This is a genomic window from Streptomyces seoulensis, assembly GCF_022846655.1.
Taxonomy (GTDB): Bacteria; Actinomycetota; Actinomycetes; order Streptomycetales; family Streptomycetaceae; genus Streptomyces.
The window spans coordinates 1,246,410-1,303,955 of record NZ_AP025667.1 but is presented as its reverse complement, the minus strand read 5'-3'; the positions used below and the strand labels follow the sequence as shown (position 1 = coordinate 1,303,955).

Annotated in this window: 49 protein-coding genes and 1 pseudogene (2 of these 50 running past the window's edge); 28 read left to right on the top strand and 22 right to left on the bottom strand. The window is 71.1% G+C overall.

What is annotated here, in order from left to right:
* From HEK131_RS05970 to HEK131_RS05955, 4 genes are all read left to right on the top strand, one after another.
* Positions 1-106 carry the final stretch of a YtxH domain-containing protein gene (locus tag HEK131_RS05970; RefSeq protein ID WP_161145768.1) on the top strand. The gene continues 203 nt to the left of window position 1, outside the view, so 106 of the gene's 309 nt are visible here — the last part of the coding sequence; the start codon falls outside the window, past its left edge; the stop codon is at positions 104-106.
* A gap of 96 nt (positions 107-202) precedes the next feature.
* Complete coding sequence (locus HEK131_RS05965) at positions 203-1,657, top strand: FGGY family carbohydrate kinase (protein WP_217463446.1); 1,455 nt, start codon at positions 203-205, stop codon at positions 1,655-1,657.
* 127 nt (positions 1,658-1,784) lie between these two features.
* The gene (locus HEK131_RS05960) at positions 1,785-3,518 is read left to right on the top strand and encodes an ABC transporter ATP-binding protein (protein ID WP_217463445.1); all 1,734 of its coding nucleotides are present in this window, start codon (positions 1,785-1,787) and stop codon (positions 3,516-3,518) included.
* Positions 3,518-5,446, top strand: coding sequence for an ABC transporter ATP-binding protein (locus tag HEK131_RS05955; RefSeq protein WP_244333914.1), 1,929 nt, complete (start codon positions 3,518-3,520; stop codon positions 5,444-5,446). The genes HEK131_RS05960 and HEK131_RS05955 overlap by 1 nt, the downstream gene beginning before the upstream one ends.
* A gap of 60 nt (positions 5,447-5,506) precedes the next feature.
* Here HEK131_RS05955 and HEK131_RS05950 read toward each other — a convergent pair.
* The 4 genes and pseudogenes from HEK131_RS05950 to HEK131_RS05935 form a co-directional block, all read right to left on the bottom strand.
* Positions 5,507-6,703, bottom strand: a pseudogene (locus HEK131_RS05950) (RNA polymerase sigma factor); the annotation flags it as partial.
* A 122-nt stretch (positions 6,704-6,825) separates the two neighbouring features.
* On the bottom strand, positions 6,826-8,730 hold the full coding sequence (gene dnaG, locus HEK131_RS05945) for a DNA primase (protein WP_244333912.1): 1,905 nt from the start codon (positions 8,728-8,730) through the stop codon (positions 6,826-6,828).
* 47 nt (positions 8,731-8,777) lie between these two features.
* Positions 8,778-10,043, bottom strand: coding sequence for an NAD(P)/FAD-dependent oxidoreductase (locus tag HEK131_RS05940; protein WP_244333911.1), 1,266 nt, complete (start codon positions 10,041-10,043; stop codon positions 8,778-8,780).
* A 104-nt stretch (positions 10,044-10,147) separates the two neighbouring features.
* Positions 10,148-11,422, bottom strand: coding sequence for a deoxyguanosinetriphosphate triphosphohydrolase (locus HEK131_RS05935; protein ID WP_217463441.1), 1,275 nt, complete (start codon positions 11,420-11,422; stop codon positions 10,148-10,150).
* A 167-nt stretch (positions 11,423-11,589) separates the two neighbouring features.
* Here HEK131_RS05935 and HEK131_RS05930 point away from each other — a divergent pair, with 167 nt between their 5' ends.
* From HEK131_RS05930 to HEK131_RS05910, 5 genes are all read left to right on the top strand, one after another.
* Positions 11,590-12,273 (top strand): SanA/YdcF family protein, encoded by a 684-nt coding sequence (locus HEK131_RS05930; protein WP_217463440.1) that lies wholly within the window; start codon positions 11,590-11,592, stop codon positions 12,271-12,273.
* Positions 12,274-12,450: 177 nt separating this feature from the next.
* Positions 12,451-14,097 (top strand): M4 family metallopeptidase, encoded by a 1,647-nt coding sequence (locus HEK131_RS05925; protein WP_244333910.1) that lies wholly within the window; start codon positions 12,451-12,453, stop codon positions 14,095-14,097.
* Between the two features lie 294 nt (positions 14,098-14,391).
* On the top strand, positions 14,392-14,934 hold the full coding sequence (locus HEK131_RS05920; protein WP_217463438.1) for a hypothetical protein: 543 nt from the start codon (positions 14,392-14,394) through the stop codon (positions 14,932-14,934).
* A 127-nt stretch (positions 14,935-15,061) separates the two neighbouring features.
* Positions 15,062-15,682, top strand: a complete 621-nt coding sequence (locus HEK131_RS05915) for a class F sortase (protein WP_244333909.1) — start codon at positions 15,062-15,064, stop codon at positions 15,680-15,682.
* 88 nt (positions 15,683-15,770) lie between these two features.
* Positions 15,771-16,121 carry a hypothetical protein gene (locus tag HEK131_RS05910; protein ID WP_244333908.1) on the top strand — a complete coding sequence of 117 codons (351 nt, stop codon included), beginning with the start codon at positions 15,771-15,773 and terminating at the stop codon, positions 16,119-16,121.
* A 968-nt stretch (positions 16,122-17,089) separates the two neighbouring features.
* Here HEK131_RS05910 and HEK131_RS05905 read toward each other — a convergent pair.
* The 3 genes from HEK131_RS05905 to HEK131_RS05895 form a co-directional block, all read right to left on the bottom strand.
* Positions 17,090-18,532, bottom strand: coding sequence for a hypothetical protein (locus tag HEK131_RS05905; RefSeq protein ID WP_244333907.1), 1,443 nt, complete (start codon positions 18,530-18,532; stop codon positions 17,090-17,092).
* Positions 18,533-19,745: 1,213 nt separating this feature from the next.
* Positions 19,746-22,466: a pyruvate, phosphate dikinase gene (ppdK, locus tag HEK131_RS05900; RefSeq protein ID WP_244333906.1), complete on the bottom strand. Its 2,721-nt coding sequence runs from the start codon at positions 22,464-22,466 to the stop codon at positions 19,746-19,748.
* Positions 22,467-22,883: 417 nt separating this feature from the next.
* Positions 22,884-24,104 (bottom strand): ROK family protein, encoded by a 1,221-nt coding sequence (locus HEK131_RS05895; protein WP_217463430.1) that lies wholly within the window; start codon positions 24,102-24,104, stop codon positions 22,884-22,886.
* Positions 24,105-24,223: 119 nt separating this feature from the next.
* On the opposite strand from HEK131_RS05895, the gene HEK131_RS05890 reads away from it, so the two are divergent.
* From HEK131_RS05890 to HEK131_RS05880, 3 genes are all read left to right on the top strand, one after another.
* A complete protein-coding gene (locus HEK131_RS05890) occupies positions 24,224-25,642 on the top strand; it encodes an MGH1-like glycoside hydrolase domain-containing protein (RefSeq protein ID WP_244333905.1) in 1,419 nt (472 codons plus the stop codon).
* The gene (locus tag HEK131_RS05885) at positions 25,639-27,576 is read left to right on the top strand and encodes an amylo-alpha-1,6-glucosidase (protein WP_244333904.1); all 1,938 of its coding nucleotides are present in this window, start codon (positions 25,639-25,641) and stop codon (positions 27,574-27,576) included. Before HEK131_RS05890 ends, HEK131_RS05885 begins: the two co-directional genes overlap by 4 nt.
* A 737-nt stretch (positions 27,577-28,313) precedes the next feature.
* Complete coding sequence (locus HEK131_RS05880) at positions 28,314-29,876, top strand: CDP-alcohol phosphatidyltransferase (RefSeq protein ID WP_432215692.1); 1,563 nt, start codon at positions 28,314-28,316, stop codon at positions 29,874-29,876.
* A gap of 6 nt (positions 29,877-29,882) precedes the next feature.
* Here the strand turns inward: HEK131_RS05880 and HEK131_RS05875 are convergent, their stop codons facing one another.
* Entirely contained in the window at positions 29,883-30,518 is a 636-nt protein-coding gene (locus HEK131_RS05875) for a LysE family translocator (RefSeq protein WP_244333902.1), read from the bottom strand.
* A gap of 92 nt (positions 30,519-30,610) precedes the next feature.
* The gene (gene dusB / locus HEK131_RS05870; RefSeq protein ID WP_217463426.1) at positions 30,611-31,741 is read right to left on the bottom strand and encodes a tRNA dihydrouridine synthase DusB; all 1,131 of its coding nucleotides are present in this window, start codon (positions 31,739-31,741) and stop codon (positions 30,611-30,613) included.
* Positions 31,742-31,878: 137 nt separating this feature from the next.
* Between dusB and HEK131_RS05865 the strand changes: the two genes are divergently transcribed.
* Positions 31,879-33,324, top strand: a complete 1,446-nt coding sequence (locus HEK131_RS05865; protein WP_244333901.1) for an MFS transporter — start codon at positions 31,879-31,881, stop codon at positions 33,322-33,324.
* Positions 33,325-33,329: 5 nt separating this feature from the next.
* Here HEK131_RS05865 and HEK131_RS05860 read toward each other — a convergent pair whose 3' ends face one another.
* On the bottom strand, positions 33,330-34,205 hold the full coding sequence (locus HEK131_RS05860; protein ID WP_244333900.1) for a helix-turn-helix transcriptional regulator: 876 nt from the start codon (positions 34,203-34,205) through the stop codon (positions 33,330-33,332).
* Positions 34,206-34,383: 178 nt separating this feature from the next.
* Here HEK131_RS05860 and HEK131_RS05855 point away from each other — a divergent pair, with 178 nt between their 5' ends.
* The 3 genes from HEK131_RS05855 to HEK131_RS05845 all read left to right on the top strand — a co-directional run bounded on the left by HEK131_RS05855 (position 34,384) and on the right by HEK131_RS05845 (position 37,470).
* Entirely contained in the window at positions 34,384-35,817 is a 1,434-nt protein-coding gene (locus HEK131_RS05855; RefSeq protein WP_244333899.1) for an MFS transporter, read from the top strand.
* Positions 35,818-35,889: 72 nt separating this feature from the next.
* Complete coding sequence (locus tag HEK131_RS05850) at positions 35,890-36,114, top strand: hypothetical protein (protein ID WP_217463422.1); 225 nt, start codon at positions 35,890-35,892, stop codon at positions 36,112-36,114.
* 216 nt (positions 36,115-36,330) lie between these two features.
* On the top strand, positions 36,331-37,470 hold the full coding sequence (locus HEK131_RS05845; protein WP_244451951.1) for a serine hydrolase domain-containing protein: 1,140 nt from the start codon (positions 36,331-36,333) through the stop codon (positions 37,468-37,470).
* Positions 37,471-37,510: 40 nt separating this feature from the next.
* Here HEK131_RS05845 and HEK131_RS05840 read toward each other — a convergent pair whose 3' ends face one another.
* The 3 genes from HEK131_RS05840 to HEK131_RS05830 form a co-directional block, all read right to left on the bottom strand.
* Positions 37,511-38,107 (bottom strand): TetR/AcrR family transcriptional regulator, encoded by a 597-nt coding sequence (locus tag HEK131_RS05840; protein WP_244333898.1) that lies wholly within the window; start codon positions 38,105-38,107, stop codon positions 37,511-37,513.
* A gap of 39 nt (positions 38,108-38,146) precedes the next feature.
* Complete coding sequence (locus HEK131_RS05835; RefSeq protein ID WP_244333897.1) at positions 38,147-39,157, bottom strand: aldo/keto reductase; 1,011 nt, start codon at positions 39,155-39,157, stop codon at positions 38,147-38,149.
* Positions 39,158-39,305: 148 nt separating this feature from the next.
* Positions 39,306-40,688, bottom strand: coding sequence for a glycine--tRNA ligase (locus HEK131_RS05830; RefSeq protein WP_217463418.1), 1,383 nt, complete (start codon positions 40,686-40,688; stop codon positions 39,306-39,308).
* Positions 40,689-40,917: 229 nt separating this feature from the next.
* Here HEK131_RS05830 and HEK131_RS05825 point away from each other — a divergent pair, with 229 nt between their 5' ends.
* The 4 genes from HEK131_RS05825 (at position 40,918) to HEK131_RS05810 (ending at position 44,075) form a co-directional block, all read left to right on the top strand.
* The gene (locus HEK131_RS05825) at positions 40,918-41,877 is read left to right on the top strand and encodes a metal ABC transporter substrate-binding protein (protein WP_244333896.1); all 960 of its coding nucleotides are present in this window, start codon (positions 40,918-40,920) and stop codon (positions 41,875-41,877) included.
* Positions 41,874-42,653, top strand: coding sequence for a metal ABC transporter ATP-binding protein (locus HEK131_RS05820; RefSeq protein WP_217463416.1), 780 nt, complete (start codon positions 41,874-41,876; stop codon positions 42,651-42,653). The genes HEK131_RS05825 and HEK131_RS05820 overlap by 4 nt, the downstream gene beginning before the upstream one ends.
* A complete protein-coding gene (locus HEK131_RS05815) occupies positions 42,653-43,546 on the top strand; it encodes a metal ABC transporter permease (RefSeq protein WP_217463415.1) in 894 nt (297 codons plus the stop codon). Before HEK131_RS05820 ends, HEK131_RS05815 begins: the two co-directional genes overlap by 1 nt.
* A 112-nt stretch (positions 43,547-43,658) precedes the next feature.
* Entirely contained in the window at positions 43,659-44,075 is a 417-nt protein-coding gene (locus HEK131_RS05810; RefSeq protein WP_279614246.1) for a Fur family transcriptional regulator, read from the top strand.
* 79 nt (positions 44,076-44,154) lie between these two features.
* On the opposite strand, the gene HEK131_RS05805 is transcribed toward HEK131_RS05810, so the two are convergent.
* The 4 genes from HEK131_RS05805 to HEK131_RS05790 form a co-directional block, all read right to left on the bottom strand.
* A complete protein-coding gene (locus tag HEK131_RS05805) occupies positions 44,155-45,003 on the bottom strand; it encodes an isoprenyl transferase (RefSeq protein ID WP_217463413.1) in 849 nt (282 codons plus the stop codon).
* A gap of 30 nt (positions 45,004-45,033) precedes the next feature.
* Positions 45,034-45,780 (bottom strand): DNA repair protein RecO, encoded by a 747-nt coding sequence (gene recO / locus HEK131_RS05800; RefSeq protein ID WP_030814776.1) that lies wholly within the window; start codon positions 45,778-45,780, stop codon positions 45,034-45,036.
* A gap of 96 nt (positions 45,781-45,876) precedes the next feature.
* A complete protein-coding gene (locus HEK131_RS05795) occupies positions 45,877-46,101 on the bottom strand; it encodes a hypothetical protein (protein WP_217463459.1) in 225 nt (74 codons plus the stop codon).
* Positions 46,098-46,247, bottom strand: a complete 150-nt coding sequence (locus HEK131_RS05790; protein WP_374201486.1) for a hypothetical protein — start codon at positions 46,245-46,247, stop codon at positions 46,098-46,100. Before HEK131_RS05790 ends, HEK131_RS05795 begins: the two co-directional genes overlap by 4 nt.
* 179 nt (positions 46,248-46,426) lie before the next feature.
* Here HEK131_RS05790 and HEK131_RS05785 point away from each other — a divergent pair, with 179 nt between their 5' ends.
* The 4 genes from HEK131_RS05785 (at position 46,427) to HEK131_RS05770 (ending at position 49,260) form a co-directional block, all read left to right on the top strand.
* On the top strand, positions 46,427-47,257 hold the full coding sequence (locus tag HEK131_RS05785) for a helix-turn-helix domain-containing protein (RefSeq protein ID WP_244333894.1): 831 nt from the start codon (positions 46,427-46,429) through the stop codon (positions 47,255-47,257).
* Entirely contained in the window at positions 47,239-47,433 is a 195-nt protein-coding gene (locus HEK131_RS05780) for a DUF397 domain-containing protein (protein WP_244333893.1), read from the top strand. Before HEK131_RS05785 ends, HEK131_RS05780 begins: the two co-directional genes overlap by 19 nt.
* 35 nt (positions 47,434-47,468) lie before the next feature.
* Complete coding sequence (locus tag HEK131_RS05775) at positions 47,469-47,960, top strand: GNAT family N-acetyltransferase (RefSeq protein ID WP_244451950.1); 492 nt, start codon at positions 47,469-47,471, stop codon at positions 47,958-47,960.
* Positions 47,961-48,288: 328 nt separating this feature from the next.
* A complete protein-coding gene (locus HEK131_RS05770; protein ID WP_244333892.1) occupies positions 48,289-49,260 on the top strand; it encodes an SGNH/GDSL hydrolase family protein in 972 nt (323 codons plus the stop codon).
* Positions 49,261-49,394: 134 nt separating this feature from the next.
* Here HEK131_RS05770 and HEK131_RS05765 read toward each other — a convergent pair whose 3' ends face one another.
* The 4 genes from HEK131_RS05765 to leuA all read right to left on the bottom strand — a co-directional run bounded on the left by HEK131_RS05765 (position 49,395) and on the right by leuA (position 53,261).
* On the bottom strand, positions 49,395-50,408 hold the full coding sequence (locus HEK131_RS05765; protein WP_244333891.1) for a questin oxidase family protein: 1,014 nt from the start codon (positions 50,406-50,408) through the stop codon (positions 49,395-49,397).
* A 193-nt stretch (positions 50,409-50,601) separates the two neighbouring features.
* Positions 50,602-50,691, bottom strand: coding sequence for a DUF3052 domain-containing protein (locus tag HEK131_RS05760; RefSeq protein WP_244333890.1), 90 nt, complete (start codon positions 50,689-50,691; stop codon positions 50,602-50,604).
* Between the two features lie 13 nt (positions 50,692-50,704).
* Entirely contained in the window at positions 50,705-51,349 is a 645-nt protein-coding gene (locus tag HEK131_RS05755; protein ID WP_244333889.1) for a zinc ribbon domain-containing protein, read from the bottom strand.
* Positions 51,350-51,539: 190 nt separating this feature from the next.
* On the bottom strand, positions 51,540-53,261 hold the full coding sequence (gene leuA, locus HEK131_RS05750; RefSeq protein WP_244333888.1) for a 2-isopropylmalate synthase: 1,722 nt from the start codon (positions 53,259-53,261) through the stop codon (positions 51,540-51,542).
* 313 nt (positions 53,262-53,574) lie between these two features.
* On the opposite strand from leuA, the gene HEK131_RS05745 reads away from it, so the two are divergent.
* Both HEK131_RS05745 and HEK131_RS05740 read left to right on the top strand, forming a co-directional pair.
* Entirely contained in the window at positions 53,575-54,642 is a 1,068-nt protein-coding gene (locus HEK131_RS05745; protein WP_244333887.1) for a M4 family metallopeptidase, read from the top strand.
* Positions 54,643-54,666: 24 nt separating this feature from the next.
* Entirely contained in the window at positions 54,667-54,933 is a 267-nt protein-coding gene (locus tag HEK131_RS05740; RefSeq protein ID WP_244333886.1) for a protealysin inhibitor emfourin, read from the top strand.
* Here HEK131_RS05740 and HEK131_RS05735 read toward each other — a convergent pair.
* Entirely contained in the window at positions 54,930-55,691 is a 762-nt protein-coding gene (locus HEK131_RS05735; protein WP_244333885.1) for an SDR family oxidoreductase, read from the bottom strand. The two genes, HEK131_RS05740 and HEK131_RS05735, sit on opposite strands and share 4 nt — an antisense overlap.
* 105 nt (positions 55,692-55,796) lie before the next feature.
* Between HEK131_RS05735 and HEK131_RS05730 the strand changes: the two genes are divergently transcribed.
* Positions 55,797-56,696 carry a sigma-70 family RNA polymerase sigma factor gene (locus HEK131_RS05730; protein ID WP_279614245.1) on the top strand — a complete coding sequence of 300 codons (900 nt, stop codon included), beginning with the start codon at positions 55,797-55,799 and terminating at the stop codon, positions 56,694-56,696.
* 31 nt (positions 56,697-56,727) lie between these two features.
* Positions 56,728-57,546: the 5' portion of a GH1 family beta-glucosidase gene (locus tag HEK131_RS05725; RefSeq protein ID WP_244333884.1), read on the top strand. 498 nt of this gene lie beyond the right edge of the window; 819 of the gene's 1,317 nt are visible here — the first part of the coding sequence; the start codon lies at positions 56,728-56,730; its stop codon lies off the right edge, out of view.

Genomic DNA, 57,546 nt, shown 5'->3' with positions numbered 1-57,546 from the left:
GGGCGAGCACGTCCCCGAATCCTTCGCCGACCGGGTCCGCTCGCTGCGCGGCCGCAACGGGCACGGCCGGCCGGCCGAGGACGACTGGGGCACCAGCCACCCCTGAACCGGCCACCCGCGGACGTGCCCCCTGACCGGGAAACCTCAGGGGGCACACGCATACCGGCCGGAGCAGCCTCCGCACTGCGGCAGAATTCGAGCCATGGGGATAGTCGCCGGGTTGGACAGTTCGCCCGCATTCACTCGCATCGTGGTCTGCGACACGGACACGGGGGCCGTGCTGCGTCAGGGGTATGCCCCGCATCCGCTGGACGTGCCGGAGGGCGCCCCGCGTCCCAGTGACGTCGACCCGCAGGCGTGGCTCCTCTCCCTGGGCGAGGCGGCGGGCGGCGGGCTGCTGGAGGGGGTGCAGGCGATCGGCGTCTCCACCCAGGCGAACGCCGTGGTCCCGCTGGACGCGCAGGGCAACACCGTGCGCCCGGCGATGGCCGGGGCCGACAAGCGGGCCCAGGTGGCCGCCGCCGACCTGATCGACGCGCTCGGCGGCCGGGAGGCGTGGGCGTACGCGGTCGGCTGTGTCCCGCAGGCCGCCCGGCCGGTGACCAAGCTGCGCTGGCTGGCGAAGAGCGAGCCGGAGAACGCGAGCCGTACCGCCGCACTGCTCCAGGCGCACGACTGGCTGGTCTGGCAGTTGCTGGGCCGCCCGGCGCGCCGGACCACCGACCGGGGCGGTGCCTCGGGCACCGGGTACTGGTCCGCCGCCACCGGCGCGTACCGGTCCGACCTGGTCGAGCTGGCGCTCGGCCACCAGGTGGCGCTGCCCGAGGTGATCGGCCCGGCCGCGGCCGCCGGCACCACCCCGGAGGGGCTGCTGATCTCCGCCGGTACCGGCGAGACGATGGCCGCCGCGTTCGGCCTCGGGATCGGTCTCGGCGACGCGGTCGTCTCGCTGGGCGCGTCCGGGTCCGTGATGGCCGTGCACACCGAGGCGCTGGCCGACCAGTCCGGGATGATCACCTCCCTCGCCGACGCCACCGGCATGCATCTGCCGGTCGTCACCACCCTGAACGCCGTACGAGCCCTGCGCGGCACCGCCGGACTGCTCGGCCTGCCCGACCTGAAGGCGCTGTCCGAGCTGGCCCTGAGCTCCACGCCCGGCTCGCACGGCCTGGTCCTGCTCCCCTACCTGGAGGGCGAGCGCATCCCCGACCTGCCGCACACCGCGGGCACCCTCGCCGGGCTGCGCCGGGAGTCGATGAAGCCCGAGCATCTGGCGCGGGCCTCCTTCGAGGGCATGCTGTGCGGGCTCGCGGACGCGCTGGACGTGCTGCGCGGGCGGGGCGTGGCGGTGCGGCGGATCTTCCTGCTGGGGCAGGCCGCCGAGCTGCCCGCCGTGCAGGCGATCGCGCCGTCGCTGTTCGGGGTGCAGGTGGTCGTGCCGCAGCCCGCCGACTACGCCGCGATCGGCGCCGCCCGCCAGGCCGCCTGGGCCCTCGGCGCCGCCCAGGGCACCCTGGACCCCCGCACCCCGCCCGCCTGGCACGGCGCGGCCGCGCAGGTGCTGGAGCCCGGCGACGACCTGGCCGTGGGACAGGCGGTGCGCCAGCAGTACGTGGCGGTGCGCGAGCAGACCCATCCGGGCGCGCTCCGGCCCTAGATCCCCTTCACGGACCGGGGTCGGCGGGGCACCCGATGGGTTAATCGGTTGAGGTAACACGGGTGGAGTGCCCGACGATAGGGCCATGGGCAGAACACCGCCCCACCGCCGACTCCGAGAGACAAGCGTGCTCATACGACTTCTGCGGACCTGTCTCAGGCCCTACAAGAAACCCATCGCCCTTCTGGTGGCGCTCCAGCTCCTCCAGACCTGCGCCACGCTCTACCTGCCGAACCTCAACGCGCACATCATCGACAACGGTGTCGTGAAGGGTGACACGGGTTACATCCTGACCGCCGGCGCCCTCATGATCGGCATCTCGCTGGTCCAGGTCGTCTGCAACATCGGCGCCGTGTACTACGGCGCCCGCACCGCCTCCGCGCTCGGCCGGGACCTGCGCGGCGCGGTCTTCGACCGGGTGCAGTCCTTCTCCGCCCGCGAGCTGGGCCACTTCGGCGCGCCCTCGCTGATCACCCGTACGACCAATGACGTGCAGCAGGTCCAGATGCTGGTCCTGATGACGTTCACCCTGATGGTGTCGGCGCCCATCATGTGCGTCGGTGGCATCGTGCTGGCCCTCGGGCTGGATGTGCCGCTCTCCGCCGTACTGGTCGCCGTCGTGCCGGTGCTGGGCATCTGCGTGGCGCTGATCGTGCGCCGGCTGCGGCCGCTGTTCCGGTCGATGCAGACCCGCCTGGACACGGTGAACCGGGTGCTGCGCGAGCAGATCACCGGCAACCGCGTCATCCGCGCCTTCGTCCGCGACGAGTACGAGCACGGGCGGTTCGGGCAGGCCAACGGCGAGCTGACCGAGATGCAGCTCGCCACCGGCCGGATGCTGGCGCTGATGTTCCCGATGGTGATGACCGTGGTGAACGTGTCGTCCATCGCCGTGGTGTGGTTCGGCGCGCACCGCATCGACAGCGGCGGGATGCAGATCGGCGACCTGACCGCGTTCCTCGCCTACCTGATGCAGATCGTCATGTCGGTGATGATGGCCACCTTCATGTTCATGATGGTGCCGCGCGCGGAGGTGTGTGCCGAGCGCATCCAGGAGGTGCTGGAGACCGAGTCCAGCGTCGTGCCGCCGCTCGCGCCGGTCACCGAACTGCGCGGGCACGGGCATCTGGAGATCCGGGGCGCGGGCTTCCGCTATCCGGGTGCCGAGGAGCCGGTGCTGCGCTCCATCGAGCTGGTGGCGCGTCCGGGCGAGACCACGGCCGTGATCGGCTCTACCGGCAGCGGCAAGTCGACCCTGCTGGGCCTCGTGCCCCGGCTGTTCGACGCCACCGAGGGCGAGGTCCTGGTGGACGGCGTGGACGTGCGCGAGGCCGACCCGGCCCTGCTGGCCCGCACCGTCGGCCTGGTTCCTCAGAAGCCGTACCTCTTCGCGGGCACCGTCGGCAGCAATCTGCGCTACGGCAAGCCGGACGCCACCGACGACGAGCTGTGGGCGGCGCTGGAGACGGCGCAGGCCAAGGAGTTCGTGGAGCGTCTCGAGGGCGGTCTGGAGGCGCCGATCGCGCAGGGCGGCACCAATGTGTCGGGCGGTCAGCGCCAGCGTCTGGCCATCGCCCGCACGCTGGTCCAGCGCCCGGAGATCTACCTCTTCGACGACTCCTTCTCCGCGCTCGACTACGCCACGGACGCGGCGCTGCGCGCGGCGCTGGGCCGGGAGACCGCCGACGCCACGGTGGTGATCGTCGCCCAGCGGGTGGCGACCATCCGGGACGCCGACCGGATCATCGTGCTGGACGAGGGCCGGGTGGTGGGCTCCGGCCGCCACCACGAGCTGATGGCGGGCAACGAGACCTACCGGGAGATCGTGCTCTCCCAGCTGACGGAAGCGGAGGCCGCCTGATGGCCGGTCCCATGGGACGCATGATGGCCGGGGGCGGCCCCGACCAGCGGTCGATGGACTTCAAGAACTCGGGCAAGCGGCTGGTGGCCCAGTTCCGCCCCGAACGGGTCACCATCTACGGCCTGCTGGCCTGCGTGGTGGTCAGCGTGGCGCTGAACGTGGTCGGCCCGAAGATCCTCGGCAAGGCCACCGACCTGGTGTTCGCCGGCATCGTCGGCCGGAAGATGCCCGCCGGGGCGTCCAAGGAGCAGGTCCTCGACTCGCTGCGCGCGCGGGGCCAGGGCTCGGTCGCGGACATGCTGCGCAGCACCGACTTCGTGCCCGGTCAGGGCATCGACTTCGACGCGGTGGGCCGGGTGCTGCTGCTGGCGCTCGGTGTCTTCCTGGTCGCGGGTCTGCTGATGGCGGTGGCGACCCGGCTGGTGAACCGGGCCGTGAACCGCACGATGTACCGGCTGCGCGAGCAGGTGCAGTCCAAGCTGTCGCGGCTGCCGCTGTCCTACTTCGACAAGCGGCAGCGCGGTGAGGTGCTCTCCCGCGCCACCAACGACATCGACAACATCGGGCAGACGCTCCAGCAGTCGATGGGCCAGCTCATCAACGCGGTGCTGACCATCATCGGTGTGCTGGTGATGATGTTCTACGTCTCGTGGATCCTCGCGCTGGTCGCGCTGGTGACGGTGCCGCTGTCCTTCGTGGTGGCGACGCGGGTCGGCAAGCGGTCGCAGCCGCACTTCGTGCAGCAGTGGCGCACCACCGGCACCCTGAACGCCCACATCGAGGAGATGTACACCGGGCACACCCTGGTGAAGGTGTTCGGCCGCCAGGAGCAGTCGGCCAAGCAGTTCGCCGAGCAGAACGACGAGCTGTACGAGGCCGCCTTCAAGGCGCAGTTCCACAGCGGTGTGATGCAGCCGCTGATGATGTTCGTGTCGAACCTGAACTACGTGCTGGTCGCCGTCGTCGGTGGTCTGCGGGTGGCTTCGGGCTCGCTGTCCATCGGCGACGTGCAGGCGTTCATCCAGTACTCGCGGCAGTTCTCGATGCCGCTGACGCAGGTCGCCTCGATGGCGAACCTGGTGCAGTCCGGTGTCGCCTCGGCGGAGCGGGTGTTCGAGCTGCTGGACGCCGAAGAGCAGGAGGCGGACCCGGTGCCGGGGACGCGTCCCGCCGAGCGGCGCGGCCGGGTGGAGCTGGAGCACGTGTCGTTCCGGTACGACCCGGAGAAGTCGCTGATCGAGGATCTCTCGCTGAAGGTGGAGCCGGGCCAGACGGTGGCCATCGTCGGCCCGACCGGCGCGGGCAAGACCACGCTGGTCAACCTGCTGATGCGGTTCTACGACGTGACGGGCGGCCGGATCCTGCTGGACGGTGTGGACGTCCGGGAGATGTCGCGCGACGACCTGCGGGCCGGGATCGGCATGGTGCTGCAGGACACCTGGCTGTTCGGCGGCACCATCGCGGAGAACATCGCGTACGGCTCCTCGCGCGAGGTCACCCGCGGCGAGATCGAGGAGGCGGCGCGGGCGGCCCACGCGGACCGGTTCATCCGTACGCTGCCCGACGGCTACGACACGGTGATCGACGACGAGGGCACCGGGGTGAGCGCCGGTGAGAAGCAGCTCATCACGATCGCGCGGGCGTTCCTGTCCGAGCCGGTGATCCTGGTGCTGGACGAGGCGACGAGTTCGGTGGACACCCGCACCGAGGTGCTGATCCAGAAGGCGATGGCCAAACTGGCCGACGGCCGCACCTCGTTCGTCATCGCCCACCGCCTCTCCACGATCCGGGACGCGGACACGATCCTGGTGATGGAGAACGGTTCCATCGTGGAACAGGGCGCGCACACCGACCTGTTGGCGGCGGACGGCGCCTACGCGCGGCTGTACAAGGCCCAGTTCGCGCAGGCGGTGGCCGAGGTCGACTAGCAGGAGGCTGTCGCGCGGTTCCCTCGAAGGCGGGGGGAACTGCGCGACAGGCAGCCGGAATCAGTCGAGATAGCCCCGGAGCTGGTCCGCGTAGGCGTGGTCCCGGAGCTTGCTCAGGGTCTTCGACTCGATCTGCCGTATCCGCTCGCGGGTCACCCCGAAGAGCCGGCCGATCTCCTCCAGCGTGCGGGGGCGGCCGTCCGCCAGCCCGTAACGGAGCTGGACGACCTTCCGCTCCCGCTCCCCGAGGGTCGAGAGCACCGCCTCCAGATGCTGTCTCAGCAGCAGGAACGCCGCCGACTCCACCGGGCTCGCCGCGTCCCCGTCCTCGATCAGATCGCCGAGGGCGACATCGTCCTCCTCCCCCACGGGCGCGTGCAGCGAGACCGGTTCCAGGGCGAGGCGCAGCACCTCACGGACCCGCTCGGGCGGCAGGTCGAGGTGGGCGCCGACCTCCTCGGGGGTGGGCTCGTACCCCCGCTCCTGGAGCATGCGCCGCTGCACGCGGACGACCCGGTTGATCAGCTCGACCACGTGCACCGGCACCCGGATCGTGCGGGCCTGGTCCGCCAGCGCGCGGGACATGGCCTGCCGGATCCACCAGGTGGCGTAGGTGGAGAACTTGTACCCGCGCGCGTAGTCGAACTTCTCCACCGCGCGGATGAGCCCGAGGTTTCCCTCCTGGACCAGGTCGAGCATGGTCAGCCCCCGGCCCACGTACCGCTTGGCGACGGAGACGACGAGGCGCAGATTGGCCTCTATCAGGCGGCGCTTGGCCATCCGCCCCAGGACGACGAGCCGGTCCAGGTCGAGGGCGAGGCCGCTGTCGAGTTCGGGGGTGCTGCTGAGCTTCTCCTCGGCGAACAGCCCCGCCTCCACCCGGCGGGCGAGATCCACCTCCTCGGCGGCGGTGAGCAGGGGGATGCGGCCGATCTCGCGGAGGTACTGGCGGAACAGGTCGGCGGAGGGCCCGCCGCTCTCGGTGCGGGAGGCGCCGCGCACGGGCGTCACGGGCTCGTCGCTGTCGCCGGTCAGTGCCTCGGTGGGGGGTTCGGGCGTCTCCTCCGGCTCCTGGGCCGCCTCCGGGTGCCGGCCGCCCTGGCTCTGCGCGGGTACGGCCCTGAGCAGGCCCGGCTCGGCACCACCGTGGGCGGTGCGGGCTGTCTGCGTGAGGGTGTGGGTCTGCACGGGGGCGACCTCCAGGATGATCGCTGCTCCGGGGGGGGTGCGGCAGCGGCGCGGCGGAGCGCGGAGTCGACGGCCTGCGCTCCGGGGACTCGGGCACCGCCCTCAGTGTGGGGTACGACACATCTTCGCCACGAGGGGCGTGCGGTGACTTTTTGCTTCCGGTCCGTGACCGCGTGGTGATCCCTGGGCGCCTACAGCGCGGCCGGACCCTCGTTCTGCAGGGCGCGGTCGTACCGGGTGAGGACCATCATCTCGTTCTGCACGGCCGCCGCCTGGGCCGGATCGGCGTGGCCGAGGCGGGTGAGGGTGCTCTGGAGTTCGGTGAGGCGGCGGGTGACGGCGCGGCGCCTGATCTGCACCAGGACCATGCCCGCGTACGTCTCGTCGACCGTGCGGCGCATGATCGCCTCCACGGCCAGCTCGGTCACCATGGCCCGCACGGTGTCGTCGGGGGCGGCCTCGCGGACGCGGACCACGTACTCCTGGGGGTCCTGGGTGCCGAACTCGGCGCCGCCGGCTTCGGCGATGGTCTGGCGGACGGCCGCGTAGGGGGGTGCGGTGAACTCGTCGAGGCCGTAGGCGTCGAAGGCGGGAGAGACCAACTCCGGGCGCTGGAGGGCGAGTTTGAGGAGTTCGCGTTCGGTGGCGTAGACCGGGTTGCGCAGGGTGAGGGCGGGGCCGCCGGCCTGGCGGGGGGCGGGCTCCCACTGCTGCTGGGGGGCGCGTGACTGCTGCTGCGGGGCGCCGCCCTTGCCGCCGCGGTCGCGGGCCCAGCGGGCCAGTTGGGCGACGCGCTTGACGACGAACTGGGTGTCGAGGATGCCGAGCATGCCCGCGAGGTCGACGGCGACCTCGTGCTGGGCGCCGCTGTTCTTGATCCGGGCGACGACCGGCGCGGCCTCGTCCAGGGCGGCCGCGCGGCCCGCCGGGGTGTCGAGGTCGTAGCGGGCGACGATCTGGCGCAGCGCGAACTCGAAGAGCGGGGTGCGAGGCTGGACCAGGTCGGCGACGGCCTCGTCGCCCTTGGCGAGGCGGAGGTCGCAGGGGTCCATGCCGTCGGGGGCGACGGCGATGTAGGTCTCGGCGGCGAACTTCTGGTCGTCCTCGAAGGCGCGCAGCGCGGCCTTCTGCCCGGCCGCGTCGCCGTCGAAGGTGAAGATCACGCGGGCCGAGCCGTTGTCCATCAGCAGCCGGCGCAGGATCTTGATGTGGTCGCCGCCGAAGGCCGTGCCGCAGGTGGCGATGGCGGTGGTGACACCGGCGAGGTGGCAGGCCATGACGTCGGTGTAGCCCTCGACGACGACGGCCCGGCTGGACTTGGCGATCTGCTGCTTGGCCAGGTCGATGCCGTACAGGACCTGGGACTTCTTGTAGATCGCGGTGTCGGGGGTGTTGAGGTACTTGGGTCCGTTGTCGGACTCGTAGAGCTTGCGGGCGCCGAAGCCGACGACCTCGCCGCCGATGTCCCGGATGGGCCACATCAGGCGGCCCCGGAAGCGGTCGATGGGGCCGCGCCGGCCGTCCTGGGAGAGGCCGGAGAGGATCAGTTCCTTGTCGGTGAAGCCCTTGCCGCGCAGATAGCGGGTGAGGTGGTCCCAGCCCTGGGGGCTGTAGCCGACGCCGAAGTGCACGGCGGCGGCCTGGTCGAAGCCGCGCTCGGCGAGGAAGACCCGGCCGGTGTCGGCCTCGGGGCTGGTGGCGAGCTGCTCGGCGTACCACTGGGCGGCGATCTTGTGGGCCTCGACCAGGCGGATGCGTTCGCCGCGCTGGTGGGCGGGGTTGTAGCCGCCCTCCTCGTAGCGCAGGGTGATCCCGGCCTGGCCGGCGAGGCGCTCGACGGCCTCGGAGAAGGAGAGGTGGTCCACCTTCATCACGAAGGTGATGGTGTCGCCGCCCTCCTGGCAGCCGAAGCAGTGGAAGAGCCCCTTGCTCGGGCTGACCTGGAAGGACGGCGACTTCTCGTCGTGGAAGGGGCAGAGGCCCTTGAGGTTGCCGCCGCCCGCGTTGCGCAACTGGAGGTACTCCGAGACCACGGCGTCGATCGGGACCGCGTCCCGTACCGCCTTCACGTCCTCGTCGTTGATCCGTCCTGCCACGGATGAATTCTACGGGGGTCCCGGGGCACTCCCCGCTCGCGCGGGGCTCAGGGCACCAGGTCGGCGAGCGGGACGTGCGGGTCGGCGAGCGCCTCGACGTCCACCGCGGCACCGGAACGGATGAGGTGCTGGATGTGCTCTGTGACGTCCCACACGTTCACGTTCATCCCGGCCAGCACCCGGCCCTCGCGCACCCAGAAGGCGATGAACTCGCGCTTTCCGGCGTCGCCTCGCAGGACGACCTGGTCGTAGGAGCCGGGCGGCGCCCAGCCGCTGTACTCCAGCCCCAGGTCGTACTGGTCGGAGAAGAAGTAGGGCACGCGGTCGTAGGTGACGTCCTGGCCGAGCATGGCGCGGGCGGCGGCGGGGCCGCCGTTGAGCGCGTTGGCCCAGTGCTCGACGCGCAGCCGGGTGCCGAAGAGCGGCAGCGGGAAGCTCGCCACGTCCCCGGCGGCGAAGATGTCGGGGTCGGAGGTGCGCAGGTGCTCGTCCACGGCGATGCCGCCGCCGAAGGCGCGGTCGGCCAGTTCCAGTCCGGCCGCCTCGGCGAGGCCCGTGCGGGGCGCGGCTCCGATGGCGGCGAGCACGTCGTGCGCGGGGTGTTCCTCGCCGTCGTCGGTGCGGACGGCGAGCACCATGCCGTCCTGGCCGATGATCTCGGTGAGCCGGACGCCGAAGTGGAAGCGGACGCCGTGCTCGCGGTGCAGCTCGGCGAAGAGGTTGCCCAGCTCGGGGCCGAGGGCGCCGTGCAGCGGGGTCGGCTCGGGCTCGATGACGGTGACCTCGGCGCCGTACTCGCGGGCGGCCGCGGCGACCTCCAGGCCGATCCAGCCGGCGCCCGCGATCACCAGGTGGCCGTTGTCCCGGCCGAGCGCCGCCAGGACGCCCTTGAGGCGCTCGGCGTGGGCGAGGCGGCGCAGGTGGTGGACGCCCGCGAGACCGGTGCCGGGTACGTCGAGGCGGCGGGGTTCGGCGCCGGTGACGAGCAGCAGTTTGTCGTAGCGGATCAGAGTGCCGTCGTCGCCGAGGCGGACGGTCCTCGCCTCGCGGTCGACGGCGTCGACGGTCTGGCCGAGGTGCAGCTCGATGTCGTTGCGGGCGTACCAGGCGGGCTCGTGGACGAAGACGCTGTCCCGCTCCTCCTTGCCGAGCAGGTGCCCCTTGGACAGCGGCGGGCGCCCGTAGGGGTGGTCGCGTTCGTCGCAGATCAGTATCACGCGGCCGGTGAACCCTTCCGCGCGGAGCGTCTCGGCCGCTTTCGCCCCGGCGAGACCGCCTCCGACGATGACGAATGTCTGGTCCGCGTCGACCACTTGATGCCTCCTCGTAAGGTGCCGCCTTCAGGCGAGCGTCCCGCACCCGGCGTGGTGCGGGAAGAGGGGTGCCCGGAAACGGGCCACCCTCGGTCATTTTCCGGCTACATATGCCCCGTCAGCCGGGCGTGCAGCGTGCGGGCGGACGCGTCGGTCAGCGAGGCGATCTGGTCGACGATCACCCGCTTGCGCGCGTGGTCGCCGTCCGCCTCGTCGAACAGCGCCCTGAACTGCGGCTCCAGGCCGTCCGGGGCGCGGGCGGTGAGCGCCTCGGCCAGCTCGGCGACGACGATCCGCTGATCGGCCCGGAGCAGTTCCTGCTCGGCGCGCTGCATCACGTACCGGTCGGCGACGGCCTTGAGCACCGCGCACTCCATACGGGCCTCGCGGGGCACGACGAGTTCGGCGCCGTACCTGGTGAGGCGGCCGCCGCCGTACGCGGCGCGGGTGGCGCCCTCGGCGGCCAGGCAGAAGCGGCCGATGAGCTGGCTGGTGGCGTCCTTGAGCCAGGACTGGGCGACCGCGGTGCCGTCGTAGCCGTGCGGCCACCACTCCTGGTCCTGGAGCCGGTCGAGGGCGGCGGCGAGTTCGGCGGGATCGGTGTCCGCGGGGACGTAGCGGCCGACGGCGACCTCGAAGACGGCCTGCCGTTCGGGTTCGGCGTGCAGGCAGACCGGGTCGATGTGGCCGGCGTGCAGCCCGTCCTCGATGTCGTGCACCGAGTACGCCACGTCGTCGGCCCAGTCCATGACCTGCGCCTCGAAGCAGGTGCGGGTGCCGGGGGCCTCCTTGCGGACCCAGTCGAAGACGGGGCGGTCGTCGTCGTACACCCCGAACTTGGACGACGCCGGGTCCGTCGGGTGGGCGCCGCGCGGCCAGGGGTACTTGGTCGCGGCGTCGAGGGTGGCGCGGGTGAGGTTGAGGCCGACGGAGCCCTCGGGGGTGAAGCGCTTGGGCTCGATGCGGGTGAGGAGCCTGAGGGACTGGGCGTTGCCCTCGAAGCCGCCGATGTCGTCCGCGAACTCGTTCAGCGCCTGTTCGCCGTTGTGGCCGAAGGGGGGATGGCCGAGGTCGTGCGCCAGGCAGGCGGCCTCGACGAGGTCCGGGTCGCAGCCGAGGGCGGCGCCCAGCTCGCGGCCGACCTGGGCGCACTCCAGGGAGTGGGTGAGGCGGGTGCGGGGGCTGGCGTCCCACGCCCGGGTACGGGTGCCCGGCGTGACGACCTGGGTCTTGCCGGCGAGGCGGCGCAGCGCGGCGGAGTGCAGGATGCGGGCGCGGTCGCGCTGGAAGGCGGTACGGCCAGGGCGTTTGTCGGGTTCCGGTGCCCAGCGTTCGACGGAGGTCGGATCGTAGGCCGAGGGGTGTGCGGTGCCTTCCATGCCTCGACAGTAAGCGCCGGTACGGACATCGCGGGGCGGCGGGGCGGGTGATTACGGGAGGGGTGGCCGATTTATCGCGGTTCGGCGGGCGGGGCTCCGGGGCCGGGTGAACCGCGGGGGCGCCCTTCACGTCTCCCCGGTCGGGATCGGACACGAGGGGGGACCGCATGAGGATCAGCCGGCCGCGGCTGCCGCGCGACGTACGGGGGCGCCGGCGGCTGGTGCGGGGCGTGGTCGCGGGGTGCGTGCTGGCACTGCTGCCGTCGACCTGGCTGTACGTGTCGACGGCGGACCGGCTGCGGACGGCGGCGGACGTGCCGCACACCGAGGTCGCCGTCGTCTTCGGCGCCGGGCTGTGGGACGGGGAGCCCTCGCCGTACCTGGCGCACCGGCTGGACGCGGCGGCCGGGCTGTACCGGGCGGGCCGGATCGAGGCCGTACTGGTCACGGGCGACAACAGCCGTACCGACTACGACGAGCCGAGCGCGATGCGCGCCTACCTGAGCCGTCACGGGGTCCCGGCCGGACGGATCGTCAGCGACTATGCGGGCTTCGACACCTGGGACTCCTGTGTCCGCGCCCGCCGGATCTTCGGCGTCCACCGCGCGGTCCTGATCAGCCAGGGCTTCCACATCCGCCGCGCGGTCGCCCTGTGCGAGGCGGCCGGGGTGACCTCGTACGGCCTCGGTGTCGAGGCGAAGCACGACGCGACCTGGTACTACGGCGGCACCCGCGAACTCTTCGCGGCGGGCAAGGCGGCGCTGGACGCGACGCTCCACCCCGACCCGCACTTCCTGGGACCGCGCGAACAGGGCGTCCGGCGGGCGCTGGCGACCCCGAGCGCCCCCTAGGGGAAAGCCCGGCCCGGAAGGGATCTCCACGGAGGCGTCCGGGCCCGTGAGGGATCTCCACGAGAACCCCATCAGGCCCCCCGAAGGCGCTATGGACATGCCATGTCATGCCCACTTAAATCTCAAGGGCATCAGCGCCACCCCCACGCCTCGTAGGCGCCTCACCCAAGGAGACCGATGAGCCGGATACGGCAGCACGTCCGAGGGTCCCGTCGTCTCGCCACCGCCGGTACCGCCGCGGCGGCGGCCACTTTGCTGGTCACCGCCCTCTCCCCCGCCGCCCAGGCCGACTCCGGGCCGAACCGTGCGACCACGCTCGCCGACGCCGCCTCGATCCTCGTCGCACACGCCGCGAGTCTCGGCCTCACCTCCGACCAGGGCACCAGTGTCCGGGACGTGATCGTCGACAAGGACGGCACCCGGCACGTCCGCTACGACCGTACCTACCACCAGATCCCCGTCATCGGCGGGGACTTCGTGGTCCACCTGAACTCCACAGGTGGTTACCGCGGCACCGACCGCGCCACCCGCACCGCGCTCTCGCTGCCCACGGTCACCCCGAAGCTGACCGGCCCGAAGGCGGCCGGGCTCGCGGTGGACGCGCTGCGCTCCGCGAGCCCCCGCGAGCTGACCCGGGCCAAGGCCAAGCCCGAGCTGGTCGTCGACGCCCTGCACGGCGCGCCGAAGCTGGCCTGGCGGACCAACGCGGTCGGCCTGGACACGCTCGGCAACCCGGTGGGCCGCACCGTGCTGACCGACGCCCGCACCGGCGCCCGCATCGACGCCTGGGACAGCATCGAGACGGCGGCCGGTGACGGCAAGTCGCTCTACAGCGGGACGGTTCCGCTGCAGACGGCCCAGTCGGGCTCCTCGTTCCAGCTCAAGGACGCCACCCGCGGCAACACCTACACCGGGGACGCGGCCAACAAGACCGACCTGTGCATCCTCGGGATCTGCCTGAGCCGGGCCCCCTCGACGGTGTTCACCGACACCGACAACCACTGGGGCACCGGCGCCACCGCCGACCGCGCCTCGGCGGCCGTCGACGCCCAGTACGGCACGGACCAGACCTGGGACTACTACAAGAACGTCCACGGCCGCAGCGGCATCGCGGGCGACGGCAAGGGCTCGTACAACCGCGTCCACTACGGCAACAACTACAACAACGCCTTCTGGGACGACAGTTGCTTCTGCATGACCTACGGCGACGGTGACGGCACCACCTTCGGTCCGCTGGTCGCGCTCGACGTGGCCGGGCACGAGATGACGCACGGCGTCACCTCCAAGACGGCCGCGCTGACGTACTCGGGCGAGTCCGGCGGCCTGAACGAGGCGACCTCGGACATCCTCGGCACGATGGTCGAGTGGAACGCGGACAACGCCACCGACAAGGGGGACTACCTCATCGGTGAGCGCATCGTGAAGCCCGGCTTCGGCAAGGCCGCGCTGCGCTTCATGGACAAGCCCTCCAGGGACGGCAACTCGGCCGACTACTGGTCCAGTTCGCTCGGCAACCTGGACGTGCACTACTCCTCCGGCGTCGCCAACCACTTCGCGTACCTCCTCGCCGAGGGCAGCGGAGCGAAAACCGTCAACGGTGTCTCGTACGACTCCCCGACCGCCAACGGCTCCACCGTGACCGGCATCGGCCGGGAGAAGGTCGGCAAGATCTGGTACCGCGCGCTGACGGTGTACATGACCTCCTCCACCAAGTACGCGGGCGCCCGCACGGCGACCCTGAACGCGGCGAAGGACCTGTACGGGGCCGGGAGCGCGGAGTACGGCGCGGTCGCGGCGGCGTGGAGCGCGGTGAACGTGAGCTGAGCCTTTTTCGGCGAGGGTGACTGACGGTGCGTCGGGGTTCCGGCGCACCGTCTTCGCGTTCCCCCCGGTCGCACGCCATTCGTGTGCACTTGACTCCGTGCTTCTGGTGGGCCTCTGACCTGGTGTTACGTCGCGCCGCCTCACCCGTGCGGAGCCGGCGGGCGCCACCCGTTCACCGCAGCGGGGGCGGCGGCTCGGGAGGCGGAGCGGGCGCGGTGGCCTTTACCTCGGAAGTGCGGGGGACGTGCCCCCGCACTTCCGAGGTACGAGTCGGACAAGCTCTTGGGGAGCACCATGCGTCGCACCGCCCGTCTGCTGACCGGTACCGCGCTCGCCGTAGCCGCGGCCGGGCTCGGCACGGCTCCGGCCCACGCGGGCGTCCCGCATCTGCGGCCCGCGCAGGTCGGCAGTCTCCAGGTGTACCCGTCCACCGCGCTGCCCGGCAGCCAGGTCACGGTGAACACCGCGGCCTGCGGGGAGAAGGGCGCGGCGCTCGGGGACGCGGGAGCGGTAGGCGCGGGGACGTTCGCGCTGGCGCCGACCACGCACGAGGGCGAGGCCATCGGGCAGTTCCAGGTTCCGGCGGGGGCGCAGCCGGGGACGTACGAGATCGTCGCGCGGTGCGCGGAGGGCGACCGGCGGGTGACGGGTGACCTGATGGTGACCCTGGCCGGCGCTCACGGGCAGGTGCAGCCGCACGGCAGTGTGAAGACGGGGGTCGGCGGTGCCTTCGGCCCCGGCCCCGTGCAGACCACGGCGGGTGTGGCGGCTCTTGCCGTCGCCGCCGCGGGCGGTACCTGGCTCCTGCATCGCCGGGCGAGAGGCGACGGGATCTGACGGACACCCTCCGCTGTCCGTCGCCGGTACCGCGAAGTCCCGCCCCCTGAGGGTCCGATGCCCCTCGTGACCCATAGGGGGCGGGCCTCCCTGTGAAGGGGGGTGCTGTCTCCGGGAAGGGATTTCCATGCGCAGGATCGGCGACACCGCCATAGCCGCCGTCACGGTGCTCGCGCTGGGCACGGGCGTGTGGCTCCTCGGCCCCGGCACCGGCACACCCCCGCAGCCGTCCGCCGCCGAGGGCCGGCCCGATCCGGGCGGCGCACACGGCACGGCCCCCGCACTGCCCGCGTCCCCGCCCACCCGCGTCCGCATCCCCGCGATACGCGTGGACGCCCCCCTGACGGGCCTCGCCCTCACCCCGTCGGGCAGCCTGGACGCACCGCCCCCGGCGGAGAAGAACCTCGCCGGCTGGTACGAGGCGGGCACCACCCCCGGCGACACCGGCACCGCGGTCGTGGCCGGCCACGTCGACAACACCGACGGCCCGGCGGTCTTCTACGACCTCGGCGCCCTGAAACGGGGCACGACGATCGAGATCGACCGCGAGGACGCCACGACGGCCGTCTTCACGGTGGACGCGGTGGAGGTCTACTCCGCGAACAACTTCCCCGACGAAAAGGTCTACGGCGCCTCGCCCCGCCCCGAACTCCGGGTGATCACTTGCGGGGGCGGGTACTCCAGGTCGACGGGGTACCAGGGGAACGTGGTGGTGTTCGCGCATCTGAGGGGGAGCCGGGCAGCGTGACGGATCAGTTGACCTCCCAGTCTCCGGGCCCGACTCCCAATCGGGGCCTGCCGACGCCGACGGAACGACTGCCTGCCACGATGCGTCTGTGAGCTACGACCTTGCTGTGTGGGACGGCGACCGTCCGCCCGACGATCACCAGGCAGGCTCGACATACGACGAGCTCTACGAGCGCTACTTGGCGTCGAACGATGTGGTCATGCCTCCGGTGCCGAGCATCACGGCCTACGTGGAGGCCCTCGTCGCGCAATACCCGGACGATGTCGACCGACGTGTCGTATGGGCGTCGACACCGGTCCTCGACGAGGCATCGGGGCCGCTCGTGTACCTGGCCATGTCCTACAGCAAGGCTCAGGAAGTGTCCGAGTACGCCTCTGCGCTGGCCCGCGAGCACGGACTCATCTGCTTCGACCCGCAGGCGGAACGCCTCCGGCCGTGAGCTGCCAGCCCACGGTGGGACCGCAGAGGCAACGGCATGCGACGGGGCTCAACCATGCCCAAAGCTGCCCGACTTCTTGAGATGGGCGTTTGCCCGCTGGCCGTTCCGGGCCCGCACTTGCGCCCACTCCCCCGCCGGATCGCTCCGCTGGTCTCGCTGGTGTAGAGCAGGCGGGCATGGCGCCACACGGGCTTTCGCGGGTTCGTCCGGTCCTCGATGTGCACGACTTGCGGCGGGAACTTCTCGCGGTGCCGTGTGATCTCGTCCAGGACCGAGCGTCTTTGCGGAACGGCCCGATAGCTCTGCCTGGTCCTCGGCTCCCCGAGGTATGGCACCCCCTTGTCGGGGCCGGTCAACCAGCCCGAACAGCTCGCCTTGTCGCAATCCCGTCGACGCGGCCTGCCTCACCGGGGAGCGATATCGGGGGGAACAGCGCCTTCACCGCCTCCGGATGGAGCCGGTGAATCTCCGAATAAACGTCTGACGGCTTCATCCCTTCCCACGGGTACTTCGGGATCGTCCCCTCTTGGTGGGCTATCTTCAGGATGCTGGTGCAGACGTTCCAGGGTGTTGCGAAGGTCGACGGGGTAATTACCCCCGACCGTTCTTTGATCCACCTGAGTCCGTCGACTCGCTGTATCCGGCCGATCTCCCAATTGCCGAACGTGGGGTAGATGTGCAGCCGTAGGGCTCGCTCCACGTTCGTATCGGTCCGCTCGCGGTGTACGGCCGTCTCCTGCCATGTTCAGCGATGGCCCGGAACTTCTGCTTGCCCAACTCCCGGTTCACGAGCAGCCGTAATCAAGCTCTGCCGTCCCCCCGGCGGTCTTCCTTGCGAAGTTCTCCTTATTTCCGCGTCACCGCGTCGCGTGCGTCATCCGAGATCCTGACCTGCCGCTCGCTGACCAGTGGCGAAACACGATCGGGCCAGATCAATGGAGAGGCAGATAGACCTCTGCATGCGTGTACTACTTGGCCAAGGCGATCGGTCCACATGTTTTACAGCGCCTATATTTCGACGCTTCTCGAAATGGGACCGGCACCCAGCTACCGCTTTTCAGTCGGCACGAATCTAGATGAACAACGCCGGTTTTCTTGTTTACGAGCAGGCTAGTTGCATGTTGAGACCAATTCAAGTCCACAGGCAACTCCACCCCTGTCAGCAGCTCTTTATATTCGGCGCTCTTTTGGAAAGGTTCAAAGAGAGGCCACTCGATAATGTCTTCTGCGCTGAGCTCTCCTGCCCGATATAGCACTTTCACCAGCTTCAGCGCCTCATGTTTTTCACCCTGCAGGCAGAGCTTGGCCAAGCGATAGCGATCTCCGAGAGCGCTTACGTCCCATGAGGAAATCTCGGCCCTAGTTGAGTCGGGGCTCATGCGCTCACGTGCAATCCAGTTGTTCACCTTTGCAGTGAGCTTCGACCCCATTGGGACGTTCATCGTCCCGACGAACTCGGTAACCTTCCCAACGACGGAATTTCGCTCAGCTAGAAGGTTGGAGTAGGCGAAGTCATTGGCGCGACTTGCAGTCCATTCCGCGAAATCCTTGCCAAACTTCAAGAGGAGGCTACTGGAGAGTAGGAATCCGAACGCCATCACCTCCGCAACAGCCCTGTGGGCGTATTCTTCATCACACGAGACCTCGTCACCAGCCTTGAGGGAGCCTGCGAGGGAGGAATTCACATTTGATATATATCGCTTAGAGACTATTCCGCCATTGTGTACAAGAATGTGGCGTCGCTGAAACACTTCCTTGAGGCGTTCCCAGTCAATGGCGCATTCTTCAAATTTTATATTCGTGCGATCCGAGAAGAACTTTCTCCACTCGGAGAAACTTTTGAACATGAGATCATCAATGCGCCGCGTGATGGCCAAGTCGACCGCATCTTCGATGTTCTCTAGCGCCTTTAGGTCTTTAAGCGAGAATTCCTTTTCAGTCTCTCGTGCGACGTTTTCAAGCGCTTGGGGTGAAACCTTGTAAAATTCCTTTACCAGCGCCGCGAAAAGAACCTCGAAACTACTCACGGCGGAGATGACAAACTGCTCAAGCATCAATTTCTTGCGCTTGGGGCGCAGGAGTAGGTCATGCATGGCAGCAATCAGCTTGGGGAGGTACGACTCCGACTTGAACTCCTCAAAGATCGCACCCAACATCTCGGAAAATTCGATATGGTCGCCAGAGTTCGTCATGTACTCAACCCAAAATTGACTGAACCTCACCCTGTCTTCCAGCGGGACGAACCTCAGGGCAGACACCAGCTCTGCGGCGCCCCTATCTAGCGAATCATGCGTTTCGACAACAGGTAGAATCGAATCAATCAAGTCATCTAGCGCCTCGCATCGCCGAATGAATTGATCGGACGCAATCATGACCTTCGCGTAAAATTGCTGCTTCTGATCATCTGTCACGGCGGCCATGTTAGCGACCTGTAGGCCTTCAATCAGTGCGTTCGCAAGAACTGCTCACTGGCTTTAGAGCGCGGCCTCGCCATCGTGGCTGCCTGTTGTCGGCTCAGCGTGTCAGCGGGGGGGGATCACGGCCAGACACCTCTGCTCGCCAGCCACGAGCCCGGCGCTTCCTCGGTCAGTGAAGGCCCCCGCCCATTGCCCGATCGCCCTGTCCCTCTTCTACGTGAACGGGGCAGTCTCTGGGCCGTCCGAGGGCGGCCCACGTCAGCCACTGACGACTAACAACGACCATGAGGGCGCGACAGACTGCCGCGCCCTCTCGGTGCGTCTGTCCAGCTAAACCACGTGTCGAGCCACATCCGCGCCCGCCACTGGTCCAGCGGGATCGCCTTGCCCATGTACAGGGGCCAGAAGTAGATAAAGCTTTGTCGAGACGGCGGGCAGCCGACGTCGCTGCACCCCTCGGTTTGCACTGCCATCGACAAGGCTCACATCAGGTGCAGCGGGGGTGATCACTGGCCATCTGGCCCTCTCCGCCTAGCTCATCGATGTACTTTCAGGCGAGCGCCGCCGCGATTCGGCGCCTGGACTGCAAGAGGATCGAACGCCAGATGGAGACCGCCAGCGCAGCACGCATACGACTACAGGAACGTCAGCAGGAGCTGCAGGCTGAGCTGGAGCAGGTGCAGCGGCAACTGGACCATTTGGGGACGAAGGTGGCCGTGTCGAAGTGGTGGAAGGCGCCCAGTGGACCGATGGGGCGAGGCACCGTCTACCACACGGGCAGGGACAAGCGGTGCCGGCCGGGGAACCGGCCGGATGAGATCACCTTGTACGAAGCCTTGCACGCGGGACTCGTCCCGTGCCGAAAGTGCAGACCGGAGCAGCCCTAACGGAAGACCGTTACCCCGGTGTCGTCGACGAGCTGGGGCAACAGCAAGTCTGGCTTCAGATCTACCGGGGTATCGAGAAGATCGCGTGACGGGGCCCAGTCGCACCTGAAAGGCATAACGGCCTCGCACTGGTCCGACGGCAGCCAACGCCAGCAAACGCCATTTGGCCCGGCCAGCGCCGCATCTCGACACTCCCCCACCCCACACGCAAAGAGGCGGCACCCCCGCACAGGGTGCCGCCCCTCTTTGTGGCGCCGGAGCCCGTCGTCGATCGGTGGTGAGGGTCGGGGACCGACGACGGGTCCGGGGTCGGCGGGAGGTCAGCGGTGGTCGCTGCCCTCCGACTGGGTGGCCGCGCGGCCGGCTTCGAGGCGGGCCACCGGGATGCGGAAGGGGGAGCAGGAGACGTAGTCCAGGCCGACCTCGTGGAAGAAGTGGACGGACTCCGGGTCGCCGCCGTGCTCGCCGCAGACGCCGAGCTTGAGGTCGGGGCGGGTGGCCCGGCCAGCCTCGGCGGCGGCCTTCACGAGCGAGCCGACGCCGTCCCGGTCGATCGTCTCGAAGGGGCTGACGCCGAAGATGCCCTTCTCCAGGTACGCCGTGAAGAAGGATGCCTCCACGTCGTCCCGGCTGAAGCCCCACACCGTCTGGGTGAGGTCGTTCGTGCCGAAGGAGAAGAACTCCGCGGCCTCGGCGATCTGACCGGCGGTCAGCGCGGCGCGCGGCAGCTCGATCATCGTGCCGATGGCCAGCTTCAGCTTCGTACCCGTCGCCGCCTCGACCTCCGCGATGACCTGGTCGGCCTCGTCGCGGACGATCTCCAGCTCCTGGACGGTGCCCACGAGCGGGATCATGATCTCGGCGCGCGGGTCGCCCTTGGCCGCCTTGCGCTCGGCGGCCGCCTCCGCGATGGCGCGGACCTGCATGGTGAACAGGCCGGGGATGACGAGGCCGAGGCGGACACCGCGCAGGCCCAGCATCGGGTTCTGCTCGTGGAGGCGGTGGACCGCCTGCAGGAGGCGGAGTTCGTTCTCGTGCGGCTCCTGCCGAGACTCGGCGAGGGCCACGCGGACCGACAGCTCGGTGATGTCGGGGAGGAACTCGTGCAGCGGGGGGTCCAGGAGACGTACCGTCACCGGCAGGCCGTCCATCGCCTCGAACAGCTCGACGAAGTCCCGCTTCTGCAGCGGGAGAAGCTGCTTCAGCGACTCCTCGCGCTCCGTCTCGGTGTCCGCGAGGATCAGCCGCTCGACCAGCTCACGCCGGTCCCCGAGGAACATGTGCTCGGTACGGCACAGGCCGATGCCCTGCGCCCCGAACCGCCGCGCCCGCAGCGCGTCCTCGGCGTTGTCGGCGTTGGCCCGCACCCGCAGCCGGCGCTTGCGGTCGGCGAAGGCCATCATGCGGTGCACGGCCTCGACCAGCTCGTCGGCGTCGTCCGCGCCCGGGTGCATCCGGCCCTCGAAGTACTCCACCACCGGGGAGGGCACGACCGGCACCTCACCGAGGTACACCTTGCCGGAGGAACCGTCGATGGAGATGACGTCGCCCTCCTCCACCACATGCCCGCCCGGTACGACCATCCGGCGCCGCTTGGTGTCGACCTCCAGCTCCTCCGCGCCGCAGACACAGGTCTTGCCCATGCCGCGCGCGACGACGGCCGCGTGGGAGGTCTTGCCGCCGCGCGAGGTGAGGATGCCCTCGGCCGCGATCATGCCGTCCAGGTCGTCGGGGTTGGTCTCCCGGCGGACCAGGATGACCTTCTCGCCCGAGCGGGACCACTTGACGGCGGTGTACGAGTCGAAGACCGCCTTGCCGACCGCCGCGCCCGGCGAGGCCGCGATGCCCCGCCCAACCTGCTCGGCCCTGGCGTCCTCGTCGAAGCGGGGGAACATGAGCTGGGCGAGCTGGGCGCCGTTGACCCGCTGGAGCGCCTCGGTCTCGTCGATCAGGCCCTGGTCCACGAGCTGGGTCGCGATGCGGAAGGCCGCGCCCGCGGTGCGCTTGCCGACGCGGGTCTGGAGCATCCACAGCTTGCCGCGCTCGATGGTGAACTCGATGTCGCAGAGATCCTTGTAGTGGTTCTCCAGGGTCTCCATGATCTGCATGAGCTGGTCGTACGACGCCTTGTCGATGTTCTCCAGCTCCGCGAGCGGCACGGTGTTGCGGATGCCCGCGACCACGTCCTCGCCCTGCGCGTTCTGGAGGTAGTCGCCGTAGACGCCCTGGTGCCCGGAGGCGGGGTCGCGGGTGAAGGCGACGCCGGTGCCGGAGTCGGGGCCGAGGTTGCCGAAGACCATCGAGCAGACGTTGACCGCGGTGCCCAGGTCGTGCGGGATGCGCTCCTGGCGGCGGTAGAGCTTGGCGCGGTCGGTGTTCCAGGAGTCGAAGACCGCGTGGATGGCGAGGTCCATCTGCTCGCGCGGCTCCTGCGGGAAGTCCCGGCCGGCCTCGGCCTTGACCGTCTTCTTGAAGGCGGCGACCAGCTTCTTCAGGTCGGCCGCGTCCAGCTCGGTGTCGACCTGGACGCCCTTGGCCTCCTTGGCCTTCTCCAGCGCCTCTTCGAAGAGCTCGCCGTCGACGCCGAGGACGGTCTTGCCGAACATCTGGATGAGGCGGCGGTAGGAGTCCCACGCGAAGCGCTCGTCGCCGGCCTGCTTGGCCAGGCCCTTCACCGACTTGTCGGAGAGGCCGATGTTCAGGACGGTGTCCATCATGCCGGGCATGGAGAACTTGGCGCCGGAGCGGACCGAGACCAGCAGCGGGTCGTCGGCCTGGCCGAGCTTCTTGCCCATGCGCTGCTCCAGCGCGTCGAGGTGCGCACTCACCTCGTCCCGCAGTGCCGCGGGCTCCTCGCCGCTGTCGAGGTAGACCTTGCACGCCTCGGTGGTGATGGTGAAGCCGGGAGGGACCGGCAGTCCGAGGTTGGTCATCTCGGCGAGGTTGGCACCCTTGCCACCGAGCAGGTCCTTGAGGTCCTTGTTGCCCTCGGTGAAGTCGTAGACGAACTTCGCTACGTGAGGCTCTTTGTTTTCCGACACGGGTCTCGACTCCTTGAGGCCACGGTGGCTGCCCTGACGGCGAGGAACATACCCAGATCGAAGGCACCTGGGTACGTCCACTCGTGCGTCATAAGCCTGTAACCAGCCGTCTGCCACAGGATCGAAAGCAAAGGCAGAGCAAGGCCAGGGCCACGCGAGTGTTCACTTCTTGAACGGAAGGGCGTCCGGCGACGCCGCATCCAGCTCATGTGAGCGGTGATCAGCACGTTTGATTTCGATCAATGAACGCCCAAGGGGTGGCACCGAGTGCCACCCCTTGGAGAAGTGCAGTCGCTCAAGATCCGCTCATCTGAGCGCGACCCTTATCAAGGGTGGCGAGAATCACGCTGCCACAGGGCGCGCGATTTCACCATGCGGACGCCGTCCGGACGCCGTCGCGCGCCGGAAACGCGCCCGTCACACCCCCAGCGCCGAGAGCCGCTCCTCCACCCGCTCGGGCGCGTACAGGTGCTCCACGACCAGCGCGCCCGCGCCGATCAGCCCCGCCCGCTCCCCCAGCTTCGCGGTGACGACGTCGAGGTGGGCCGTGGAGCGGGGCAGCGCCCGCTGGTAGAGCAGTTCGCGCACCCCGGTCAGGAACGGCGTACCGGCGAGGTCGCCCGCGATCATCAGCACACCGGGGTTGAGCAGCGTGACGACGGTCGCCAGCACGTCCCCGACCCGGCGCCCGGCCTCCCGTGCCAGGGCCGCCGCCTCCGGGTGCCCGGCGGCCAGCAGGTCCCGTACGTCCGAGCCGGAGGCGGCCGGCACGCCCGCGTCCGTCAGCCGCCGGGCCACGGCGCCACCGCTGGCGACGGCGGCGAGACAGCCGTAGGACCCGCAGCGGCACAGCGCCTCGGTGCCGACCCGGATGTGCCCGAGGTCGCCCGCGCCGCCGTCCACGCCCCGGTAGATCGCGCCGTCGACCACGACCCCGGCACCGATGCCGGTGGAGACCTTGACCAGGACGAACGCCCGGCAGCCGGGGTGCCCGGTGCGCTGTTCCCCGTACGCCATGAGGTTGGCGTCGTTGTCCACCAGGACCGGGACGGGCCCGGCGCCGGTGTGCTCGGTGAAGGCGCGGGAGAGGCGGCCCCTTATGTCGTAGCCGTCCCAGCCGGACATCATCGGGGGCTGGACCACCCGCCCGGTCTCGCTGTCCACCGGGCCCGGCACGCCGAGCCCGATCCCGCAGACCGCCTCCGGGGGGCGGCCGGTCTCGGTGAGCAGTCCGGCGAACCAGCGGCCCAGTTCGGCGAGGACCGCCTCCGGGCCGTCCTCCACCACCAGGGCGCCTGCCCGCTCGGCGAGGATCTCGCCGGTCAGGGTGAGCAGGGCCGCGCGGGCGTGCCGGGTGTCGAGGTCGGCGGCGAGGACCACGGCGTGCGAGCCGTCGAACTCCAGCGTGATGGAGGGGCGGCCGCCGAGCGGGGAGTCCACCGGGCCGCCCGCGCCCTCGCGCAGCCAGCCCGCCCGGAACAGCCGGTCCAGGCGCTGGCCGACCGTGGCCCGGGAGAGGCCGGTCATCTGCTGGAGCGCGCCCCGCGTGACGGCCCGTCCGCTGCGCACCAGGTCGAGCAGGTCACCGGCGCTCGCCTGAGCGCCGCCCCTGGCCGTCCTGCCCGGCTTTCCGGTCATGCCACCCCCTTGTGTTCCTCAAGTTTGCATTACATATTGAGTTTTGCGTGTTAAGTAGACGTAACCCTGCGATAGACAGAACCAAACCAGGCCGGCCGGACGTCTTCGGGGAGCCCCGAGTGGATCGCACTGCCCAGCTCACTGCCCGTGTCACCGAGCGCGAGATCGCATACGATCCGCCGTCGTCCAGGCCCCCGTCGCCACCCTCGGCAGCGTCGCTGCACGTCAGGGCGGCGCGTGTGCTGGCGGCCAACTGGACGGGCGGCTCGACGGTCCCCTCCCGGAACCTGTATCCGCACCAGTGGTCCTGGGACTCGGCGTTCATCGCCATCGGGCTCAGGCACCTGTCGCCGCTGCGGGCGCAGACGGAGCTGGAGACGCTGCTCGCGGCGCAGTGGGCGGACGGGCGGGTGCCGCACATCGTCTTCTCCCCCTCCGTGCCGCTCGACGCCTACTTCCCGAGCCCCGACTTCTGGCGCTCCTCCACCGCGGGGCGGGCCGCGGGCGCCCCGCGCACCGTACAGACGTCCGGCATCGTGCAGCCACCCGTGCACGCGCTGGCCGCCTGGCTGGTGCACCGCGCCGACCCCGGCCTGTCGCGGGCGCGCGGATTCCTGGCCCGGGTGTATCCCCGGCTGGCCGCCTGGCACCGCTATCTGCTGCACCGCCGCGACCTCGGCGGGGGCGGCCTGGTGTCGGTGGTGCACCCGTGGGAGCAGGGCATGGACAACAGCCCTTGCTGGGATGCCCCGTTGGCCCGCGTCACCCCGGCCCCGGCCCGCTCCTTCCGCCGCGCCGACCTCGACCACGGCGCCCCGGAGGACCGGCCGACCGACCTGGACTACGGGCGGTACGTGCGCCTCGCGGCCGACTACCGGGACGGCGGATACGCGGACGGGGGCGGGCAGTTCGCGGTGGAGGACCCTTCCTTCAACGCCCTGCTGATCGCCTCCGAGCACGCCCTCGCCCGGATCGCCGCCGAGCTGGGCGCCCCCGGCACCGCCCGGCACGCCCGCGCCGAGCGGCTGACGGCGGCGCTGGTGGAGCGGCTGTGGGACGACGCGTCCGGGATGTTCCTCTGCCGGGACCTGCGCGGCGGCGGCCCGGTCCGCGAGCGGAGCGTGTCGGGACTCGTCCCGCTGCTGCTGCCCCGGCTCCCCCGCGAGGTGGCCGGCGCGCTGGTGGACACCCTGCGCGGACCGCACTTCGCGGCGCGCACCGGGCTCGTGCCCAGCTACGACCTGCGCGGCCCGGCCTTCGAGCCGAACCGCTACTGGCGCGGCCCGGCCTGGTTCAACACGGCCTGGCTGGTGGAGCGCGGGCTGCGCGCCCACGCCGAGCACACGGCGGCCGACGCCCTGCGCGCCGCGTTCCTGCGCACGGCCGGGGAATCCGAATTCGCGGAGTACGTGGACCCGGACACCGGCGAGGCCTGCGGGGCGCCGGGGTTCGGCTGGACCGCCGCGCTGACGCTGGACCTGCTGCACGACGCGAACGGCGCTTTGGACACTGGGGAAGAGGGAGGGGACCGGAGATGACCGAGCGGCATCATCTGTTCGTGCGAGGGACCACATTCGCCGCCGTGGGCGACCGGGGCGACATCAGCGGGGTGCGCGGCGGAGGCCCGGTCGACGGGCTGTTCGTGCGCGACGCCCGGCACCTGAGCCGCTGGCAGCTCACCGTCGACGGCGCGGTGCCGGAGGTGCTGCGGCCGGTCGGCGAGGGCGACACGGCGCGCTGCGTGCTGGTGCCGCGCGGTGGACGCCAGGAGCCGCCCGCGTACACCCTGTGGCGTGAACAGGCCGTGGGCGAAAGCTCGTTCGTGGAATCGGTGCGGATCACCGGCAACGTCCCGGCGGCCACCACCGTACGGCTGGCGCTCACCGTCGACGCCGACTTCACCGACCAGTTCGAGCTGCGCTCCGACCACCGCACCTACGTCAAGGCGGGGGCCGTACGCAGCCGCCACGTCCTGGACGACGGGATCGAGTTCGGTTACCGGCGCGGTGAGTGGCGGTCCTGTACGACCATCACCGCCGACCCGGCTCCGGAGGCGGTGGAGGAGACGGGTACCGGTGCCCGGCGGCTGGTGTGGACGCTCGAACTCCCCCCGCACGGAAGCGCGGAGCTGCTGCTGCGGGTGATGGCCCGCCCGCACGGCGACCGGCGCGCGGTGCGCGTACCCCGCTCGCCCGATGCCGTGAACGAACAACTCCGCTCCGCAGAGGACGAGTTCATGGAGGGTGTCGCCTTCCCGACCGCCTGGCCCGAGCTGGCGGCCGCCTGTGCACGGGGGCTGTCCGACATGGCCGCCCTCCAGGTGCCGGCGCGGGGACCGGACGGGGAGGAGCTGCGGGTCCCGGCCGGGGGCGCCCCCTGGTTCCTCACCCTGCTGGGCCGGGACGCCCTGCTCGCCTCGCTGTTCGCCCTGCCGTACCGCCCGCAGTTGGCCGCCGCCACGCTGCCCGCGCTGGCCGCCACCCAGGCCACGGCCGACGGTGCCTCCTCCGTCGCCCAGCCCGGCAAGATCGTGCACGAGGTCCGGCACGGCGAGCTGGCCCATTTCGGGCAGGTGCCGTACGGGCGTTACTACGGCTCGGTCGACGCCACCCCGCTCTTCCTGGTGCTGCTCGGCGCCTACACCGAGCACACCGGCGACGCGGCCCTCGCCCGGCGCCTGGAGCGGCACGCCCGCGCGGCGGTCGGCTGGATGCTGGACCACGGCGGACTGACCGCGCGCGGCTACCTCGTCTACCGGGCCGACGAGGGCGGCCTCGCCAACCAGAACTGGAAGGACTCCCCCGGCGCGATCTGCCGGGCCGACGGCACCCGGCCGAGCGGCGCCGTGATGGCGGCGGGCGCGCAGGGGTACGCGTACGACGCGCTGCGGCGCACGGCGTGGCTGGCGCGCACGGTGTGGGACGACGGGACGTACGCGGCGCTGCTGGAGCAGGCGGCGGCCGATCTGCGCGACCGCTTCCAGCGGGACTTCTGGCTGCCTGAACAGGCTTTCCCCGCGCTGGCGCTGGACGGCGACGGCCACCGGATCGACGCGCTCGCCTCGGACGCCGGACACCTGCTGTGGTCGGGGCTGCTGGACAAGGAGTACGGGGAGGTCGTCGGGCGCAGGCTGCTGGAGCCGGACTTCTTCTCCGGCTGGGGCGTGCGCACGCTGGCCTCCGGCCAGGCCGCCTACCACCCGCTCTCCTACCACCGGGGCTCTGTCTGGCCGCACGACAACGCCCTGATCACCCTGGGCCTGGCCCGTTACGGCCTGCACGACGAGGCCCGCGCGGTGGCCCACGGCCTGGTGGACGCGGCGACGACGGCCGGTCACCGGCTTCCGGAAGTGCTGGCGGGTTACGGCCGTGACACCCACCCCGAGCCGGTACCGTACCCGCACGCGTGTGTGCGGGAGTCCCGTTCGGCTGCCGCGCCGCTCGCCCTGCTCACCGCGGTCGGGGGTGCCTGACACCGTCCTTGACCGGGCGTTTGCCCGGTATTTGCCGTAGGTCGTGAACACCGGTGCGCGGTGGACCGTACGGAAGGACGGCGGGCCGGGCGGGCCGGCCTCCACCGGTCCTGCCCAGCCTCCCCAGCGTGGCCCGCCGCCTCCCTCGTCACCGGCCCCGCGCGGAAGGACCTCCGGGTTTGCCTCAGCAGAAGAACACGCACCAGTCATCGGCAGCGACGGGGGCACCGGGGGGCACCCCCGAGGAGGGCTCCGCCGGGCCTGGCGGGGCGGTGGACACAGAGACGCGCGCCGAGCACGGGAAGAGCGACGACCGGGGTTCCGGCGCGGTCGACGAGCCGTCGGGAGCGAAGGCTCACGGGTCCGGCGAGGTGGGGTCGGCCAAGGGAGTTGCCGACAGTTCGACCACCGCTCCGGAGGCTGCCCCTGGGGCAGAAACCGGCCCGGAGGACGCGCCGGAGGCGGAAGCAGGCGGGAAGGTCACGGAAGCCGGGCCGGTCCCCGCCGCCGACCCCGGAGCGCCGTCGGCAGAGGCGGACCGCGCCTCCGACCCCAAGGGCGCCCCCGACGCGGAGGCCGGTCCCGAGGGCGCACCCGGAGCGGCTCCCGGGACCCCCGCCGGACCACCCCGCTCCGCCCGCCTCACCCGGTGGCGGGCCGAACATCCCCGCCGAGCCCGCTTCCTCTCCCGGACCGTCACCGTGCTCGCCGCCGTGCTGGTCGTCTGCACCCTGGTGATGCCCGCCAGCATCGCCGCGGTCAGGCCGGCCGGCTTCTTCCGGCTGCCCGGTGAGGCGATCGTCGGGGCGGCCGTGCTGCTCGCGCTGCCCAGGAAGCCCCGTGTCGTGCTCGCCGCGGCCGGCGGTGTCGCGCTCGCCGCGCTGACCGTGCTGAACTGGCTCGACATGGGGTTCAAGCAGTACCTGGGCCGGACCTTCAACCTGGTGCTGGACTGGAGCCTGCTGGGCGACGCGCAGTCGTACCTGGAGGACTCGCTCGGCCGGGGGGCCACCCTCGCCGCGACGGCCGCGCTGATCGTCGCCGTACTGCTGCTGTTCGCCGCGTCGGCCTTCGCCGTCGTGCGTCTGAGCGACGTCCTCGCCCGGCACTCCGCCACCGCGACCCGGGGCACCCTGATCGCGGGCGTCGTCTGGATCACCTGCTCCTCCTTCGGGGTGCAGCTCGCGGGCGTGCCGCTGGCCGCCGACAGCGCGGCCCTCACCCTGCAGAGCCAGACCGAGCGGGTGTCGAACACGCTGAAGGACGAGGCCGCGTTCCAGAAGGTCGCCAAGGTGGACGCGTTCGGCGCGACCCCGCCCGGCCAGCTCGTGCCCGACCTGCGCGGCAAGGACGTGATCTTCACGTTCATCGAGAGCTACGGCCGTAGCGCGATCGAGGACCCGATCATGGCGCCCGGCGTGGACCGGACCCTGGCCACCCGCGACGAGGCGCTGGCGAAGGCGGGTTACCACGCCAAGAGCGGCTGGCTGACCTCCGCGACCTACGGCGGCAGCAGTTGGCTCGGCCACTCCACCACCCTGTCGGGCCTGTGGGTCAGCAACCAGCAGCGCTACCGCACGGTGATGGCGAGCGACCACCTCAGCCTGACCAAGGTGTTCAAGAAGACCGGCGCCTGGGACACGGTCGGCGTGATGCCGGGCATCCAGAAGGCATGGCCCGAACAGAGCTTCTTCGGCCTGGACAAGGTCTACAACGCCTTCAAACTCGGCTACAAGGGGCCGAAGTTCAGTTGGTCGACGATGCCGGACCAGTACGCCCTGGAGCAGTTCCAGCAGCGGGTGCACGGCAAGAAGCACGACAAGCCGGTGATGTCGGAGGTGATCCTGACCTCCAGCCACCAGCCCTGGAGCCCGATCCCGAAGATGGTCGACTGGGACGAGCTGGGCGACGGCTCGGTCTTCAAGGGCATCGAGGCGGCGGGCACCGACCCGACGGACGTGATGGCGGACACCACCAAGTCCCGCCAGGAGTACGGCAAGTCGGTCCAGTACTCGCTCACCGCGCTCACCGAGTGGCTGGAGCGCTACGGAACCGAGGACACGGTGCTGGTCTTCCTCGGCGACCACCAGCCCATCGCCCGCGTCAGCGGCAACCACGCCAGCCGGGACGTGCCGGTCTCGATCGTCGCCAAGGACCCGAAGGTCCTCGACAAGATCGGTGACTGGGGCTGGACGGACGGCCTGCGCCCCGCGCACGACGCGCCGGTGTGGAAGATGAACCTCTTCCGCGACCGCTTCCTGACCGCGTACGGCTCCACCCCGCACCCGAAGACGGGCTGACCGGGCTCAGGCGGACTCCGCCGCGAGCAGGCCCGCCATGCCGAGGAGCACACCGCCGGTGGCCCGGTCCATCCGGCGGTGGGCCCGGTAGCTGAGGCGGACGGCCCTGATCACGCTGCCCGCGGCGGCGAACACCCCGGCCGCGACCGCCTCCGCGCCGAGGTAGCAGGCGCCGAGCACCGCGAGCTGGCCCGCCACGGAACCGTGCTCGGGCCCGACGAACTGGGGCACGAAGGCGGTGAAGACCAGGATCGCCTTCGGGTTGGTGATGGCGACGAGGAACTCCTTGCGTACCAGCGCGGTCAGCGGCGGCCGCTCCCGCACCGGGGGCGCGACGGCCGTGCCCTCCGGCTCACCGGTCCGCCGGAGACCGGCCCACAGGATGGTCGTGCCCAGGTAGGCGAGGTACGCGACACCCGCCCACTTGATGACCGTCAGCGCCCACTCCGAGGCCGACAGCAGCGGCCCCAGCCCGGCCACGACCGCGACCACCAGTACGGCGAAGGCGACGAGCCGTCCGCAGACCCCGACCATCGAGGCGCCGAAGCCGCGCACCATGGCATGCCGCAGCGCCAGCAGGTTGTTGGCGCCGGGAGTCAGTGCGACCAGCAGCGCGACCGCGAGAAAACCCAGGATCCACACGGCTATCCCCTTCCCGTCGGGAAAGTAGCAGCCGCCGACGGCATGCGGAACAAGGGGAATCAGGCCACAAGCCCCCACGGGGACAAGGCCGTTCAGCCGCCGGAGGTGTCCAGCTCGGCTTCCTCGCCGACGCCCGCGCAGTCGTAGGGGTCCTTCAGCCAGCCGTCCGGGAGGACCACCCGGTTGTTGCCGGAGGTGCGACCGCGCGGGCCGTCGGCGCCGGTCGGCCACGCCTGGTCGAGGTCCAGCTCGTCCAGGCCGGCGCGCAGCTCCTCCAGCGAGGAGGTGATGGCGAGCCGCTTGCGCATCTCTGAGCCGACCGCGAAGCCCTTGAGGTACCAGGCGACGTGCTTGCGGAAGTCGATGACACCGCGCGACTCGTCGCCGAGCCACTCCCCGAGCAGCGTGGCGTGCCGGACCATCACGTCGGCGACCTCCCGCAGGACGGGCCGCTGGAAGTCGTCGCGGCCCTCGAAGGCGGCGACCAGGTCGGCGAAGAGCCAGGGCCGGCCGAGGCAGCCGCGGCCGACGACCACGCCGTCGCAGCCGGTCTCGCGGACCATGCGCAGCGCGTCCTCGGCGGACCAGATGTCGCCGTTGCCGAGCACCGGGATCTCCGGGACGTGCTCCTTCAGCCGGGCGATGGCGCTCCAGTCGGCGGTACCGCCGTAGTGCTGGGCGGCGGTGCGGCCGTGCAGGGCGATGGCGGTGACGCCCTCCTCGACGGCGATGCGGCCGGCGTCGAGGTAGGTGATGTGGTCGTCGTCGATACCCTTGCGCATCTTCATGGTGACCGGCAGGTCACCCGCGCCGGTGACGGCCTCGCGCAGGATGGCCCGCAGCAGGTTCCGCTTGTACGGCAGCGCGGAGCCGCCGCCCTTGCGGGTGACCTTGGGGACCGGGCAGCCGAAGTTGAGGTCGATGTGGTCGGCCAGGCCCTCTTCCGCGATCATGCGGACGGCCTTGCCGACGGTGACCGGGTCGACGCCGTACAACTGGATCGAGCGCGGCTTCTCGGTCTCGTCGAACCGGATGAGCTGCATGGTCTTCTCGTTGCGCTCGACCAGCGCCCGGGTGGTGATCATCTCGCTGACGAACAGCCCCTTGCCCCCGCTGAACTCCCGGCACAGGGTGCGGAAGGGGGCGTTGGTGATCCCGGCCATGGGTGCGAGCACGACGGGCGGCACCACGGCGTGCGGGCCGATGGAAAGCGGCTGGGTCATCAGGGGGCTCCGGGACGGATGTACGGCATGGGCGTCGTCCATTGTCCCTCACCTCACCGGCACCCTTCTCCCCTGTGGGCTGGATCATGTAAGGGTCATTAGTTAGCCGCACTATCGAAGCGCGTACGATGGGACGCATGCCCGAGCTGAGTCACCGGCGGCGGATGCTGGTGCTCGCGATCTGCTGCATGAGCCTGCTGATCGTGAGCCTCGACAACACCGCCCTGAACGTCGCGCTGCCGTCGATGCAGCGCGAACTGCACGCCACGACCTCCGGCCTCCAGTGGACGATCGACGCCTACACGCTGGTGCTGGCCTCGCTGCTGATGCTGGCGGGGTCCACGGCGGACCGGATCGGCCGCAAACGGGTCTTCATGGCGGGTCTGGTGATCTTCACCGCCGGTTCCCTGCTGTGCTCGCTCGCGCCGAACCTGGAACTCCTCGTGGTGTTCCGCATGGTCCAGGCGGTCGGCGGCTCGATGCTCAACCCGGTCGCCATGTCGATCATCACCAACACCTTCACCGACCCGCGCGAACGGGCGCGGGCCATCGGCGCGTGGGGCGCGGTGGTCGGCATCTCCATGGCGGCCGGTCCGCTGGCCGGCGGACTGCTGGTGGAGTCGGTCGGCTGGCGCTCGATCTTCTGGGTCAACCTGCCGGTGGGCCTCGCCGCCCTGCTGCTCACCCTGCGCTTCGTCCCCGAGTCCCGCGCGCCCAGGCCGCGCCGCCCGGACCCGGTGGGCCAGGTGCTGGTGATCGCCCTGTTCGGCTCGCTGACCTACGCGATCATCGAGGCCCCGAACGCGAGCCTCACCGAGGTGCTCCCCTTCGCCGCACTGGCCCTCGCCGCCCTGCTGGCCCTCCTGATCTACGAGCCCCGGCGCGCCGAACCCCTCATCGACCTGCGCTTCTTCCGTTCGGCGCCGTTCAGCGGGGCGACCGGGATAGCGGTGAGCGCGTTCGCGGCGCTGGGCGGCTTCCTCTTCCTGTCCACGCTGTACCTGCAGAACGTACGCGGCCTCGACGCCCTGCACGCCGGCCTGTGGATGCTCCCGATGGCCGTGCCGACCCTGCTGTGCGCCCCGCTGTCCGGACGGCTGGTCGGCAGCCGGGGCCCGCGGCTGCCCCTGCTGATCGCGGGCGCGGCGATGACGGCGAGCGGCCTGCTCTTCGCCCTCTTCGAGGCCGAGACCTCCAATGTCACCCTGTTCGCGGGCTACGTCCTCTTCGGCGTCGGCTTCGGCTTCGTCAACGCCCCCATCACCAACACGGCCGTCTCCGGCATGCCCCGCGCCCAGGCGGGCGTCGCGGCGGCGGTCGCCTCCACCAGCCGCCAGCTCGGCCAGACCCTGGGCGTGGCCGTGATCGGCGCGGTCCTGGCCTCGGGCATCGGCGACTCCCCGTACCGCGACACCTTCGTCGCGGCGGCCCGCCCCGGCTGGTGGATCCTGGCCGCGTGCGGCGCGGCGGTCCTGGTCCTCGGCCTCCTGACGAGCGGCCGCTGGGCCCACCGGACGGCTGAGCGCACGGCTGAGCGGCTGGCGACGGAAGAGGTGCGGCAGCCCGTGGGCACGTCCGCCTGATCCCCTCAGCTCTCCGCGAGAGCCAGCGCGTGCAGCCTCTCCAGGCGCTCGCGGGACTCCTCGTTCTTCGGGGGGTAGATCACGATGCGGGGGCCGGGGTCCGGGGAGAGCCAGAGGTCGGTGTGCTCCAGGGTGAGGAGGCCGACGCGGGGGTGGAGGAACTCCTTGGTCTTGGAGCGGCTGCCGACCACCTCGTAGCGCTCCCAGTTCTCGCGGAACTCGGGGTATGCCTGCAGCCGCTTGAGGAGCATCTTCCAGGCGGGTTCGCCGAGGTGTCCGGCCATCGAGGCGCGCAGCCGGGCCGCCATCAGCCGCAGGGCCTCGTCGAGGTGGACGATCGAGGCGCGCCACTGGGGGTTGGAGTAGGCGAGGAGCACGCAGTTGCGGTCCTCGGGCGCGACCGCGTCCATGTCGCACAGCAGCCGGGCGTAGGTGCGGTTGTAGGCCAGGATGTCGTACCGGCTGTTCTGCACGGCGGCCGGGAACGGCTCCATCTGGCGCAGGGTCGCGCGCAGGGCCGGGGTGATGCTGGGGCAGACCGCGGCGGGGGTCGGGTCGGTGGCCCCGGCCAGCCGGAAGAGGTGGGCGCGCTCGCTGGGGTCCAGCATCAGGGTGCGGGCGAGGGCGTCGAGGACCTGCACGGAGACCTGGATGTTGCGGGCCTGTTCGAGCCAGGTGTACCAGGTGACGCCCACGGCGGAGAGCTGCGCGACCTCCTCCCGGCGCAGACCGGGCGTACGCCGCCGGGCACCGCGCGGCAGCCCCACCTGTTCGGGGGTGATCCGCTCGCGGCGGCTGCGCAGGAACGCGGCCAGTTCGTGGCGGCGGATCTCCGCGCCCTTCACCTCGGGGGCGGCGCTTTCCCGGGCCATGGTCGTCATGGTTCCAGGGTGCCTCGCCGCGCATCCCGTTGCCAGGTGGTCCTGCCACCAGGATGAGCGTCCGCCACCACCAGGCTGCGGGTGGGACAAGGCCCGGCCGAAACCGTTGGCGGGTACTTCCGGTACCAGCATCGGGACACTCTGGTACCCGTCTGCGGGCGGGCGCACGCTCGGTGGCATGACCGAGACCACCCTCCCCACCACGCCGTCCGTGCGCGCTCCGGCGACGGCACCCACCCTGAGCGGGGCGGGACTGGTGACCGTCCTGCTGGCCGCCGCGCTGCCGCTGGTGGACTTCTTCATCGTCAACGTCGCGCTGCCCGCCATCGGCAGCGACCTCGCCGCGAGCGAGGCCCTGCTGGAACTGGTCGTGGCCGGTTACGGAGTCACCTACGCGGTGCTGCTCGTGCTCGGCGGGCGCCTCGGGGACCTGTTCGGCAGGCGCCGGCTGTTCATCGGCGGCATGGCCGCCTTCGGACTGACCTCGCTGGCCTGCGGGCTGGCACCGGACGCGTGGAGTCTGGTCGCGGCGCGGGCCGCGCAGGGCGCCTCGGCCGCGCTGATGCTGCCGCAGGTGCTCGCCACCATCCAGTCCACCACCGCCGGCGGCCGCCGCGCCCGCGCGATGAGCCTGTACGGGGCGACGGCGGGCCTGTCCATGGTGGTGGGCCAGATCCTGGGCGGCGTCCTGGTCGCGGCGGGCATCGCGGGGACCGGCTGGCGCTCGATCTTCCTGGTGAACGTGCCCGTGGTCGTCCTCGGCCTGGTCCTCGCCGTCCGCCACGTCCCCGACACCCGCGCCCGGCACCCGGAGCCGGTCGACGTGCCCGGCACCGTCCTCCTGGCGGTGGCCCTGCTGGCGCTGCTCGCCCCGCTGACCGAGGGCCGGGCGACGGGCTGGCCGGTGTGGACGTGGGTCTCGCTGGCCGTGTTCCCGCTGGCGGGGTGGGCGTTCTGGACGGTGGAACGGCGCCTGGACCGGCTGGGCCGCACCCCGCTGCTGCCGCCGAGCCTGTTCGCCACCCTGTCGCTGCGGCGGGGGCTGCTGATCGTGGTGCCGTTCTGCCTGGGCTTCAGCGGGTTCATGTTCGTCATCGCGCTGAGCCTCCAGCAGGGCGCGGGACTGGGTCCGGTGCGGGCGGGGCTGGCGCTGGCGCCGATGGCGGTGTCGTTCCTCCTCGTCTCGCTGGCCGGGCCGCGCCTGATCGCCCGCTTCGGTACGCGGGTGGTGGGCGCCGGGGCCGTGCTCCAGGGCGTGGGCGTCCTGCTGATCGTGCTGGCGGTGTGGCGGAACTGGCCCGGCCTGGGGCTGGGCACCCTGCTGCCGGGTGCGGCCGTCGCGGGGGCGGGCCAGGCGCTCCAACTGCCCAACCTGCTGCGGATCGTGCTCTCCGAGGTCCCGGCCGCCCGTGCCGGGGTGAGCAGCGGTGTGCTGGCGACGACCCAGCAGGCGTCGTTCGCCCTGGGCGTGGCCACCCTGGGCGCCCTCTTCCTCACCCTCGTCCCCCACCTGGGCATGCGGGACGCCCTGCTCATCGCCCTGCTGACCCAGCTCACGGCGATCCTCGCCACCGGCCTGCTGAGCCTGCGCCTGCCCCGCGAGGTGGGTTGAGCCGGGCCCGTGTGACAGTTCCCACCTGGAGTTCCGCCCCTAGCCCCGCCCCGCGTGCCGCACACTCCCGGCATGACCGAGAACAGAATCGGGACCAGCGTGCGGCGATGGGACCGGCACGGCCGGGAACACGTCGTACGGGTGGAACGGGCCGGACTCCAGCGCACCTTCGGCTGCGGTACCTGCGGCTGGCGCCGGGGCACCCGGTACCTGCCCTGGACGCCGACGGACGAGCACCCGGCGACGGAGCATCTGGCCGAGGCCCATCAGGCGACGCTGGACCCGGCCCGGCGATGAGCCTGCCGGGGCCTCGCCCCCTCGGACCACGGACTCCGTCCACGACGGCCGGCACGGACCCCGGCGCCCTGCCGCCCAGGCGCCGGGCCCGAGTGCCGGCCTCCTGGCACCCGGCGCGAGCCGACCGGGCGACACCGCACCCCGCCCGGCGATGAGTTCACGGCGCCGTGGGAGTCGTACCCCATGACGACCCGCGCCGACCGGAAGGCGAGCCCCATGACCGCACTGCACGAGACCCTGCGCCGGTACGTGGACGACGGGAGCCTGCCCTGCGCGGTCGGCCTCGTCGCCCGCGGGGACGAGGTCGAGGCCGTGGCCGTCGGGTACACGGACACCGGCCGGAGCGTGCCGCTGGCGCGGGACTCGCTGTTCCGGCTCGCCTCGATCACCAAGCCCGTCACCGCCGCCGCGCTGCTGATGCTCGTCGACGAGGGGCTGGTCGGGCTGGACGACCCGATCGCGCGGTGGCTGCCCGAGCTGGCCGCGCCGATGGTGGTGCGGACTCCAGGGTCGCCGGTGGACGACCTGGTACCGGCCGAGCGGCCGATCACCGTGGAGGACGTGCTCAGCTCCCGGTGCGGCTGGGGCTTCCCCCCGGACTTCTCGCTGCCCGCCGTACGGCCGCTGTTCGAGCTGCAGCGCGGCGGATTCGCCCCACAGGCGGTGCCCGCCATGGACGAGCTGCTGGCCGAACTCGCCAAGGTGCCGCTCCTCCACCAGCCCGGCGAAGCGTGGCTCTACAACACCTCCTCCGATCTCCAGGGCGCCCTGATCGCGCGGGCGTCGGGGCGGACACTGCCGGACTTCCTCGCCGAGCGGGTCTTCGAGCCGCTGGGCATGAAGGACACGGGCTTCTGTGTGCCGGAGCGGGACCTGCACCGGCTGCCCACGGCCTACCAGCCCGGCCCCGACGGCACTCTGGCCGTCGCCGAAGCCTTCGACGGCGGCTGGGACCGGCTCCCCGCCTTCCCGTCCGGCGCCGGCGGCCTCGTCTCCACCGCCGACGACTACCTGGCCTTCGCCCGGATGCTGCTGGCCGGCGGTGAAGCGGGCGGCCGCAGCCTGCTCTCGCCGGGGTCCGTGGCCCGGATGACCAGCGACCGGCTCACCCCGGCCCAGCGGGAGGGCAGCCCGCTCTTCCTGGAGGGCCAGGGGTGGGGCTACGGCGGCTCGGTGGACATCGACCAAGCCGAACCGTGGAACGTGCCCGGTCGCTACGGCTGGGTCGGCGGCACCGGCACCGCGGCCCATCTGGTCCCGGCCACCGGCAAGGTGACCGTCCTGCTCACCCAGGTCGCCATGACCGGTCCGACACCGCCCGCCGTGATGCGGGACTTCTGGCGGGTCACCGCCTGACGGCGGTCACGGCCCTACGCGGGTCACGGACCGACGCGGGTCACGGCGTGGCCGGAGCGCCCAGCCCGCGTATCAGCAGGTCCACGATCACCCTGAAGTCCTCCTCGATACCGGGCTGCTGCCATTCGCGTGCGTAACAGGGGTCGTGGAAACGGGCGGTGGCCTGGAAGACGGCGCGGGCCTCGGCGGCCGGGTCCGCCGCGCGGAAGGTGCCGGACCCGGCCCCCTCCTCGATGATCCGGGCGAGCTGGGCGGTGAGGTCGGTGATGTGCTCGCCGACCGTCGTCCCGCTCTCCTCGGCCAGCACGCTGTAGGTGGCGAACAGCTCGGGATCGTCACCCGCCTTGTGCCGCTTGGCCTCGAACAGGGCGGCGAGCCAGTCCCGCAGCCGACGCTCGACGGGCCCCTCCTCACCGGCGATGTCCGCGAGCGTCTTCGAGGTGCGGTCCAGCCAGCGCTTGGTGACCGCCTCGCGCAGCGCCGCCTTGGTGCGGAAGTGGCGGTAGACACTGCCGTGGCTGACGCCGAGAGCGCGGGCCACGTCGACCACGGTGGCCTTGGCCGGGCCGTGGCGGCGCAGCACCTCCTCGGTCGCTTCGAGGATGCGCTCGGCGGTCAGGGTCTCGGTCGCTGCCATGCCTAGACCGTACCCGGCGTGCCGGTCACCGTTCCCGGCTCATCGCTCGCTGTCCAGCATGGCCATCTGCGCGGGGGCGTACCGCTCGCCGGCCGCCGCGTCAGCCGGGACGCTCTCCTCGATGGCGGCGAGGTCGGCCGCGTCCAGGGTGATGTCGAGCGCGCCCAGTGCTTCGGACAGCCGCTCGCGGGTGCGGGAGCCGATGACCGGCACGATGTCGGGGCCCTGGGCGAGCACCCAGGCGATGGCGATCTGGGCGACCGTGGCCCCCTTCTGCTCCGCGATCTTGCGGAGGGAGTCGACCAGGGTCAGGTTGTGCCGGAAGTTGTCGCCCTGGAAGCGGGGCGAGAAGGCACGGAAGTCGGTGGCGGCGAAGTCCCGGTCGGCGGAGATGTGGTTGGAGAGCAGGCCGCGCGAGAGCACGCCGTACGCGGTGACTCCGATGCCCAGCTCCCGCAGGGTGGGCAGGATCTCCCGCTCGATGCCGCGCGAGATCAGCGCGTACTCGATCTGGAGGTCGGCGATCGGGGCGGTGGCGGCGGCCCGGCGGATGGTCTCGGGACCGACCTCGCTGAGGCCGATGTGCCGCACCCAGCCCTTCTCGACCAGTTCCGCGACGGCGCCGACGGTTTCCTCGATCGGGACGTCCGGGTCGAGGCGGGAGGGGCGGTAGATGTCGATGTGGTCCACGCCGAGGCGCTGGAGGGAGTAGGCGGCGAAGGTCTTCACCGCGGCGGGGCGGCCGTCGAAGCCCAGCCAGGCGCCGTCCGGGTCGCGCAGGGCGCCGAACTTCACGCTCAGCACCGCGTTGTCCCGCGAGGAGGAGGGGGCGGTGCGCAGGGCCTCGCCGACCAGCAGTTCGTTGTGGCCCATGGCGTAGAAGTCGCCGGTGTCGAGGAGGGTGACGCCCGCCTCCAGGGCGGCGTGCACGGTGCGGACGGCCTCCGGGCGGTCCGCTTCTCCGTACATCCCCGACATGCCCATGCAGCCGAGGCCGAGGGCGGAGACCTGGGGGCCGGTGGTTCCGAGATTTCGCGTTGGCATCGTCATGCGTCCAGCCTGGCACGACGAATGACAGAATTCAATATCTGTCAGTTGTTAGTTGTCAGCGGGTTGCGGGTAGACCCCCTCCGGGCACGAAAAAGCCCACCCTCCGGCCCGGAGGAACCGGACAGGAGGGTGGGCGGAGATGCGAAGGTCAGGCGCCGATCAGACGGGCGGCGAGGTAGCCCTCGATCTGGTCGAGGGAGACCCGCTCCTGCTTCATGGTGTCGCGCTCGCGCACGGTCACCGCGTTGTCCTCGAGCGTGTCGAAGTCGACGGTCACGCAGAACGGGGTACCGATCTCGTCCTGACGGCGGTAGCGGCGGCCGATGGCGCCGGCGTCGTCGAAGTCGATGTTCCAGTTCTGGCGCAGCGCCTGGGCGAGACCCTTGGCCTTCGGGGACAGCTCCGGGTTGCGGGAGAGCGGGAGCACGGCGACCTTCACCGGGGCGAGGCGGTGGTCGAGGCGCAGCACGACGCGCTTCTCCATCTTGCCCTTGGCGTTGGGCGCCTCGTCCTCGGTGTAGGCGTCGAGGAGGAAGGCCAGCATGGTGCGGCCGACACCGGCGGCGGGCTCGATGACGTAGGGGGTCCAGCGCTCGCCGGCCTCCTGGTCGAAGTACGAGAGGTCCTGGCCGGACGCCTTGGCGTGGGCACCGAGGTCGTAGTCGGTGCGGTTGGCGACACCCTCCAGCTCGCCCCACTCCGAGCCGCCGAACGAGAAGCGGTACTCGATGTCGGCGGTGCGCTTGGAGTAGTGGGAGAGCTTCTCCTTCGGGTGGTCGAACCAGCGCATGTTCTCCTCGCGCAGGCCGAGGCCCGTGTACCAGTTCCAGCGCTGCTGCATCCAGTACTCCTGCCACTCCTCGTCCTCACCCGGCTTGACGAAGAACTCCATCTCCATCTGCTCGAACTCGCGGGTCCGGAAGATGAAGTTGCCGGGAGTGATCTCGTTGCGGAAGGACTTGCCCATCTGGGCGATGCCGAAGGGCGGCTTGCGGCGCGAAGTGGTCTGCACCTGGGCGAAGTTGGTGAAGATGCCCTGGGCGGTCTCGGGACGCAGGTAGGCGACGGAGCCGGAGTCCTGGGTCGGGCCGAGGTGGGTGGAGAGCAGACCGGAGAACTGCTTGGGCTCGGTGAAGGTGCCCTTGTTGCCGCAGTTGGGGCAGTTGAGGTCTGTCAGGCCGTTCGCCGGGGCGTGGCCCTTCTTCTCCTCGTAGGCCTCTTCCAGGTGGTCCGCGCGGAACCGCTTGTGACACGAGGTGCACTCGGTCAGCGGGTCCGTGAAGGTGGCGACGTGACCGGAGGCGACCCAGACCTCGGGGGCCAGGATGACGGACGAGTCGATACCGACCACGTCCTCGCGCGACGTCACCATGTAGCGCCACCACTGACGCTTGATGTTCTCCTTGAGCTCGACACCCAGCGGTCCGTAGTCCCAGGCGGCACGCTGTCCGCCGTAGATCTCACTGCAGGGGAAAACGAAGCCACGGCGCTTGCTCAGGCTGACGATGGTGTCGATCTTGTCGGCGGCCACGGTGCTCTCTTCATTACGACGACGGACGTTGAAGCGAGATGCTTCCAGCGAATGATTCAGGTTACCGGCGCATGCTCCCCCTCGGCCAAATCGGCCCCCGCCGACCCCCCTCCCGAAGCCGCCGAAGCCCACCCGAATCCTCATCAAGCCCACCAGGAGAATCCGCGCCGCCGAGTCCGCGCGGACAGCTTGTTGACAATCGTTTCCAACTTTGTTGAAAATGAGTGTCATGAACGTACGACGACGCCTCATATCCGGGTCCGCGATCGCGGCCGTCACCGCCCTGGGGCTGGGCACGCTGTCCGCCTGCTCGGGCAGCAGCGCCGCCGCCGGGAGCCCGGGGAAGTTCGCCGTCGTCGCGTCGTTCTATCCCATGGCCTTCCTCGCGGAGCGGATCGGCGGGGACCACGTCCACGTGAGCACCCTCACCTCTCCCGGCCAGGAGCCGCACGACCTGGAGATCAGCCCGCGCCAGATCGCCGGTCTGGAGGACTCCGACGCGGTCCTCTATCTGAAGGGGCTCCAGCCCTCCGTCGACCAGGCCGTGGCGCAGTCGCCGGTGAAGACGAAGATCGACGCGACCTCGCTGACCACGCTGGAGCAGCACGGCACCGAGGTCGGCGGCCACGCGGCCGAACACGAGGGCCACGACCACGAGAGCGAGGACGGCAAGGACCCGCACATCTGGCTCGACCCGGTGCGGTACGCCGAGGTCGCCCGGGGCGTCGGCCGGGCCTTCGAGAAGGCCGACCCGGACCACGCGGCCGACTACCGGAAGAACACCGCGACCCTGGTGAAGCAGCTGGACGAGCTGAACACCGACTTCGAGGACGGCCTGGCGCACACCCGGTCCAAGGTCTTCATCACCACCCACGCCGCCTTCGGCTACCTCGCCGAGCGCTACGGCCTCACCGAGGAGGCGATCAGCGGTCTCGACCCCGAGTCCGAGCCGAGCGCGGCCCGGGTGAAGGACCTGCAGAGGATGGCCAGGGCCGACAAGGTCTCCACCGTCTTCTACGAGACGCTGGTCAGCGACAAGACGGCGCGGACGGTCGCCGGTGACGCGGGCCTCAGGACCGACGTGCTCGATCCCGTCGAGGGCATCACGGAGAGGTCGCGCGGCAAGGACTACCTCGCCGTCCAGCGCGCCAACCTCAAGGCCCTCCAGAACGCCCTGGGGGCCAAGTGAGCACCGATACGAGGGAATCCGCGCCCGTACTCGCCCTGCGGGGCGTACGGGCCGAGCTGGGCGGGCGGCCGGTGCTGCGCGGCATCGACCTGACCGTGCGCCCCGGCGAGGTCGTCGCGCTGCTCGGCGCCAACGGCTCGGGCAAGTCCACGGCCGTGCGCACCGCCATCGGGCAGGTACCGGCCACCGCCGGCGCCGTCGAGCTGTTCGGCACGCCCCTGCGCTCCTTCCGGGGCTGGGCCCGCGTCGGCTACGTACCCCAGCGCACCTCCGCCGCCGGGGGCGTCCCGGCCACCGTCTCCGAGATCGTGTCCTCGGGCCGGCTGGCCCGCACCCGCTTCGGCCTCTTCCGCAAGGCGGACCGGGAGGCGGTCGGGCGGGCGCTGGAGCTGGTCGGCATGGCGGACCGCGCCAAGGACTCGGTGACCGCGCTCTCCGGTGGCCAGCACCAGCGGGTGCTGATCGCCCGCGCGCTGGTCTCCGAACCCGAGCTGCTGATCATGGACGAGCCGATGGCCGGCGTCGACCTCGCCAGCCAGGAGGTGCTGGCCGCGACCCTGCGCGAGCAGGTCGCCGCCGGGACGACCGTGCTGCTGGTGCTGCACGAACTCGGCCCGCTGGAGCCGCTGATCGACCGCGCGGTCGTCCTGCGCGACGGCTGTGTGCTGCACGACGGGCCGCCGCCGAAGGCCGTCGGCCAGCACGCCCTGCCCGGCCACGACCACGTGCACCCGCACGAGGGCGCCGAACCGATCCGTACGGGACTGCTGAGCTGATGGACTTCCTGAACTACGCCTTCATGCAGCGGGCGCTCCTCGCGGCCGTCCTGGTCGGCATCATCGCCCCCGCGATCGGCATCTACCTCGTCCAGCGCCGCCAGCCCCTGATGGGCGACGGCATCGGACACGTGGCGATGACCGGCGTCGGCCTCGGCTTCCTGCTGCACTCCTCGCCGGTGTGGATGGCGACGGCCGTGTCCGTGGCGGGCTCGGTGCTGATGGAGCTGATCCGCTGGTACGGCAGGACGCGCGGCGACATCGCCCTGGCCATGCTGTTCTACGGCGGCATGGCGGGCGGTGTGCTCTTCGTGAACCTCGCCCCCGGCGGCTCCAACGCCAACCTCACCTCGTACCTCTTCGGCTCGCTGTCCACGGTGGCGCCGTCCGACGTGACCGCGATCATCGTGCTCGGCGCGTGCGTGGTCGCCGTGACGCTGGGGCTCCGGCGCCAGTTGTTCGCGGTCAGCCAGGACGAGGAGTTCGCGCGGGTCACCGGGCTGCCGGTCCGGGCGCTGAACCTGCTCGTCGCGGTCACCGCGGCGGTCACGGTCACCGTGGCGATGCGGGTGGTCGGCCTGATCCTCGTGTCGGCGCTCATGGTCGTCCCCGTGGCCGCCGCCCAGCAGCTCACCCGGAGCTTCGCGGCGACGTTCGCCATCGCGGTCGCGCTCGGCGTGACGGTGTCCATCGGCGGCACGATCACGTCGTTCTACCAGGACGTCCCCCCGGGCGCGACGATCGTCCTGCTGACCATCGCCGCCTTCGCGGTCATGGCCGCGCTGGCGGCCCCGCTGGCCCGACGCCGCGCCCGGCGGAACCGCCCCACGACCGACCCGGTGGAGTGCGCGATCCCGGCCGCGCGCCCGGCGGGAGACGAGGTCGGCGTCTGATCACCGGGAACCCGGCCCGCGAACCCGCCGGGGGCACGCTCGGCGTCTGACCCCCGGGGGTCCGGGCTGGCACAATGGCCCGGTCAGAGGCGCAGACATGAGGAGGCACCGGGTGACGACCGCTGGACCGCCCGTGAAGGGCCGCGCGACCAAGCAGCGCGCGGCGGTGGCGGCGGCCCTCGACGAGGTCGACGAGTTCCGCAGCGCGCAGGATCTCCACGACATGCTCAAGCACAAGGGCGACTCGGTCGGGCTCACCACCGTCTACCGCACCCTCCAGTCCCTCGCCGAGGCCGGCGAGGTCGATGTCCTGCGCACCTCGGACGGCGAGTCGGTCTACCGCCGCTGCTCGACGGGCGAACACCACCACCACCTCGTCTGCCGCACCTGCGGCAAGGCGGTGGAGGTGGAGGGCCCGGCGGTCGAGAAGTGGGCGGAGGCCATCGCCTCCGAGCACGGCTTCGTCAACGTGGCCCACACGGTGGAGATCTTCGGCACCTGCGCGGACTGCGCGGAAGCCACCGACTGATCCGGACCGCACGACGGAGAACGCCCCCGCCGCACAGGCAGGGGCGTTCTTCATGCGCGCTCGAGAGCTTCAGGGACGGCTACGCCTCCGGATCGCCCTTGATCGCCGCCTCCATGGCCAGCAGCTCCTCGTTGGGCACCGCTCCGCCGAACCGCCGGTCCCGCGAGGCGAATTCCATGCACGCCCGCCACAGGTCCCGGCGGTCGAAGTCGGGCCACAGCACGTCCTGGAAGACCATCTCGGCGTAGGCGCTCTGCCACAGCAGATAGTTGGAGGTGCGCTGTTCACCGCTGGGGCGGAGGAAGAGGTCGACGTCGGGCATGTCGGAGTAGTACAGGTACTTCTGGACCGTCTTCTCCGTGACCTTGGACGGGTCGAGCCGGCCCGCCTTCACGTCCTCGGCGATCGCCTGCGCGGCGTCGGCGATCTCGGCGCGGCCGCCGTAGTTCATGCAGAAGTAGAGGGTCAGACGGTCGTTGTCCTTCGTCTGCTCCTGCGCGATCTGGAGCTCCTTCGCCACCGACTTCCACAGCTTGGGCATGCGCCCGACCCAGCGCACCCGGATGCCCAGCGCGTCGAGCTGGTCGCGGGTCTTGCGGATGAAGTCGCGGTTGAAGTTCATCAGGAAGCGGACCTCGTCGGGCGAGCGCTTCCAGTTCTCGGTGGAGAAGGCGTAGAGCGAGATGTTGCGGACGCCCGCCTCGATCGCCCCCTGGAGCACGTCGAGCACCTGCTCGGCGCCCACCTTGTGCCCCTCGGTACGCGGCAGACCCCGCTCCTTCGCCCAGCGCCCGTTGCCGTCCATGACGATCGCCACGTGCTCGGGGATCAGCTCACCGGGAAGCTTCGGCGCGCGGGCGCCGGACGGGTGCGGGTCCGGCGCCTGGTACTCCCGGCGCCGGCCCCCCAGAAATCCGCGTACGACCATGCTTCTCGTCTCCTCAGCCGTGCTTGCTGCTTACTTCTCTACGTACCGCAGGGAGCGGAGCCCCCGCTCCAGATGCCAGTGCAGGTAGGCGGACACCAGGCCGCTCCCCTCACGGACGTGCCGCGCCTCGGCCGCGTCCGCGGTCTCCCAGTCTCCCGTAAGCAGCGCGCCCAGCAGCATCAGGGTCTGCGGAGAGGGGACCACGCTGCCCGGCACCCGGCAGTCCACGCACACCGAGCCGCCCGAGGCGACCGAGAAGAACCGGTTCGGCCCCGGCATCCCGCACCGCGCGCAGTCCCCGAAGGTCGGCGCGTAGCCGTTGACGGCGAGCGAGCGGAGCAGGAAGGCGTCGAGGACGAGGTTCGAGGCGTGCTCGCCACGGGCGAGGGTCCGCAGCCCGCCGACCAGGAGCAGGTACTGCTGTACGGCGGGCTCGCCCTCGTGGTCGGTGAACCGCTCGGCCGTCTCCAGCATGGCCGTCCCGGCGGTGTAGCGGGAGTAGTCGGTGACGATGCCGCCGCCGTACGGAGCGATCGTCTCGCTCTGGGTGCACAGCGGCAGCCCGCGCCCGACCAGCTCGCTGCCCCGCGCGAAGAACTGCACGTCGACGTGGGAGAACGGCTCCAGCCGGGCCCCGAACTTCGACTTCGTGCGCCGCACACCGCGCGCCACGGCCCGCACCCGGCCGTGGCCACGGGTGAGCAGGGTGATGATCCGGTCCGCCTCACCCAGCTTCTGGGTGCGCAGCACGATGCCGTCGTCGCGGAACAGACTCATGCCGTCCATTCTCGCCCACGTCCGCGACGCCGGAGCCCCGCTTCGGCCCACCCGCCCCCGGCTGTGACCGGCCCCACGCCCGGCCGTCCGACGCCGTCACGGCACCTCGCCCCGGCTGCGCGCGTTCGCGTACGCCGTCGCCGCGCTGATCCGCTCCGCGGGCGTCGCCGCGCGCACCCGGTCCGGCGGTACGTCCCACTCCCGGCCGCCGCCGAGCGGCCGGAGCTGTACGTACGGGCCCTGGTGCCCCATGACGACACCCACTCTGTTCGTGCCGGTGTCCCAGGCGTACGAGCCCAGCGGCGGCCCTGCCGCGCTCACCGCAGGGCCGCTGCGAGCAGCGCGGCCGTCTCCACGGGGCACCGCCCCAGCTCCACCAGCGGGATCGGGGCCTCGCAGGCCAGCGAGATGGGATCCAGCCCGAGCGAGGGCAGTTTGATCCCGGCCTTCTCCAATGCGGTCCGCAATTCCTCGAGGGTTCGCTCCGCTTCCTCGACCCGGTCCGCTGAATCCTGTGTGTTCACTGTCCGCATCACTTCCCTTCCGACACGTTCTTCACGCTTCGTGTCCTCACGGTGACGCTGCACAACTAGACTCGGAAGGGGCCCAGGCCCTACAAGCGCGTGGCAGCACAAGGGGGTTGGCGGTGGCCAACGGTTCACGTCAGGCGGTATGGGAGTTCTTCGGCACGGAGCTGAAGCGGCGCCGGGAGGACGCGGGCCTCACTCAGGCGGAGCTGGGGGCGAGGGTTTTCGTCTCCGGGGGCTACATCGGCCAGTTCGAGCAGGCGATCAGGAAGCCGCAGTTGGATGTGGCTCAGCGGATCGACGAGGTGCTGCAAACCGACGGTATTTTCGAGCGGTTGTGCAGAAAGCTGATCGATGATCCCAGGTATGCGGATTACTTCGCGCAGGTGGTGGAGCTGGAGCAGTTGGCGACGGCGATCTCCGAGTTCGAGCCGACCGTCCTACCTGGCCTTCTCCAGACGCCTGGCTACGCGCGGGCTCTCATTCTGGCGACGCATCCCTTTGCGGCCGACGGGTTCGTCGCCGACAGGGTGACCGCCCGAGTCGAGCGCGCGGCGATCCTCAAGGACGCGGCGCGGCCTTTGTATTGGGCGGTCGTGCATGAGGCGGCGCTCCGCACCTCCGTCGGCGGAGCGGTAGTCGCGGCAGAAGCTCTGGACCACATGGCCGCGCTGTCGCGGCAGCGGAGGGTGTTGTTGCAGGTCTTCCCGTTCGCGGCAGGCGCTCCCGCGAACAACGGCTCACTGCGGCTCATGGAGTTCGACGACGCGCCACCCGTCGCCTATACAGAGACCTCGTTTTCGGGGACTTTGATCGACGACCCGGCCGTGGTGAGGAGGGCCCAGCGCGCATACGATCTGCTCAGGGGCGCCGCGCTGTCGCCGGAGGCATCCCTGGCCCTGATCGAATCGGCGGCTGAGGACCATAGACGATGCACCAGGACGACCTGACCAACGCCCGCTGGCACAAAAGCACTTACAGCAACGGTGACGGCGGCAACTGCGTCGAGGTCGCCGACGGAGTCCCCGGCCTCGTCCCCGTGCGGGACAGCAAGGTCACCGACGGACCCGTACTCCTCCTCGGCGCCACCGCCTGGGCGAACTTCATCGGTGCCGTAAGGCTCTAGTGGCCGCGCAGACCATCCACACCCGGCGCCTCGACATGCTGCCACTGCGGGTGGAGCACGCCGGAGAGATGGCCGGGGTACTGGCCGACCCCGCGCTGCACAGGTTCATCGGCGGGACCCCGTACACCCCGGACGCGCTCGCCGCGCGGTACCGCCGACTCGTCGCCGGCTCCCCCGACGCCGAGGTGACCTGGCTGAACTGGGTGATCCGGCTGCGTGAGGAGTCCTGCCTGACCGGCACCGTCCAGGCGACGCTCGCCGCGAGCGGCACCGCCGAGATCGCGTGGGTGGTGGGCACACCCTGGCAGGGGCGGGGCATCGCCAAGGAGGCCGCGGTGGCCCTGGTCGCCTGGCTCACCGCGCACCCGGCGCACGGCATCACCGCCCACATCCACCCCGACCACCACGCGTCGGCGGCCGTGGCAAGGGCGGCGGGCCTCACCCCCACCCCGGCACGCCAGGACGGCGAGGTCCGCTGGGAGCGGGTGCGCTCCGAGAGAGACCTCGACGCCACAGAAGGCCGCTAGACGGCGGACCTGGACACCAGCACCGGCGCCAAGTACGACGTCTCCACCTCGCCTCACTGGGAGCGCGGTACGGGTACCGGCTCCCGGAAGGTCCTGCCCGCCACCTGAGTGTCCGGCGATATCCCGCCGGACCGCTTGACGTGCCATGGGGTCACGCACCCAGGGAGCCACGTCAGTTGAGGACTCCACGCGACTTCCGGCGGGCAGCGCCCGCCCGAGCGGTCCTCTTCAACGGCGCTTGGCCGCCGAAGGGCGTGTCGAGACGGGAGATTACTCTCCGTAATGTACATCTACGGAAGGTGATCTTGCTCCCTGCTCTGGAGGACTCGTGACACGTCTGCGTAAGTGCCTTGCCCCGCTGGGCTCCGTCGTCGCTCTCGCGGCAACCGCCGTCGTCCCTACGCAGCTTGCCGGGGCGTCCCCGGCCGCCGCCGAGGCGTCGTACGAGTGGGTGGCGCTGGGCGACTCCTACACCGCCGGCGTCATCCCGGCAGCGGGGGACATCTTCGAGATCCCGCGTGACGGCTGCGAGCGCACAGACCGGTCCTACCCGCAGGTCATCGACCGCGACCTCGGCTCGCTGTTCGACCTGACCAACGTGAGCTGCGGCGCGGCCACGATCGAGGACGTCACCTTCCGCGCGCAGCAGCCGGTCGGACGCCACCTTCCGCCGATCTCCGAGGACCCGGACTACCCCTTCCCGGCAGTGCCGCCCCAGTCCGAGGCCGTCAGGGCCGGCACCGACGTGGTCACCGTCGGCGTCGGCGGCAACACCCTCGGATTCGCCGATATCCTCCTCAAGTGCCTGGAACTCGGCTCCGATAGCGGAGGCGTGGGCACCCCCTGCAAGGACGACCTGGCCGCCGGCATCCCCGCCCGGCTGGCGAAGGTGAGCCGCGACTACGACCAGATGCTCACCAAGATCCACGAGCGCGGCCCCAAGGCCAAGATCCTGGCCGTCGGCTACCCCACGGTCATCCCCGCGGACACCTCCAAGTGCGGCTACAACAACCTGGAGCAGTTCGCCTCGATCACCAACGGCGACCTCGACTGGCTGCGCACCGACGTCCTGGAGCCCCTCAACGAGGCGATCGAGAAGTCCGCCGGCGCGCACGCGGCCACCAGCTTCGTCGACCTCTACGACTCCTCGCGGAACCACAGCGTCTGCGACACCGGCAAGTGGGTGGACGGCATCTTCACCCACGTCCCCGACCAAGCCGCCCTCGTCCACCCCAACGCCCGCGGCCACCGCAACGCCGCCGACCACGTCACCTCCGCGATCCTGAACACCATCGGCTGACCACGCGAGGCAGCTCGAGCCACCCACGCGGGGGCTGCCTCCGGCGCTACGCCTGGAGGCAGCCCAGCCCGGCGAGTTGGTCACCGTGTACCGCTTCCGGCGACACGACCGGTGCACCGGCGAAGGGCCGGGACCTAGACCAGCGGGTCGCTCAGCTCGATCGCGCGGAGGGCTGCCGCGATGGCCTGCTCGTCGCCGACGTCCAGCGCGGTGTCGGTCAGTTTGATGACGTGTTCGTCGCCGTGCGCGAGGGCCCGCTCGAAGACTTCGTCGGGGGTGAGGGTGCCCGGTGGGACGTAGGCGGCGGGGGCGCCGGGCGCATACATCGCCGTGACGGCGGCGGACGCCGTCCAGGCGGCCCGCATGGACGGCACCCACAGTTCTCGCGGGAGCGCGGGCAGCGTGCGCAGCACGGCGTTGGGAGCGGTAGCCGCGTGGACCAGCATCGTCGGCTCGCCGTGGGCGTGGGTGGCGTACCGGTGGGTGGCCGCCCGCACGAGTTCGGTGAGCCGGCGGTGGGCCTCGTCCGGGTCGCTGACGTCGGCCGCCCAGACGGGGAGCCCGGTGACGCGGTCGAGCCGGGCGGGAAAGCTGCCGTCCTGTTCGGCGATGGGCGTCACCGCGTCCAGCGCGCCGACCGCGCTGTCGGCGCCGGGCAGCGGGGCGACCCCCTCGACAGGGCGGTGCCGGGCGGCCCAGTAACCGAGCCCGTGCGCGAGCTCGTCGACCCGTGGCCCGGTGTCCTCACCGCTGACCAGCAGCGTCCGCACGGCGTGCCCGACCCGAATCACCGGATGCGCCGAGCCGCCGTACATGCCGGGCAGCAGCCGGGGCCACCACTCGGCGAGCACCTCCCGCCAGGGCCGCTCGGTGACCTCCCGCTGGAAGTAGTCGATCCAGTCGGCGGCCCGCCGTGGATCCCCCAGCGCGGTGGCCCAGTCGGCGGCGGTCACGCGCTCGACTCCGGCCGGGAACTCCTCCAGCTTGTGGGTGTACAGGTCCAGCCACCGATGCACCGACCGGGCTTGCCCGCGCGCGGCGAGCGCCTCCACGGCCATCGGCGCGTGATTGGTGAGCCGCCCCATCCGCTCCGGCCCCGATACGTGCAGCCGCTCCAGCGCCTCGTCGAGAATGCCTGTCGTATCCATGGCGAGGACGGTAGAGCGGCGCACGAGGGCGGCGTAACGGCCGGAAGACCTAGTCCCGGACCTAGGCCCCGCGTCCGGGTCACGACCACGGCACCTCGAACCGCGCACCGGTCCGGTCGCACGTGACGCTCACGGATGGCCGTCGGTCGAGCCCGACGCAGGCCGCGCTTTCGGCGATGTCGCTCTGTTCCACCTAGCCGCTGCGGCCGACGTCGGGGGTCAGCGGCCAGATGGGCCCGCTGTCCGCGAGTACGGTCATGGCGCCGGTGAGCGCGTCGAACACGGCCCCTTCCCGCTCAGGACGGCATCCGCGCCGCCGTCAGCACCCGCTCGACCACCTCGGCCGGGAGCAGCAGGGACTCGCCGACCGTCGTCAGGGTGGCGTGTTCTGCGGGGGTGTAGGGGCCGTCCGCGAGGGCGATGAGGGCCGCGTCCAGGAGGAGGGCCTCCCGGCCCGCAGCGGCCAGGTGGGGGGCCAGGGCCGTCAGGGGGGCGCGGGGGTCGCCGCCGTCGAGGGTCAGGGCGAGACGTTCCGCCGCGTCCTCCTCGCAGCCCGCCGCGCGCAGCGTCGCCGCCGCCGTGTCCAGCGCGGCGCGCGACCCCGTGCCACCGGCCGCCAGTACCGCGGCGGCCAATGCGTGGACCGCCTCGCGGAGCAGGACGGAGAGTCGGCGGGTGGTGGGGTGGTCGAGGGTGTCGACGCCGAAGCGGTGGAGGCAGCAGGCGCATTCCACGACCGGCTCGGTCGTCCCTCGCGCCAGGACGGGCACCCCGAACAGGGTGAGGCGCTCGCGGCCGGCCAGGCGCTGGTAGTTGCGGTCGCCGCCGCAGCCGGGGCAGAAGAACTCCCCGTCGCCCTGCGGTGTCCAGGCGGTGCGGGAGCCCAGGATGTGCCGGACGAACCCGGTGGCTCGGCCGTCTCGTCCCCGTACTGGCAGCACGTCGCACCTCCGCACGTAACCACGCGGCAACATCGCCGCGCTGGCGTGATGTTAGCCACATCACGGAGCCCGAGTCAGCACCCCGTACGAGACCGGTCCGTGACCTGGGGCGTTCTCCGGCCGGAAGACGACGGTGCCCCGGCCGCCGTATACAGGGGCCGGGGCACCGAAGAGGCCGGTCGGAGCGGCGTCAGCGGGTCGCGCGGTTCACCGCCGACACCACCGCCTTGAGTGACGCACGTGTCGTGTTCGCGTCGATGCCGATGCCCCACAGCACCTTGTCGCCGATCGCGCACTCGATGTAGGAGGCGGCCTGCGCGGAGGCGCCCTCGCTCATCGTGTGCTCCTGGTAGTCCAGCAGGCGTACGTCCACGCCGACGGACTGCAGGGCGTCGAAGAAGGCCGAGATCGGGCCGTTGCCCGAGCCGGTCAGGACCGTGTCGGCGCCGTCCACCGTCGCCTCGACCGTCAGCGTGTCCACGCCGTCCGTGTCGGTGGTCGACTGGCCCGTACGGACCTGGACGCGGCCCCAGGGGTTCTCCGGGTTCGGCAGGTACTCGTCCTGGAAGGCGGCCCAGATGTCACGGGGCGTGATCTCGCCGCCCTCGGCGTCCGTCTTCGCCTGGATGATCTTCGAGAACTCGATCTGCATCCGGCGCGGCAGTTCCAGCTTGTGGTCGTTCTTCAGGACGTAGGAGATCCCGCCCTTGCCGGACTGCGAGTTGACCCGGATCACGGCCTCGTAGGAGCGGCCGACGTCCTTGGGGTCGATGGGCAGGTACGGCACCGCCCACTCCAGGGCGCCCACGCCGACACCCTTGGCGGCCGCGTCGGCCTCCATCGCGTCGAAGCCCTTCTTGATGGCGTCCTGGTGGGAGCCGGAGAAGGACGTGTAGACCAGGTCGCCCACGTACGGGTGGCGCGGGTGGACCTCCATCTGGTTGCAGTACTCCCACGTACGACGGATCTCGTCGATGTCGGAGAAGTCGATCTGCGGGTCGACGCCCTGCGAGAACAGGTTCATGCCCAGCGTGACCAGGTCGACGTTGCCGGTGCGCTCGCCCTGCCCGAACAGGCAGCCCTCGACGCGGTCGGCGCCGGCCATCAGCGCCAGCTCGGCGGCCGCCACCGCCGTGCCCCGGTCGTTGTGCGGGTGCACGGACAGGACGACGTGCTCGCGGCGGGAGAGGTTGCGGTGCATCCACTCGAACCGGTCGGCGTGCGTGGACGGGGTCGAACGCTCCACCGTGGCGGGCAGGTTGAGGATGATCTCCCGGCCCGGACCCGGCTGGTAGACGTCCATCACCGCCTCGCAGACCTCCAGCGCGAAGTCCAGCTCGGTGTCCGTGAAGATCTCCGGGCTGTACTGGTACCCGAACTCGGTCTCGGGGCCCAGCAGCTTCTCCGCGTACTCCACGACCAGGCGGGTGCCGTCGACGGCGATCTGCTTGATGTCCTCCTTGGAGCCCCGGAAGACCACGCGGCGGAAGACGGGCGCGGTGGCGTTGTACAGGTGGACGGTGGCGCGGCGGGCGCCCTTCAGGGACTCCACGGTTCGCTCGATCAGGTCCTCGCGGGCCTGGGTGAGGACGGAGATCGTCACGTCCTCGGGGATCGCGCCCTCCTCCTCGATGATGGAGCGCACGAAGTCGAAGTCGGTCTGGCCCGAGGCGGGGAAGCCGACCTCGATCTCCTTGTAGCCCATCTTCACGAGCTGGTCGAACATGCGCCGCTTGCGCTCGGGCGACATGGGGTCGATCAGGGCCTGGTTGCCGTCGCGCAGGTCGGTGGAGAGCCAGCGGGGGGCGGCGGTGACGCGCTTGCCGGGCCAGGTGCGGTCAGGGATGTCGACCTGGTCGTACTGACCGTAGCGGTGGGTCGGCATGGGGCTGGGCTGCTGGCGGTTCGCCATGATCGCGTGGGCTCCTCGGAAAAGTCCGGTTGGACGGCCGACGACGCAACGCCAGAGCACCGCGGGGAGGGGGTCGGCCTTGTCTACAGGCCCTCACCGCGGCAACTAAGGAGAAGCAGCCCGAAACGCATGATGCTGTGCAGCCTAGCCGAGCCTCCACGGACGCGCGGGGCCGTATCAGCATGCGGAACCGGGCGGGGTGACGAGGGGCCATACCACCCGGTGACGCGGAGTGACGAGAGATATCACCGTATTTCATCAATCACGGTTACTGCTAGTGACTTTGGTGTCGCGCAGTGCGAGCATTTTGGGTATGACGACCAACGGGGGCCTCGAGCCCGTCTTCTGCACGATCGTGCCGCCGCACCTTCTCGACAAGCTCGCCCGCGACTCCGACCCGGCACTGTCCGGTCCCGCCCGCCGCTCCCTGCAGCGGGACGCGTTCGAGCGCACCCGCCGGCGGCTGACCACCGTGATCGGCGCGCAGGCGGTCGCCGCCGCGGCGGCCGAGGGGGACCAGCCGGACCGCACCATCTACGACGCCGAGCACACCCAGGACCTGCCCGGCAAGAAGGTCCGCGAGGAGGGCTCCGAGCCGGGCGGCGACGCCACGGTCAACCGCGCCTACGCGGGCCTGGGCGCCACCTTCGAGCTGTATCTGAAGGTGTACGGCCGCCGCTCCATCGACGGTGAGGGCCTCCCGCTCCAGGCCACGGTCCACTTCGACAAGGACTACGACAACGCCTTCTGGAACGGCGAGCAGATGGTGTTCGGCGACGGGGACGGCGAGATCTTCCTCGACTTCACCATCCCGGTCGACGTCATCGGCCACGAGCTGACCCACGGCGTCACCCAGTACACCGCGAACCTGGCCTACTTCGGCCAGTCCGGCGCGCTCAACGAGTCGCTCTCCGACGTCTTCGGCTCGCTGATCAAGCAGTACACGCTCCGCCAGACCGCCGCCGACGCGGACTGGCTGATCGGCGCCGGCCTGCTCGCGCCCCGCGTCCAGGGCGAGGCCCTGCGCTCGATGAAGGCACCGGGCACGGCCTACGACGACGACGTGCTCGGCAAGGACCCCCAACCCGCCGACATGGAGCACTACGTCCACACCGGCCGGGACAACGGCGGCGTGCACATCAACTCCGGCATCCCGAACCACGCCTTCTACATCGCGGCCACCGCGATCGGCGGCTACGCCTGGGAGAAGACCGGCCAGATCTGGTACGACGTGCTGACCGGCGGCAAGCTGAAGGAGGACGCCCAGTTCGCCGACTTCGCCACCCTGACCGTGAAGGCCGCCCGCGAGCGGTTCGGCGCGGGCGCCGAACTCCAGGCCGTGGAGAAGGCGTGGGAGGAAGTGGGGGTGCAGACGCTGTAGCCGCCGGTACCGGACACTGGGGCCATGCGTATCCAAGTACGGCGCACGGGCGGCTTCGCGGGCATCGAGCGGCAGGCCGAGGTCGACACCTCGGGGCGCGCCGACGCCCAGGAGTGGCGCACCCTGGCCGACCGCGCCCTGGCCGCCGCGCCGGACGCCCCTTTGGCGGGCGTCCCGGACGGCTTCCACTACGAGATCACGGTGGACGGCCACACCGTCCACGCGGCCGACCCCCGGCTGACCGAGGCCCAGCGGGAGCTGGTGTCGCGGGTGCTGAAAGAGGGGGCCTAGGAAGCCCGTTCCGCGAGGAACTCCTCCCAGGTGCGCTTGCCCGTGTCCGCGCCGGTGAGCGTCAGGTTGTCGCCCGCGCGGTAGGCACGGCCCGCCTTGCCGGGGATGCGGACCGGCAGCATCGGGCGGCGCTTGCCGTGGGCCGCCAGGTAGCCGCGGGCCAGTTCGGCGAGTCCGTACACCTGGGGTCCGGCGAGGTCGGGGACGAGTCCGGCCGGGGTGCCGAGGGTGAGGTCGGCGAGGCGGGCGGCCACGTCCCGGGAGTCGACCGGCTGGAGGCGCAGCCCGCCCGGAACCGGGAAGACCGGCAGCTTGGCCATCGACTCGACCGTCTTCAGGGTGAGTTCGTGGAACTGGGCCGCCCGCAGCGTGGTCCACGGCAGCCCGGACCCGGCGATCGCCTGCTCGGCGGCCAGCTTCGACCTGAGCCAGGCGAGCGGCACCCGGTCGGCGCCGATGACGGAGATGTACACGAGGTGTCGCACGTCGGCGGCTCGCGCGGCGCGCACCAGGTTGCGAGTGGCGGTGTCGTCGCCCTTGGGGCCGCCCGCGAGGTGGAGCACGGTGCCGATGCCGTCCAGGGCGGCGTCGAGTCCGGTGCCGGTGAGGAGGTCGACGGCGACGTGGTCGCTGCCGTCCCCGCCGCTCCGGCTGAGGACGCGTACCTCGCGGCCGGCCTCCCGCAGCAGGGGGACGACATGGCGGCCGAGCGTGCCGGTGCCACCGGTGACCAGGACGGCTGATGCGCTGGAGGTCATGACTGCTCCCAGTTTCGCGGGAACCGGAACGTCTGCGTCCTGGTCCCCCGGGCGGGTTCTCGGTGTTCTACTTCCGTGACACCCCGCGCGGAAGGAATGTGACAGGTGGGCGACGGCGCATGGTCGGCGGAACTGTTCGAGGGGCATCGGGCGCGGCTGCGGGCGGTGGCGTACCGGATGCTCGGCTCGGTGAGCGAGGCCGACGACGCCGTGCAGGAGACCTGGCTGCGGGCCGACCGGGCGGGCGCCGACGGGGTGGAGAACGTCGCGGGGTGGCTGACCACGATCGTCGGGCGGGTGTGCCTGAACCTGCTGCGCACCCGTGAGCGGCAGCGCGAGGAGCCGTTCGACGCCCGGCCCGCCGATCCGGTCACCGGGCCGCGGGACGGGGGCGCCCCGGAGGACGAGGCGGTGCTGGCCGACTCGGTCGGGGTGGCGCTGCTGGTGGTGCTGGACCGGCTCTCCCCGGCGGAGCGGCTGGCGTTCGTGCTGCACGACCTTTTCGCGGTGCCGTTCGACGAGATCGGCCCGCTGCTGGACCGTTCCCCGGCCGCCGTGCGGCAGTTGGCGAGCCGCGCCCGGCGCCGGGTCAAGGGCGAAGGGCCGCTGCCGGAGGGCGATCCGGTCCGGCGGCGTCATGCGGTCGAGGCGTTCCTGGCGGCCACGCGGGGCGGGGACTTCGACGCGCTGGTGGGTCTGCTCCACCCGGACGTGGTGCTGCGCGCCGACCGGTTCGTGGTCCCGACCCCGGAGCCGGTCACGGTCCAGGGTGCCGCCACGGTCGCGCGGGGCGCGATGGCGGCCACCGGCCGGGCCCTGTTCACCGGTCTCGCCCTGCTGGACGGCTCGGTCGGCCTGGTCATGGCTCCGCGGGGCCGCCTGGCCCTGGTGCTCGTCTTCACCTTCGCCGACGACGGCCGGATCTCCGGGATCCAGGTCGTCGCCGACCGGGAGCGGCTCGCCGCGCTCGGCATCGCACCGTTGGACGACCGACCGGGGCGTTGACTCGGGGGGACCGGGTGCGGATGATCCGGCCATGGTGACGGACGCGCACGGCCCGGTCCCCCGCTTCCCCGACGGCTTCCAGTGGGGGGTGTCCACCTCGGCGCACCAGATCGAGGGGGCCGCCGGCCTGCGCGAGCCGTCCGTGTGGGACGTGTTCACCGTCGAGCCCGGCCGGGTGAAGGACGGTTCCACGGCCGCCGTGGCCTGCGACCACTACCACCGCTACCCGGAGGACGTGGCCCTGCTGGCCGGCCTCGGCGTGGACGCGTACCGCTTCTCGATCTCCTGGCCGCGCGTGAACTCCCCCGGCGGCCTGGACTTCTACGACCGGCTGGTGGACGCGCTGTGCGAGACGGGCGTCCGACCCGTACCCACGCTCTTCCACTGGGACCTGCCCGCCTCGCTGGACTGGCTGGAACGGGACACCGCGTACCGGTTCGCGGACCACGTCTCACGCGTCGCGGACCGGCTCGGGGACCGCGTGCCGCAGTGGATCACTCTCAACGAGCCCGCCGAGCACACCCTGCTGGGGCACGCGCTCGGCGTCCACGCGCCGGGCAGGCGCTTGCTCTTCGACGCGCTTCCGGCCGCCCACCACCAACTCCTCGGCCACGGACTGGCGGTACGCGCCCTGCGCGCGGCCGGGGCGGGGAGCGTCGGCATCGCCAACTCGCACGGCCCCACCTGGCCCGCCTCCGCCGACCCGGCCGACCAGGAGGCGGCCGCCTTCTACGACCTCCTGCTGAACCGGATGTTCGCGGAGCCGGTCATCCTGGGCCGCTACCCGGACGGCATCGGGGAGTTGATGCCGGGTGATCCCGAGGCGGACGCCCGGATCATCGGGGAGCCG

Bases quoted from the DNA above. Each gene is read 5' to 3' on its own strand.
- HEK131_RS05885 (WP_244333904.1), top strand. From the start codon at position 25,639: ATGACCGAGCGGCATCATCTGTTCGTGCGAGGGACCACATTCGCCGCC.
- HEK131_RS05955 (WP_244333914.1), top strand. From the start codon at position 3,518: ATGGCCGGTCCCATGGGACGCATGATGGCCGGGGGCGGCCCCGACCAG.
- dusB (WP_217463426.1), bottom strand. From the start codon at position 31,741: ATGACCCAGCCGCTTTCCATCGGCCCGCACGCCGTGGTGCCGCCCGTC.
- HEK131_RS05930 (WP_217463440.1), top strand. From the start codon at position 11,590: ATGAGGATCAGCCGGCCGCGGCTGCCGCGCGACGTACGGGGGCGCCGG.
- HEK131_RS05855 (WP_244333899.1), top strand. From the start codon at position 34,384: ATGACCGAGACCACCCTCCCCACCACGCCGTCCGTGCGCGCTCCGGCG.
- recO (WP_030814776.1), bottom strand. From the start codon at position 45,780: ATGAGTCTGTTCCGCGACGACGGCATCGTGCTGCGCACCCAGAAGCTG.
- HEK131_RS05775 (WP_244451950.1), top strand. From the start codon at position 47,469: ATGCTGCCACTGCGGGTGGAGCACGCCGGAGAGATGGCCGGGGTACTG.
- HEK131_RS05895 (WP_217463430.1), bottom strand. From the start codon at position 24,104: ATGACCGGAAAGCCGGGCAGGACGGCCAGGGGCGGCGCTCAGGCGAGC.
- HEK131_RS05765 (WP_244333891.1), bottom strand. From the start codon at position 50,408: ATGGATACGACAGGCATTCTCGACGAGGCGCTGGAGCGGCTGCACGTA.
- HEK131_RS05845 (WP_244451951.1), top strand. From the start codon at position 36,331: ATGACCGCACTGCACGAGACCCTGCGCCGGTACGTGGACGACGGGAGC.
- HEK131_RS05740 (WP_244333886.1), top strand. From the start codon at position 54,667: ATGCGTATCCAAGTACGGCGCACGGGCGGCTTCGCGGGCATCGAGCGG.
- HEK131_RS05915 (WP_244333909.1), top strand. From the start codon at position 15,062: ATGCGCAGGATCGGCGACACCGCCATAGCCGCCGTCACGGTGCTCGCG.
- HEK131_RS05840 (WP_244333898.1), bottom strand. From the start codon at position 38,107: ATGGCAGCGACCGAGACCCTGACCGCCGAGCGCATCCTCGAAGCGACC.
- HEK131_RS05920 (WP_217463438.1), top strand. From the start codon at position 14,392: ATGCGTCGCACCGCCCGTCTGCTGACCGGTACCGCGCTCGCCGTAGCC.
- HEK131_RS05965 (WP_217463446.1), top strand. From the start codon at position 203: ATGGGGATAGTCGCCGGGTTGGACAGTTCGCCCGCATTCACTCGCATC.
- HEK131_RS05780 (WP_244333893.1), top strand. From the start codon at position 47,239: ATGCACCAGGACGACCTGACCAACGCCCGCTGGCACAAAAGCACTTAC.
- HEK131_RS05925 (WP_244333910.1), top strand. From the start codon at position 12,451: ATGAGCCGGATACGGCAGCACGTCCGAGGGTCCCGTCGTCTCGCCACC.
- HEK131_RS05835 (WP_244333897.1), bottom strand. From the start codon at position 39,157: ATGACGATGCCAACGCGAAATCTCGGAACCACCGGCCCCCAGGTCTCC.
- leuA (WP_244333888.1), bottom strand. From the start codon at position 53,261: ATGGCGAACCGCCAGCAGCCCAGCCCCATGCCGACCCACCGCTACGGT.
- HEK131_RS05825 (WP_244333896.1), top strand. From the start codon at position 40,918: ATGAACGTACGACGACGCCTCATATCCGGGTCCGCGATCGCGGCCGTC.
- HEK131_RS05850 (WP_217463422.1), top strand. From the start codon at position 35,890: ATGACCGAGAACAGAATCGGGACCAGCGTGCGGCGATGGGACCGGCAC.
- HEK131_RS05880 (WP_432215692.1), top strand. From the start codon at position 28,314: ATGCCCGCCAGCATCGCCGCGGTCAGGCCGGCCGGCTTCTTCCGGCTG.
- HEK131_RS05815 (WP_217463415.1), top strand. From the start codon at position 42,653: ATGGACTTCCTGAACTACGCCTTCATGCAGCGGGCGCTCCTCGCGGCC.
- HEK131_RS05935 (WP_217463441.1), bottom strand. From the start codon at position 11,422: ATGGAAGGCACCGCACACCCCTCGGCCTACGATCCGACCTCCGTCGAA.
- HEK131_RS05805 (WP_217463413.1), bottom strand. From the start codon at position 45,003: ATGGTCGTACGCGGATTTCTGGGGGGCCGGCGCCGGGAGTACCAGGCG.
- HEK131_RS05745 (WP_244333887.1), top strand. From the start codon at position 53,575: ATGACGACCAACGGGGGCCTCGAGCCCGTCTTCTGCACGATCGTGCCG.
- HEK131_RS05860 (WP_244333900.1), bottom strand. From the start codon at position 34,205: ATGACGACCATGGCCCGGGAAAGCGCCGCCCCCGAGGTGAAGGGCGCG.
- HEK131_RS05735 (WP_244333885.1), bottom strand. From the start codon at position 55,691: ATGACCTCCAGCGCATCAGCCGTCCTGGTCACCGGTGGCACCGGCACG.
- HEK131_RS05865 (WP_244333901.1), top strand. From the start codon at position 31,879: ATGCCCGAGCTGAGTCACCGGCGGCGGATGCTGGTGCTCGCGATCTGC.